The sequence below is a fragment of the Mycobacterium sp. genome, assembly GCF_036490025.1.
In the GTDB taxonomy this organism is placed as follows: domain Bacteria; phylum Actinomycetota; class Actinomycetes; order Mycobacteriales; family Mycobacteriaceae; genus Mycobacterium.
This window is the reverse complement of the sequence record NZ_DASXEP010000035.1, coordinates 1-57671: the sequence shown is the minus strand read 5'-3', so window position 1 is coordinate 57671 and position 57671 is coordinate 1. Positions and strand designations below refer to the sequence as shown.

Annotated in this window: 54 protein-coding genes, 1 tRNA gene and 1 pseudogene (1 of these 56 running past the window's edge); 29 read left to right on the top strand and 27 right to left on the bottom strand. The window is 65.1% G+C overall.

The features are described 5' to 3' along the window. Positions 1-1132, bottom strand: partial view of an adenylate/guanylate cyclase domain-containing protein gene (locus VGG53_RS04575; protein WP_331516805.1) — the 5' portion only. Its footprint begins 476 nt before the window's first position; the window shows 1132 of its 1608 coding nt (coding positions 1-1132); the start codon lies at positions 1130-1132; its stop codon lies off the left edge, out of view. A 49-nt stretch (positions 1133-1181) separates the two neighbouring features. On the opposite strand from VGG53_RS04575, the gene nucS reads away from it, so the two are divergent. Together nucS and VGG53_RS04565 are read left to right on the top strand one after the other, a co-directional pair. Continuing rightward, complete coding sequence (nucS, locus tag VGG53_RS04570; protein ID WP_331516804.1) at positions 1182-1853, top strand: endonuclease NucS; 672 nt, start codon at positions 1182-1184, stop codon at positions 1851-1853. A 22-nt stretch (positions 1854-1875) separates the two neighbouring features. Then, complete coding sequence (locus VGG53_RS04565; protein WP_331516803.1) at positions 1876-2172, top strand: hypothetical protein; 297 nt, start codon at positions 1876-1878, stop codon at positions 2170-2172. A 4-nt stretch (positions 2173-2176) separates the two neighbouring features. On the opposite strand, the gene mce is transcribed toward VGG53_RS04565, so the two are convergent. Next, positions 2177-2659, bottom strand: coding sequence for a methylmalonyl-CoA epimerase (mce, locus tag VGG53_RS04560; protein WP_331516802.1), 483 nt, complete (start codon positions 2657-2659; stop codon positions 2177-2179). A gap of 82 nt (positions 2660-2741) precedes the next feature. Here mce and VGG53_RS04555 point away from each other — a divergent pair, with 82 nt between their 5' ends. Together VGG53_RS04555 and VGG53_RS04550 are read left to right on the top strand one after the other, a co-directional pair. Further along, the gene (locus VGG53_RS04555) at positions 2742-3923 is read left to right on the top strand and encodes an acetyl-CoA C-acetyltransferase (protein ID WP_331516801.1); all 1182 of its coding nucleotides are present in this window, start codon (positions 2742-2744) and stop codon (positions 3921-3923) included. A 162-nt stretch (positions 3924-4085) separates the two neighbouring features. Then, positions 4086-4988 carry a tetratricopeptide repeat protein gene (locus tag VGG53_RS04550; protein WP_331516800.1) on the top strand — a complete coding sequence of 301 codons (903 nt, stop codon included), beginning with the start codon at positions 4086-4088 and terminating at the stop codon, positions 4986-4988. A 4-nt stretch (positions 4989-4992) separates the two neighbouring features. Here the strand turns inward: VGG53_RS04550 and glgB are convergent, their stop codons facing one another. Both glgB and VGG53_RS04540 read right to left on the bottom strand, forming a co-directional pair. Continuing rightward, on the bottom strand, positions 4993-7188 hold the full coding sequence (gene glgB, locus VGG53_RS04545) for a 1,4-alpha-glucan branching protein GlgB (protein WP_331516799.1): 2196 nt from the start codon (positions 7186-7188) through the stop codon (positions 4993-4995). 7 nt (positions 7189-7195) lie between these two features. Beyond that, positions 7196-9280 (bottom strand): alpha-1,4-glucan--maltose-1-phosphate maltosyltransferase, encoded by a 2085-nt coding sequence (locus VGG53_RS04540; protein ID WP_331516798.1) that lies wholly within the window; start codon positions 9278-9280, stop codon positions 7196-7198. 169 nt (positions 9281-9449) lie between these two features. Between VGG53_RS04540 and VGG53_RS04535 the strand changes: the two genes are divergently transcribed. From VGG53_RS04535 to VGG53_RS04525, 3 genes are all read left to right on the top strand, one after another. Next, complete coding sequence (locus VGG53_RS04535) at positions 9450-12062, top strand: glycosyltransferase family 1 protein (protein ID WP_331516797.1); 2613 nt, start codon at positions 9450-9452, stop codon at positions 12060-12062. A 120-nt stretch (positions 12063-12182) separates the two neighbouring features. Beyond that, a complete protein-coding gene (locus VGG53_RS04530; protein WP_331516796.1) occupies positions 12183-12839 on the top strand; it encodes a hypothetical protein in 657 nt (218 codons plus the stop codon). Continuing rightward, positions 12836-13435, top strand: a complete 600-nt coding sequence (locus VGG53_RS04525) for an RES family NAD+ phosphorylase (RefSeq protein ID WP_331516795.1) — start codon at positions 12836-12838, stop codon at positions 13433-13435. Before VGG53_RS04530 ends, VGG53_RS04525 begins: the two co-directional genes overlap by 4 nt. A gap of 4 nt (positions 13436-13439) precedes the next feature. Here the strand turns inward: VGG53_RS04525 and VGG53_RS04520 are convergent, their stop codons facing one another. Together VGG53_RS04520 and VGG53_RS04515 are read right to left on the bottom strand one after the other, a co-directional pair. Continuing rightward, the gene (locus VGG53_RS04520; RefSeq protein ID WP_331516794.1) at positions 13440-15413 is read right to left on the bottom strand and encodes an ATP-dependent DNA helicase; all 1974 of its coding nucleotides are present in this window, start codon (positions 15411-15413) and stop codon (positions 13440-13442) included. Between the two features lie 14 nt (positions 15414-15427). Beyond that, positions 15428-16753, bottom strand: a complete 1326-nt coding sequence (locus VGG53_RS04515) for a nicotinate phosphoribosyltransferase (RefSeq protein ID WP_331516793.1) — start codon at positions 16751-16753, stop codon at positions 15428-15430. Positions 16754-16801: 48 nt separating this feature from the next. On the opposite strand from VGG53_RS04515, the gene clpS reads away from it, so the two are divergent. The 7 genes from clpS to rph all read left to right on the top strand — a co-directional run bounded on the left by clpS (position 16802) and on the right by rph (position 21961). Beyond that, positions 16802-17104: an ATP-dependent Clp protease adapter ClpS gene (clpS, locus tag VGG53_RS04510; RefSeq protein ID WP_331516792.1), complete on the top strand. Its 303-nt coding sequence runs from the start codon at positions 16802-16804 to the stop codon at positions 17102-17104. A gap of 24 nt (positions 17105-17128) precedes the next feature. Then, entirely contained in the window at positions 17129-17710 is a 582-nt protein-coding gene (locus VGG53_RS04505) for a DUF2017 domain-containing protein (RefSeq protein WP_331516791.1), read from the top strand. A gap of 5 nt (positions 17711-17715) precedes the next feature. After that, positions 17716-18759 carry a P1 family peptidase gene (locus VGG53_RS04500; protein WP_331516790.1) on the top strand — a complete coding sequence of 348 codons (1044 nt, stop codon included), beginning with the start codon at positions 17716-17718 and terminating at the stop codon, positions 18757-18759. Continuing rightward, a complete protein-coding gene (locus VGG53_RS04495) occupies positions 18756-19418 on the top strand; it encodes a rhomboid family intramembrane serine protease (protein WP_331516789.1) in 663 nt (220 codons plus the stop codon). Before VGG53_RS04500 ends, VGG53_RS04495 begins: the two co-directional genes overlap by 4 nt. A gap of 10 nt (positions 19419-19428) precedes the next feature. After that, entirely contained in the window at positions 19429-20262 is an 834-nt protein-coding gene (gene murI, locus VGG53_RS04490) for a glutamate racemase (RefSeq protein ID WP_331516788.1), read from the top strand. Between the two features lie 61 nt (positions 20263-20323). Further along, entirely contained in the window at positions 20324-21097 is a 774-nt protein-coding gene (locus VGG53_RS04485; protein WP_331516787.1) for a cyclic nucleotide-degrading phosphodiesterase, read from the top strand. 84 nt (positions 21098-21181) lie between these two features. Further along, positions 21182-21961, top strand: coding sequence for a ribonuclease PH (rph, locus tag VGG53_RS04480; protein ID WP_331516786.1), 780 nt, complete (start codon positions 21182-21184; stop codon positions 21959-21961). Positions 21962-21986: 25 nt separating this feature from the next. Here rph and VGG53_RS04475 read toward each other — a convergent pair whose 3' ends face one another. Next, a complete protein-coding gene (locus VGG53_RS04475; protein ID WP_331516785.1) occupies positions 21987-22322 on the bottom strand; it encodes a hypothetical protein in 336 nt (111 codons plus the stop codon). 149 nt (positions 22323-22471) lie between these two features. Here VGG53_RS04475 and rdgB point away from each other — a divergent pair, with 149 nt between their 5' ends. Then, on the top strand, positions 22472-23086 hold the full coding sequence (rdgB, locus tag VGG53_RS04470) for an RdgB/HAM1 family non-canonical purine NTP pyrophosphatase (protein WP_331516811.1): 615 nt from the start codon (positions 22472-22474) through the stop codon (positions 23084-23086). Positions 23087-23105: 19 nt separating this feature from the next. On the opposite strand, the gene VGG53_RS04465 is transcribed toward rdgB, so the two are convergent. From VGG53_RS04465 to VGG53_RS04450, 4 genes and pseudogenes are all read right to left on the bottom strand, one after another. After that, a complete protein-coding gene (locus VGG53_RS04465) occupies positions 23106-23444 on the bottom strand; it encodes a DUF3817 domain-containing protein (protein ID WP_331516784.1) in 339 nt (112 codons plus the stop codon). Next, positions 23441-23830 carry a hypothetical protein gene (locus VGG53_RS04460; protein ID WP_331516783.1) on the bottom strand — a complete coding sequence of 130 codons (390 nt, stop codon included), beginning with the start codon at positions 23828-23830 and terminating at the stop codon, positions 23441-23443. The genes VGG53_RS04465 and VGG53_RS04460 overlap by 4 nt, the downstream gene beginning before the upstream one ends. Before the next feature lie 37 nt (positions 23831-23867). Continuing rightward, positions 23868-24284 (bottom strand): hypothetical protein, encoded by a 417-nt coding sequence (locus VGG53_RS04455; RefSeq protein ID WP_331516810.1) that lies wholly within the window; start codon positions 24282-24284, stop codon positions 23868-23870. A 207-nt stretch (positions 24285-24491) separates the two neighbouring features. After that, positions 24492-24659: pseudogene (locus tag VGG53_RS04450) on the bottom strand (hypothetical protein); the annotation flags it as partial. Between the two features lie 31 nt (positions 24660-24690). Between VGG53_RS04450 and VGG53_RS04445 the strand changes: the two are divergent. The 5 genes from VGG53_RS04445 (at position 24691) to VGG53_RS04425 (ending at position 30359) form a co-directional block, all read left to right on the top strand. Continuing rightward, positions 24691-24774 (top strand) — tRNA-Leu (locus tag VGG53_RS04445). 572 nt (positions 24775-25346) lie between these two features. Next, positions 25347-26867, top strand: a complete 1521-nt coding sequence (locus VGG53_RS04440) for a CoA-acylating methylmalonate-semialdehyde dehydrogenase (protein ID WP_331516782.1) — start codon at positions 25347-25349, stop codon at positions 26865-26867. A gap of 7 nt (positions 26868-26874) precedes the next feature. Beyond that, positions 26875-28041, top strand: coding sequence for an acyl-CoA dehydrogenase family protein (locus tag VGG53_RS04435; RefSeq protein WP_331516781.1), 1167 nt, complete (start codon positions 26875-26877; stop codon positions 28039-28041). A 12-nt stretch (positions 28042-28053) separates the two neighbouring features. Further along, positions 28054-28956, top strand: coding sequence for a 3-hydroxyisobutyrate dehydrogenase (mmsB, locus tag VGG53_RS04430; RefSeq protein ID WP_331516780.1), 903 nt, complete (start codon positions 28054-28056; stop codon positions 28954-28956). 77 nt (positions 28957-29033) lie between these two features. Further along, positions 29034-30359: an ATP-dependent 6-phosphofructokinase gene (locus VGG53_RS04425; protein ID WP_331516779.1), complete on the top strand. Its 1326-nt coding sequence runs from the start codon at positions 29034-29036 to the stop codon at positions 30357-30359. A 45-nt stretch (positions 30360-30404) separates the two neighbouring features. On the opposite strand, the gene VGG53_RS04420 is transcribed toward VGG53_RS04425, so the two are convergent. From VGG53_RS04420 to VGG53_RS04385, 8 genes are all read right to left on the bottom strand, one after another. Next, entirely contained in the window at positions 30405-31490 is a 1086-nt protein-coding gene (locus tag VGG53_RS04420; protein WP_331516778.1) for an aromatic ring-hydroxylating dioxygenase subunit alpha, read from the bottom strand. Continuing rightward, complete coding sequence (locus tag VGG53_RS04415; RefSeq protein ID WP_331516777.1) at positions 31487-32485, bottom strand: PDR/VanB family oxidoreductase; 999 nt, start codon at positions 32483-32485, stop codon at positions 31487-31489. The genes VGG53_RS04420 and VGG53_RS04415 overlap by 4 nt, the downstream gene beginning before the upstream one ends. Before the next feature lie 48 nt (positions 32486-32533). Beyond that, a complete protein-coding gene (locus tag VGG53_RS04410; protein WP_331516776.1) occupies positions 32534-34018 on the bottom strand; it encodes an aldehyde dehydrogenase in 1485 nt (494 codons plus the stop codon). Positions 34019-34033: 15 nt separating this feature from the next. Then, complete coding sequence (locus VGG53_RS04405) at positions 34034-35365, bottom strand: cytochrome P450 (protein WP_331516775.1); 1332 nt, start codon at positions 35363-35365, stop codon at positions 34034-34036. Between the two features lie 186 nt (positions 35366-35551). Next, complete coding sequence (locus VGG53_RS04400; RefSeq protein WP_331516774.1) at positions 35552-35881, bottom strand: hypothetical protein; 330 nt, start codon at positions 35879-35881, stop codon at positions 35552-35554. Further along, positions 35871-37358 carry a wax ester/triacylglycerol synthase domain-containing protein gene (locus VGG53_RS04395; RefSeq protein ID WP_331516773.1) on the bottom strand — a complete coding sequence of 496 codons (1488 nt, stop codon included), beginning with the start codon at positions 37356-37358 and terminating at the stop codon, positions 35871-35873. Before VGG53_RS04395 ends, VGG53_RS04400 begins: the two co-directional genes overlap by 11 nt. Before the next feature lie 13 nt (positions 37359-37371). After that, on the bottom strand, positions 37372-38277 hold the full coding sequence (locus VGG53_RS04390) for an alpha/beta hydrolase (RefSeq protein WP_331516772.1): 906 nt from the start codon (positions 38275-38277) through the stop codon (positions 37372-37374). Between the two features lie 48 nt (positions 38278-38325). Further along, positions 38326-39426, bottom strand: a complete 1101-nt coding sequence (locus VGG53_RS04385; protein ID WP_331516771.1) for an NAD(P)-dependent alcohol dehydrogenase — start codon at positions 39424-39426, stop codon at positions 38326-38328. Positions 39427-39963: 537 nt separating this feature from the next. On the opposite strand from VGG53_RS04385, the gene VGG53_RS04380 reads away from it, so the two are divergent. The 6 genes from VGG53_RS04380 (at position 39964) to VGG53_RS04355 (ending at position 46600) form a co-directional block, all read left to right on the top strand. Continuing rightward, positions 39964-41478: an HAD-IB family hydrolase gene (locus VGG53_RS04380; protein ID WP_331516770.1), complete on the top strand. Its 1515-nt coding sequence runs from the start codon at positions 39964-39966 to the stop codon at positions 41476-41478. After that, positions 41475-43322: a 1-acyl-sn-glycerol-3-phosphate acyltransferase gene (locus VGG53_RS04375; RefSeq protein ID WP_331516769.1), complete on the top strand. Its 1848-nt coding sequence runs from the start codon at positions 41475-41477 to the stop codon at positions 43320-43322. Before VGG53_RS04380 ends, VGG53_RS04375 begins: the two co-directional genes overlap by 4 nt. A 112-nt stretch (positions 43323-43434) precedes the next feature. Then, complete coding sequence (locus VGG53_RS04370) at positions 43435-44229, top strand: enoyl-CoA hydratase-related protein (RefSeq protein ID WP_331516768.1); 795 nt, start codon at positions 43435-43437, stop codon at positions 44227-44229. Positions 44230-44273: 44 nt separating this feature from the next. After that, the gene (locus tag VGG53_RS04365) at positions 44274-45167 is read left to right on the top strand and encodes an SDR family oxidoreductase (RefSeq protein WP_331516767.1); all 894 of its coding nucleotides are present in this window, start codon (positions 44274-44276) and stop codon (positions 45165-45167) included. A gap of 38 nt (positions 45168-45205) precedes the next feature. Continuing rightward, positions 45206-45682 carry a MaoC family dehydratase gene (locus tag VGG53_RS04360; RefSeq protein WP_331516766.1) on the top strand — a complete coding sequence of 159 codons (477 nt, stop codon included), beginning with the start codon at positions 45206-45208 and terminating at the stop codon, positions 45680-45682. A 147-nt stretch (positions 45683-45829) separates the two neighbouring features. Next, positions 45830-46600: a FadR/GntR family transcriptional regulator gene (locus tag VGG53_RS04355; RefSeq protein WP_331516765.1), complete on the top strand. Its 771-nt coding sequence runs from the start codon at positions 45830-45832 to the stop codon at positions 46598-46600. A 40-nt stretch (positions 46601-46640) separates the two neighbouring features. On the opposite strand, the gene VGG53_RS04350 is transcribed toward VGG53_RS04355, so the two are convergent. The 6 genes from VGG53_RS04350 to VGG53_RS04325 all read right to left on the bottom strand — a co-directional run bounded on the left by VGG53_RS04350 (position 46641) and on the right by VGG53_RS04325 (position 52863). Beyond that, entirely contained in the window at positions 46641-47282 is a 642-nt protein-coding gene (locus tag VGG53_RS04350; RefSeq protein WP_331516764.1) for a 3-oxoacid CoA-transferase subunit B, read from the bottom strand. Then, a complete protein-coding gene (locus VGG53_RS04345) occupies positions 47279-48025 on the bottom strand; it encodes a CoA transferase subunit A (protein ID WP_331516763.1) in 747 nt (248 codons plus the stop codon). The genes VGG53_RS04350 and VGG53_RS04345 overlap by 4 nt, the downstream gene beginning before the upstream one ends. A gap of 20 nt (positions 48026-48045) precedes the next feature. Beyond that, positions 48046-49239 carry an acyl-CoA dehydrogenase family protein gene (locus VGG53_RS04340; RefSeq protein ID WP_331516762.1) on the bottom strand — a complete coding sequence of 398 codons (1194 nt, stop codon included), beginning with the start codon at positions 49237-49239 and terminating at the stop codon, positions 48046-48048. Beyond that, positions 49239-50942 (bottom strand): AMP-binding protein, encoded by a 1704-nt coding sequence (locus VGG53_RS04335; protein WP_331516761.1) that lies wholly within the window; start codon positions 50940-50942, stop codon positions 49239-49241. Before VGG53_RS04335 ends, VGG53_RS04340 begins: the two co-directional genes overlap by 1 nt. A 121-nt stretch (positions 50943-51063) precedes the next feature. Beyond that, on the bottom strand, positions 51064-51855 hold the full coding sequence (locus VGG53_RS04330) for an enoyl-CoA hydratase/isomerase family protein (protein ID WP_414688880.1): 792 nt from the start codon (positions 51853-51855) through the stop codon (positions 51064-51066). A gap of 27 nt (positions 51856-51882) precedes the next feature. Next, complete coding sequence (locus VGG53_RS04325; RefSeq protein WP_331516760.1) at positions 51883-52863, bottom strand: quinone oxidoreductase family protein; 981 nt, start codon at positions 52861-52863, stop codon at positions 51883-51885. Between the two features lie 230 nt (positions 52864-53093). On the opposite strand from VGG53_RS04325, the gene VGG53_RS04320 reads away from it, so the two are divergent. Next, entirely contained in the window at positions 53094-54227 is a 1134-nt protein-coding gene (locus VGG53_RS04320) for a LuxR C-terminal-related transcriptional regulator (protein WP_331516759.1), read from the top strand. Between the two features lie 15 nt (positions 54228-54242). Then, a complete protein-coding gene (locus tag VGG53_RS04315; RefSeq protein WP_331516758.1) occupies positions 54243-55325 on the top strand; it encodes a LuxR C-terminal-related transcriptional regulator in 1083 nt (360 codons plus the stop codon). A 45-nt stretch (positions 55326-55370) separates the two neighbouring features. Here VGG53_RS04315 and VGG53_RS04310 read toward each other — a convergent pair whose 3' ends face one another. Both VGG53_RS04310 and VGG53_RS04305 read right to left on the bottom strand, forming a co-directional pair. Continuing rightward, entirely contained in the window at positions 55371-56168 is a 798-nt protein-coding gene (locus tag VGG53_RS04310) for an SDR family oxidoreductase (protein ID WP_331516757.1), read from the bottom strand. Further along, positions 56165-57064, bottom strand: a complete 900-nt coding sequence (locus VGG53_RS04305; protein WP_331516756.1) for an alpha/beta hydrolase — start codon at positions 57062-57064, stop codon at positions 56165-56167. Before VGG53_RS04305 ends, VGG53_RS04310 begins: the two co-directional genes overlap by 4 nt. A 156-nt stretch (positions 57065-57220) precedes the next feature. Between VGG53_RS04305 and VGG53_RS04300 the strand changes: the two genes are divergently transcribed. Continuing rightward, positions 57221-57671 (top strand): acyl-CoA dehydrogenase family protein (locus tag VGG53_RS04300; RefSeq protein WP_331516755.1); only part of this gene is annotated, 451 nt, incomplete at its 3' end.

Sequence of the window (57671 nt, the reverse complement as noted above, 5' to 3'; positions counted from 1 at the left end):
GACTCGTCACTAATTGCGTCGAGCCGACGATATCGACGAAAACCACTGCGACATGGCGTTCTTCGCCACCGAGTTCGGGCTTGTCCCGTTCGGCGGCGGCGGCGACTTCGCGTCCGACGTGACGGCCGAACAAGTCGCGCACCCGCTCGCGCTCGCGCAACCCGTCGACCATTGAGTTGAATCCGCGTTGCAGCTCACCGAGTTCGGTGCCGTCGAAAACCACCAAATCGCCACGCAGATCACCGTCTTCGACACGCTTGAGCGCCGCCCGCACCACCCGTACCGGTGTGGCCGTCAACCAGGCCAGAATCCACATCAAGACAAAGCCGAAAATCAGTGCGGCGGTTGATATCACCAAGACCGCGACCGCTAATTGGGTCTTGCTCAGATTGCGGAGCAGCAGGCCGCCCAACAACGCGGTAAGGGCGATACCGAACACCGGGACACCAGAACCCAGCAGCCACACCGTCAAAGTCCGGCCCATGATCCCGGGAGCCAATCGTCGTGGAGCGCGTCCCGCTTGGAGGGCCTGCGCAGCCACTGGGCGGAGCGCGAACTCGGTAAACAGATAACAGGCGGTAGACACCAAGATGCCGCAGAAGCTGACGCAGAGACCGACGATCGGGATAAAGGTGCTGTCGGCCAAGCCGTAGAGCGTCGTCAGCAACACCGCGCCAACGACCCACAACACCAGCACACCGAACGCCAACCAGAACGGAGCCACGAACGTGGCGCGTTCGTCGGAAGGGGTGGGTTCGCATTCTTCGATCGCCCACCGCAGGGCGCCGATGGTCCGGCGGGTTATCCAGTAGGTGCCGAGCGCCAGCGCGCCGACGCAGTAGGCCGGCATGACGGCGAAGGTGATCCACAGTGGCGCGTCGCCGAAGATACTCGGGGCGGGGAAGGCGACGGTCAACAGGAGTCCCGTAACGCCGATTCCGATCACGTTCGCCCCGACGATGAAGACGGTCAGGATGAGCTGGATACGCACTCGCCGGCGGCCCTGGCTCTCCGCGACTCTTCCCAGCAACCAAGAACCGTAGGCTGGGGTTTCCGGTAGCCGACCGCTCTGCCGGGTGACCACCTCCAGCAGTCGACCCAGACGCTGCGCGAATGTTCTTGTGGCCATCATGGTGGCGTCAGCCTAATTGCTGCTGCCGCCTGCGTTTAAGGTGAGTCGCGTGCGCCTCGTCATCGCCCGATGCACGGTGGATTACGTCGGACGACTCACCGCTCATCTGCCCTCGGCACGCCGGCTCCTGCTGTTCAAGGCGGACGGCTCGGTGAGCGTGCACGCCGACGACCGCGCCTACAAACCGCTGAACTGGATGAGCCCGCCGTGTTGGTTCACCGAAGAGCTCGACGCCGAGGTGCCGGTCTGGGTGGTGCAGAACAAAGCCGGCGAGCAGTTGCGCATCACCGTCGAGGACATCGAGCATGACTCCAACCATGAACTGGGGCTCGATCCGGGGCTGGTCAAGGACGGCGTCGAAGCCCATCTGCAGGTGTTGCTGGCCGAGCACGTCGAGCTGCTCGGAGCCGGCTACACCTTGGTGCGCCGCGAGTACATGACGCCAATCGGGCCGGTCGACCTGTTGTGCCGCGACGAAGAGGGCCGCTCAGTCGCGGTGGAAATCAAGCGGCGCGGCGAAATCGACGGTGTCGAGCAGCTCACCCGCTACCTGGACTTGCTCAACCGGGACAGCCTGCTGGCGCCCGTGAGTGGGGTGTTCGCCGCGCAACAGATCAAGCCGCAGGCGAAAACTTTAGCGACGGACCGCGGGATTCGTTGTCTGACACTGGATTACGACATGATGCGCGGTATGGATTCCGACGAGTACCGGTTGTTCTGAGTTGCCTCACTAGACTGGTGCGATGGCTCGACGCCGCAGTTCATCGCGTCGGCAGCAGCCTTTTCGGCCGCTGCCGGTGCCGCGCCGGATCGAGAGCGGGCCGGACGGCCGCGACTACGAGGTACGGCCGGTAGCCGCCGCGCGAGCATCCAAGACGTATCGCTGCCCGGGCTGCGATCACGAAATTCGTTCGGGCACAGCACATGTGGTGGTGTGGTTAGCCGATTTCGATGAAGTGGCCGTCGATGACCGGCGGCACTGGCACACGCCGTGCTGGGCCAACAGGTCGACGCGCGGGCCGACGCGCAAGTGGTCGTGAAAAGTCAGTTCGCGGGATCTGAGTCGGTGGCCGGTTCGACCAGCTCGATCAGGACGCCGCCGGCATCTTTGGGGTGGATGAAGTTGATCCGCGAGTTCGCTGTGCCGCGCCGGGGCGCTTCGTAGAGCAGCCGGATTCCCTGCTCGCGCAGGCGCTCACTCAGCACCTCGAGGTCGCTGACCCGGTACGCCAGCTGCTGGATGCCGGGCCCCCGCTTGTCGAGGAACTTCGCGATCACCGACGACTCGTCGATCGGAGCCATCAGCTGAACCTGCGCGCTGCCGACCGCTGCTCCGCGCACCGACAGCATCGCCTCGCGAATTCCTTGATCGTCGTTGACTTCTTCATGCAGCACGATCATGCCGAGGTGGTCGTGGTACCACGCAATCGCTGCGTCCAGGTCGGGGACCGCGATGCCGACGTGGTCGACCGCAGTCACCAGGGCGGTGCTGAGCACTCGACGGGCGTCAACTTGATCGGTGGTCATAACGTAACGGTAACCTGACGGGAAAGAATCCGCTTCTCCCGATCTTCTCGGTCGGCTGTTGAACCCCGCTGTGGAGGTAGTCATGACGACATCGGTGATCGTTGCTGGAGCACGAACGCCGGTCGGCAAGCTGATGGGCTCGCTGAAGGACTTCAGTGCCAGCGATCTGGGTGCCGTCGCGATCCGGGCAGCGCTGGACAAGGCCAACGTGCCCGCCGCGCTGGTCGAGTACGTGATCATGGGCCAAGTGCTGACCGCGGGGGCCGGCCAGATGCCGGCCCGGCAATCCGCCGTCGCGGCCGGCATCGGTTGGGATGTGCCGTCGCTGACCATCAACAAGATGTGTCTGTCCGGCATCGACGCCATCGCCCTGGCTGACCAGCTCATTCGGGCCGGCGAGTTCGACGTGGTGGTGGCCGGCGGCCAGGAGTCCATGACCAAGGCTCCGCACCTGCTCGTCGACAGCCGGGCCGGCTACAAGTACGGCGACGTCACCGTGCGCGACCACATGGCCTACGACGGCCTGCACGACGTGTTCACCGATCAGCCGATGGGTGCGCTCACCGAGCAGCGCAACGACCTCGACAAGTTCACCCGCCTCGAGCAGGACGAGTTCGCGGCGCGCTCGCACCAGAAGGCTGCTGCAGCGTGGAAGGACGGCGTCTTCGCCGACGAGGTCGTGCCGGTCAGCATCCCGCAGCGCAAGGGCGATCCGCTGCAGTTCGCCGAGGACGAGGGGATCCGGGCCAACACCACCGCCGAATCGCTGGCCGGTCTCAAGCCGGCGTTCCGCAAGGACGGCACTATCACCGCCGGTTCGGCATCGCAGATCTCCGACGGCGCGGCAGCGGTTGTCGTGATGAACAAGGACAAGGCCACCGAGCTGGGGTTGACCTGGCTGGTCGAGATCGGCGCGCACGGCGTGGTCGCCGGCCCGGACTCGACGCTGCAGTCACAGCCGGCCAACGCGATCAAAAAGGCGCTGGGCCGCGAAGGTATCTCCGTCGACCAGCTCGACGTGGTGGAGATCAACGAGGCATTTTCCGCGGTGGCGCTGGCGTCGACCCAGGAACTCGGCATCGATCCCGAGATCGTCAACGTCAACGGCGGCGCGATCGCGATCGGGCATCCGATCGGCATGTCCGGTGCCCGGATCACCCTGCACGTTGCTCTCGAGTTGGCGCGCCGCGGATCCGGGTACGGCGTTGCTGCGCTGTGTGGAGCCGGCGGTCAGGGCGACGCGCTGATTCTGCGCGCTGGCTAGTTACCGGCCAGTACGCCCAGTCGCCGATGAATCTGCTGCGGCCTCGGGACGTTTGCTGGCGTCGTAGTCGCCATGGTGCGTCGACGGTGAATGTGACGTTGGTCATAAGACCGGCTGAACCGGATGAAACGCGATCGACGGCTGCGTGCCAGACTTGATCACGTGAGCCGTCCTCGACCTCCGATCGGGCCCGCGTTGAACGGCGCAGTCGATCTGTCCACCCTCAAACAAAGCCCGCCTGCCGCTGGCGAGACCCATGGCGACGGGTCGGCGGCAGCCGCCGGCGTCGAGGTCAACGAGGCCAACTTCGAACAAGAGGTGCTGCTGCGCTCCAACCAGGTGCCGGTCGTCGTGCTGCTGTGGTCGCCGCGCAGCGATGTCTGCCTGCAGCTGGCCGAAACCTTGTCCGGCCTGGCCGCCGCCGACAACGACAGATGGTCACTCGCGAGTGTCAACGTCGACGTGGCGCCCCGGGTAGCCCAGATCTTCGGCGTCGAAGTGGTCCCGACCGTCGTGGCATTGGCTGGCGGACAACCACTTTCCAGCTTCCAGGGCATGCAGCCGCCCGAGCAGCTACGCCGCTGGATTGACTCGCTGCTGTCGGCTACCGACGGAAAGCTCGGCGATGCGACAGAATCCGACGAGCCAGAGGAAGTCGATCCGGCCCTCGCACAGGCGCGCCGGCAGCTCGAGGACAACGACTTGGCCTCCGCCGCGGACTCCTATCAGGCGATCCTGGACGCCGACCCGAACCATGCCGAAGCCAACGGCGCGGTGCGCCAAATCGCATTTCTGGTGCGGGCGACCGCGCACGGGCCGGATGCGGTCGCCGTCGCCGACGCCGCGCCCGATGACATCGAGGCGGCCTTCGCCGCGGCCGACGTCCAGATCCTCAGCCAGGATGTCGAAGGCGCCTTCAACCGTTTGGTCGCGTTGGTGCGACGGACGGCCGATGACGAGCGGACGTCGGTGCGCACCCGGCTGATCGAGCTGTTCGAGCTGTTCGATCCCGCCGACCCGAAAGTCATTGCGGCCCGGCGCAACCTCGCCAACGCGCTGTACTGACCGACTATTCGGGCTCCAGCCACAACGCCGACATCGGCGGCAATGCCAGCACCGCCGACGCCGGGCGCCCGTGCCACGGCTCACCGGTCGCGTCGACGCCGCCCAGGTTGCCGATACCACTGCCTTTGTAATCGATTGCGTCGGTGTTGAGCACCTCGCGCCACCGCCCGACGCTGGGCAGGCCGAGACGGTAGCCGCTGTGCTCGGAGCCGGCGAAGTTGAACACGCAAGCCATCACCGAGCCGTCGCTGCCGTAACGCAGAAAACTCAGCACGTTGTTGGCGGAGTCGTTGGCATCAATCCAGGAATAGCCCTCCGGCTTGATGTCTTGGCTCCACAGCGCGGAGGAGTTTCGGTAGATCGTGTTGAGGTCTTGCACTAAACGTGAGATCCCGGTGGAGAAGCTGTTCTCGTCGAGTTGGAACCAATCGAGGCCGTGTTCCTCGGACCATTCGGCGCGTTGCCCGAATTCCTGCCCCATGAACAGCAGCTGCTTGCCCGGGTGCGACCATTGGTAGGCCAGCAGGCCGCGCAAACCGGCGGCCTTCACGTGGTCGTTGCCCGGCATCCGTCCCCACAGCGTGCCCTTGCCATGCACGACCTCATCGTGGCTGATCGGCAGGACGAAGTTTTCGCTGAACGCGTACAGCATCGAGAAGGTGATCGCGTGGTGGTGATAACTGCGATACACCGGATCGCGACCCACGTAGTCCAGCGTGTCGTGCATCCAGCCCATGTTCCATTTCATCGAGAAGCCCAGGCCGCCAACGGTCGTCGGCCTGGTGACGCCCGGCCACGACGTCGACTCTTCGGCGATGGTCACGATCCCAGGCGCCGCTTTGTGGGCCGTGGCGTTCATCTCCTGCAGGAATTGGACGGCTTCCAGGTTCTCGCGGCCGCCGTAGATATTCGGCGTCCACCCGCCTTCCGGGCGTGAGTAGTCGAGGTAGAGCATCGACGCGACGGCGTCGACCCGCAGGCCGTCGATATGGTATTCCTCGAGCCAGTACAGCGCATTGGCTACCAGGAAATTGCGCACCTCGGCCCGGCCGAAATCGAAGACGTAAGTGCCCCAATCGAGTTGCTCGCCGCGGCCGGGGTCGGAGTGCTCGTAGAGCGGTGTGCCGTCGAAGCGGCCGAGAGCCCATGCGTCCTTGGGGAAGTGGGCGGGCACCCAGTCCACGATGACGCCGATCCCGGCGGCGTGCAGCGCGTCGACGAGCGCGCGGAATTCATCGGGCGTGCCGAATCGGGACGTCGGCGCGTAGTACGACGTGACCTGGTATCCCCATGACCCGGCGAACGGATGCTCGGCGACGGGCAGCAGTTCGATGTGGGTAAACCCATGCGCCAGAACGTAATCCGTCAGCTCACGAGCAAGGTCGCGATACGACAGGCCCGGTCGCCACGAGCCCAGGTGGACTTCGTAGGTGCTCATCGGCTCGAACACCGCGTTGCGCTTGGCGCGCGCCGTCATCCAGGCGCCGTCAGCCCAGCGGTAGTCGCTCACGTTCACCCGTGAGGCGGTGTGTGGAGGTACCTCGGTGGCGAACGCCATCGGGTCAGCACGGTCGGTGATCGAGCCGTCGGCGCCGTGCACCCGGAATTTGTACAACCCGTCGCGGGGAAAGCCGGGCCAGAACAATTCCCACACACCCGACGAGCCGAGCGCCCGTAACGGGGCATCATTACCGTTCCAGCCGTTGAATTCCGCGATCAGGCTGACGCCCTTGGCGTTCGGCGCCCACACGGCGAAGGACACACCTTCGACCACACCGTCGGCGGTGGTGAACGAACGTGGATGGGCGCCAAGGACTTCCCACAGCCGCTCATGGCGTCCCTCGTTGAACAGATGTAGGTCGACTTCGCCCAATGTCGGCAGGAAGCGATAGGCGTCGGCGCCTGTCTGTGGGCCGGCGTCGTCGTAGATCACTTCGAGGCGGTAGTCGATGAGGTTGGCGAACGGCAGTGCCACCGCGAACAATCCGGAGTCGATGTGCTGCAACGGGAACCGGTCTCCGCCGACGAGTGCGACCACGTTGGTGGCGTGCGGTCGGAAGGCGCGGATGACGGTGTGGTCGCCGTATTCGTGGGCGCCGAGGATGCCGTGCGGGTTGTGGTGCTCGCCGGCTACCAGCCGGGCCAGGTCACTGGGCTCGGGCGCCAGGTGGGTCCTGGCGAGTTGGTCAGTGGACTTCATCGCGGCGTCACCTCCGGCGCAGCAGGCTGATTCGTGATTCGGACGGTATGAGCGGCATGTTGATGATGTGAGCGACGGCGTGACCAGGATCGATGCGCGCGTAGTTGGCCGCTCCCCACTGGTATTCCTCGCCGGTTATCTCGTCTCGCACCCAAAACCGCTCATGGTGCTCCATACCCAATGCGGCCATGTCCAACCACAGCGTCGCGTCTTCCGGCCCGAACGCGTTGAGCGTCACGACGACCAGCACGCAGTCGCCGGTGATCGGGTCGAACTTGCTGTAGGCCAGCAACGCGTCGTTGTCGATGGCGTGGAACGTGATGTTGCGCAGTTGCTGAAGTGCCGGATGCAGTCGACGAATGTTGTTCAGCCGTGCGATGAATGGCTCCAGTGATCGCCCGACCGCCAGCGCGCCAGCGAAGTCGCGGGGCCGCAGCTCGTATTTCTCCGAGTGCAGGTATTCCTCGCTGCCCTCGACCACGGCGCGGCTCTCGAACAGCTCGTAGCCGGAATACACCCCCCAGGTAGGGCTCATCGTCGCCGCCAGCACCGCACGTATCGCGAACATGCCCGGCCCGTTGTGCTGCAGGCTGGCATGCAGGATGTCCGGGGTGTTGACGAACAGATTCGGCCGCCGATAGTCGGCGATCTCGGGGATCTGCCGGCCGAACTCGGTGAGCTCCCACTTGGATGTGCGCCAGGTGAAGTAGGTGTAGGACTGGGTGAATCCCAGCTTGGCGAGCCCGTACTGGCGTGCCGGCGGAGTGAACGCCTCGGATAGAAACAGCACGTCCGGATCGGCTGCCTTGGCCTGAGCGATCAACCAGGCCCAGAAGTTGGGCGGCTTGGTGTGCGGGTTGTCGACGCGAAAGACCTTGACTCCGTGGTCCATCCAGTACCGCACCACCCGCAGCACTTCGTCGTAGAGGCCGCCGGGGTCGTTGTCGAAGTTGATCGGGTAGATGTCCTGATACTTCTTCGGCGGGTTTTCGGCGTAGGCGATGGTGCCGTCCGGCAATTCGTTGAACCACTCGCGGTGGTTTTTGGCCCACGGGTGATCCGGCGCGCATTGCAGCGCCAGATCCAGGGCCACCTCCATGCCCAGGTCTTCGACGGCTGCCACGAACTTGTCGAAGTCTGCGATGGTGCCCAACTCCGGATGCACCGCGTCGTGACCGCCCTCGTCACTGCCGATCGCCCATGGCGAACCGACGTCACCGGGGACGGCCGTCGCGGTGTTGTTGCGGCCCTTGCGATGAACCTTGCCGATCGGGTGGATCGGCGGCAGATACACGACGTCGAAACCCATCTGCGCGATCCTCGGCAGTGCCGCCGCCGCCGTGGCGAACGTGCCGTGCACCGGGTTGCCGTCGGCGTCCCAGCCGCCAGTCGAGCGGGGGAACATCTCGTACCACGACCCGAAGCGGGCCAGTGGCCGGTCCACCCACACGCCGTACTGCTCGCCGCGGGTCACCAGCTCGCGCAGCGGATAGTGCGTCAGCAGCTCGTCGACGTCGGCGGTCAGCGCCGGGGCGGCACGAGAAACCGGATCGCCGGGAGCTCGTAGCGCAGCCGCGGCCGCCAGCAGCGGCCCGCGCCGGCCACGTGGCACCCCGGTCGCGGCGCGCTCCAACAGCTGCGCGCCGACCAGTAGGTCGTTGGACAGTTCGCTTTCGCCCTGACCCGCGTCCAGCTTGGCTTCGACGGCGTGCCGCCAGGTGCGAATCGGATTGCCCCAGCCGTCCACCCGGAACGTCCACAGCCCGGCTGCGTCCGGTGTGAACGTCCCGTGAAAGACGTAGGGTTCCTCGCCCTCGGTCATCGCAACGTGCAACGGCTTGACCCGGACGACCGGGTCGGTGGTGGGTTCGGCCACGGCAGGGGCCTGCACCGCCTTGAGTCGCCGGGTTTCACCGACCTGCGGGTAGCGCAATCCCAAGTAGCGCACCACCAGCGTCGCCGCCACCGCGTCATGTCCTTCGCGCCATACCGACGCACGGACCGGGATCACCTCGTCGACGACGGCTTTTGCCGGATAGGCGCCGCACGACACGACAGGCGCGACGTCATCGATTTCGACACGACCGGGCACCGAGTGTCCCTTCGTTAGTCGGTTGCCGTTCTGGGCGCCGCTGAACTGCTCGCCATCTTCAAACTGCTGTGCGCCCAATACCCACCGTAGTGTCGAGCCACACCTGAGGTCGGGTTGCGCGCGTTGTTGGGAAGCGAAACCTCCCCCGACGTCAGTAAGGTAGTGACGCGTGAAAGCCCTCCGTAGGTTCACGGTTCGTGCCCATCTCCCGGAACGCCTGGCGGCGCTCGAACAGCTGTCGATCAACCTGCGATGGTCGTGGGACAAACCCACGCAGGAACTCTTCGAGGCGATCGATCCGACGCTGTGGAGCCAATCCGGTCGGGATCCCGTTGCCCTGCTGGGCGCGGTGAGCCCGGCGCGGCTCGACGAGCTGGCGATCGACGGCAGCTTCCTGGACCGGCTGGATGGGTTGGCGGCCGAACTCAACGATTATCTGAGGCGTCCGCTGTGGTACCAGCAGCAACACAACAACGGAACCCCGATGCCCAACTGCATCGCGTACTTCTCGATGGAGTTCGGCGTCGCCGAGGTGCTGCCGAACTATTCCGGCGGTTTGGGCATCCTGGCCGGCGACCATCTGAAGTCCGCGTCGGATCTCGGACTGCCGCTGATTGCGGTGGGGCTCTACTACCGCTCGGGCTACTTTCGGCAATCACTGACCGCCGACGGCTGGCAACACGAGAACTACCCTGCGCTGGATCCGCAAGGTTTGCCGTTGCGACTGCTCACCGACAGCGCAGGTGCGCCGGCTCTGGTCGAGCTGGCGCTGCCGGAATCCGGTCTTCTGCGGGCGCGTATCTGGGTCGCCCAAGTCGGTCGGGTGCCGCTGCTCCTGCTGGACTCCGACATCCCGGAGAACGAGCACGACATGCGCGGGGTCACCGACCGCCTGTACGGCGGCGACCAGGAGCACCGCATGCAACAGGAGATCCTCGCCGGGATCGGCGGCGTACGGGCGATCCGCGCGTTCACCGCGATCGAGGGGCTGCCGGCGCCCGAGGTGTTCCACATGAACGAGGGCCACGCCGGATTCCTCGGCCCCGAGCGGATCCGCGAACTGGTCGACGCCGGTTTGGATTTCGATACCGCGCTGACCGTGGTGCGCTCCAGCACGGTGTTCACCACGCACACCCCGGTGCCTGCCGGAATCGACAGGTTCCCGGTGGAGATGGTGCAGCGGTATTTCGCCGGCAGCACGGCAGACGGCGCGGGCGTTGCGGCCGGGTCGGTGCTGCTTCCCGGCGTGCCGGTGGCCAGGATCTTGGCGCTGGGCGCCGAGGACGATCCGGAGAAGTTCAACATGGCCCACATGGGTCTGCGGCTTGCGCAGCGCGCCAACGGCGTTTCGTTGCTGCACGGCGAGGTGAGCCGGGCGATGTTCAACGAGCTGTGGCCCGGTTTCGACCCGAACGAGGTGCCGATCGGGTCGATCACCAACGGCGTGCATGCGCGCACCTGGGCGGCCCCGCAATGGTTGGAGTTGGGCCGCGAGCTGCTTGGATCGGACTCGTTCAGTGACCCCGGCGTCTGGCTGCGGGTGAACCAGGTCGACGCGGGCCATCTGTGGTGGATTCGATCGCAACTGCGGGCGCTGCTGGTCGAGGATGTCCGTGCGCGGCTGCACCGCTCCTGGCTGGTCCGCGGCGTATCGGAGGCCGAGCTGGGCTGGATCTCGACGGCGTTCGATCCGAACGTGCTGACCATCGGCTTCGCCCGCCGGGTGCCCACCTACAAGCGACTGACGCTGATGCTGCGCGACCCGGACCGGTTGGAGCAGCTGCTGCTCGACGAGGAAAGGCCGATCCAGCTGATCGTCGCCGGCAAATCCCACCCAGCCGACGACGGCGGTAAGGCGCTGATCCAGCAGGTCGTACAGTTCTCCGACCGGCCCGAGGTGCGCCACCGCATCGCGTTCCTGCCCGACTACGACATGTCGATGGCCCGGCTGCTGTATTGGGGATGCGACGTCTGGCTGAACAATCCGCTGCGGCCGTTGGAGGCGTGCGGCACATCGGGGATGAAGAGCGCGCTCAACGGCGGGCTGAACTTGTCCATCCGCGACGGGTGGTGGGACGAGTGGTACGACGGCGAGAACGGCTGGGCGATACCGTCGGCCTCCGGCGTTGTCGACGAGGAGCGTCGCGACGACCTGGAGGCGGCCGCACTCTACGAGCTGTTGCAAAAGTCGGTGGCACCGAAGTTTTATGAGCGCGACGAGCAGGGCGTGCCGCGTCGGTGGATCGAGATGGTACGACACACCCTGCAGACGCTCGGTCCGAAAGTGTTGGCCTCGAGGATGGTTCGCGACTACACCGAGGGCTACTACCTGCCGGCGGCGGAGTCGCTGCGCAGGACGGTCGCCGTCGACGGCGACGGCCAGGCCGCTTTCGATCCGGCCCGCGAGCTCGCCGCCTACCGTCGACGCGCGTTCGAGGGCTGGCCGCAGATCCGGATCACCGACGTCGACAGCACCGGGCTGCCGGACGCTCCCGTACTCGGCTCCAAGCTGACCCTGACCGCGACGGTCCAGTTGGTCGGGCTGCGGCCCGACGAGGTCACCGTCCAGGCCATGGTCGGCCGGGTGGACACCAATGACGCGCTGATGGACCCGGTGACCGTCGAGATGCCTTACACCGGCACCGCCGCCGGGGGCGACCACGTCTTCGCCACGACGACGCCGCTGCCGGTCGCCGGCTCAGTCGGCTATACGGTGCGGGTGCTGCCGCATAATCCGATGCTGGCGTCGGCGGCCGAGCTGGGTTTGGTCACGCTGGCTTAGGGCCGCCGACGATGCGGGCATCGGCCCGAGGAGGAGGCGGGCAATCGGCCTGAGCCGGGCTTGCGTGAGGCTGCCGCTAGCTCGCAAGCGCCTGGCGTAGATTCGTCGTATGATCACGACATGAGTACGACAGCTGCTGTTGGCTTGTCGGACCTCCTGCGCGAGGCCAATGAAGTGACCGCGCTGTTGCAGCGATCCGCGACGGTACCCGACCGGGTGGTCGAGGTGCTCGACGACTTCGCCGCGGCGCTGGGTGCTGCGGCCCTCTCGCGGTCCGGGGCAGACCCGCAGCAGGCGGAAACCTTGTCGCTAGCAGCGCTGCACGCGCAAAAGGGACTGCATACCGACAACGACAAGGCGAGGCGTCACGACGTGCGGGTGGCGTTCGAACAATTCCGGCAGGTGCTGCGCGACATTGTCGAAAACCAGCCCTACGGCGAGGAGTCGCCGGTTCGCGACGTCCTTGCGCGCACCGTCGAGACACTGGCCGCCCCGCAAAAGACGGTGGCCGAGCTGCTCGGAGTGTCGGTCCGCCAACTCCAACGCTGGCTAGCCGATGAGGGAGCCGACCCGGCCGGCAACGATGCCGCACGGATCCGCATCGTCGGGCAGCTCGTCAACCAGCTGCGCCACGCGTTCACCGGCCCTGGTGTGGTCGCCTGGTTCACCCGTCCGCATCCGGTTCTCGGCATGCCTCCGATCGAATTGCTCGATGATCCGCTGGCGTACCCGCAGGTCATCAGAGCCGCGACCGCGGCTCGTGCCCAAATGGCATGAGATTCATAGTATTTCGGCACGCCGCATACGACACGCCCTGGCGGGCGCTATCCAGTCCCGCGGAAGGACGCTTCAACCGGCCCGGGCAAGACATCGTGCAGTACTTGAGCCTTCACCCCCTTGGCCCAGCGGCCGAAATGCTGCGCCACAACGTGGGACCCGGCGGAGATCCCGACGACGTCCTGTTGAATCTGTGGACAGCGGTCGTCGACGTCGACGAGGTGACCCGGATCGACTTCGATGATTGCGCGGCACATGGCATCACGGTTGACGAGCTCGTCGGGGATGACTACCGACCGACCCAGGCTCTCGCCGCGGCGGTGCTGGCAACCGGTGCAACCGCCATGGTCGCGCCGTCGGCAGCGCTGCCGGGCACGCACAATCTGATGTTGTTCGGGATTCGTTTCCTGCATCCCTATCTGTGGGCCCCGCTGACGGACGACGACATTCCCACCGGACACCTCACCGACGGGGCGCGCCCCGCCGCCGAGGTGGCTGCCCACGTCCGGTGGCGGGGGACCACGCACAAGGCGGCCGAGCAGTGGAAGGCGACCGGCGCCTATGACCTGTTCGAGGATCCCATCGCCACTCGTTGAGTGGCTAGGTTGCCGGGTTAGTCAGCCTGGCCAGCGCGGCGCGTACCGCGGCGGCATCGGTGGTCGGCCAGAACGGCGGCAGCGAGGCCCGCAGGTAGCCGCCGTAGCGGGCGGTGGCCATCCTGGAGTCGAGCACCGCGACAACCCCTCGGTCGTCGATGCCGCGCAGCAGCCGCCCGGCGCCCTGGGCCAGCAGCAGCGCGGCGTGGCTGGCCGCGATGGCCATGAAACCGTTACCCCCGGCGGCGGCCACCGCCCGCTGCCGGGCGGACAGCAGCGGATCGTCGGGCCGCGGGAACGGGATCCGGTCGATGATGACCAACGACAGCGACGGGCCGGGCACGTCGACGCCCTGCCACAGCGACAAGGTGCCGAACAGCGACGTCGATGGGTCGGCGGCGAACTGCTCGACCAGCGTGGCGGTGGTGTCGTCGCCCTGACACAACACCGGCGTCGACAGCCGCTCGGACATCGCCTCGGCGGCCGCGCGTGCCGCACGCATCGACGAGAACAGCCCGAGCGTTCGCCCGCCCGCCGCGGTGACGAGCTCGGCGATCTCGGCCAGCTGCTCGGCCGAGCCGGTGCCGTCGCGGCCGGGCGGCGGTAGCTGGGCCGCGATGTAGAGGATGCCGGCCTTGTCGTGTTGGAACGGCGATCCGACGTCCAGTCCACGCCATGGCATTTCGGTATCAGCGAGCCCCCACGCTTTGGCCATCGCATCGAACGAGCCGCCGACGGTCAACGTCGCCGAGGTCAACACCGCCGTCGACTCGGCGAACAACCGGGTGCGCAGCAGTCCGGACACCGACAGCGGCGCTACCCGCAGCACGGTTCGCGTCGCGCCGCGGTTGTCCTCGTGGTCCAGCCAGACCACGTCGGTCCGGTCGGGGATCGCCGGCGCGAACGACGCCAGGATGCGCGTTGCGGTGTCGGCGATCTCGGCCAGGCTGGCGACGGCCTCGGCGCGGGCCGATGCCGCTTTGGCGTCGGTGGGTGACGTGTCGATGGTCGACCGCGCTGCGGCGGCCGCGTCGCGCAGCGCGGCGAGGTGCGTGGCGAGCTCGTCGTCGAGGTAGTCGATGCGCCCGCCGGACGCGTCCTGGATGGCCGCGGTGAAGTTGGCCGAGGTCCGTTCCCACCGCTGCATGAACTCCGGTTCGAGGAGCCTGGCAATTCGCCGCGAGGCGACCCCGAGCGTGCTCGCCGTGAGCTCGCCGGTGGCCACTGCGGTGACCCGGTCCACCAGGTCATGCGCTTCGTCGACCACCAGCAGCCGATGTTCGGGCAGCACGGCCGAGTCGGCGACGGCGTTGATGGCCAGCAGGGCATGGTTGGTGACGACAACGTCGGCCCGGGCGGCGGCTCCTCTCGCGCGTTCGGCGAAGCATTCGGTGCCGAACGGGCAGCGGGACATGCCGAGGCATTCCCGCGCGGACACGCTGACCTGCGACCACGACTTGTCGGCGACGCCCGGCTTGAGGTCGTCACGGTCACCGGACTCCGTCGTCGACGCCCAGGCCGTGAGCCGCTGCACGTCGCGGCCCAACGCGGAGGCCGCCTGCGGCACGAAGAGTTCGTCCTGCAACTCGTCGCCGGAGTCGGCCGCGGCGCCGCTGTGAATTTTGTTGAGGCACAAGTAGTTCTGCCGGCCCTTCAGCAACGCGAAGCGCGGCTCGCGGGGTAGCGCATCGGTGAGGGCGTCGACCAGCTGGGGCAGATCACGATTGACCAGTTGGCGTTGCAGGGCAATCGTCGCGGTCGACACCACGACCGGCGCGTCGTCGGACACCGCGCGGCTGATCGCAGGAACCAAGTACGCCAACGACTTTCCGGTGCCGGTGCCCGCCTGCACCGCCAGATGCTCGCCGGTTTCAAAGGCGTGCGCGACCGCGGTCGCCATGTCCAGCTGACCGCTGCGTTCACTGCCGCCCAGCGCTGCCACCGCAGTGGCCAGCAGCTGTGGGACGGGCGGTGGCACGTCGTCGGTCGTGGCTACTCCTGCTGGTCGGCCGGCGGGCGTCGGGCCGGGATTTGCGTCGTGGGAATCGCCGGATCGCCGTGCGACAACATCAGACCCTCCCACGGCAAGCTTCGCAAGCCCGATGCCACCAGGTCGCGCGCCACGCCCAGATCGGTACCTATGACCGATTCGCCGTTGCGCGCCAGCGGAACCGTCAACACCCGCGACGGCCCGGCGCCCTCTGGTGGATGGCCCGCGGGGTGCACGATCTCCTCGGTGATGGTGCCGCTCGTACGCGACAGCCGCAGCGCCTCTTTGCCGCCGCCGTGGGATTCCTTGCGGACGCTGCGCTTCTCGACCGGTACGCCGTCGACCTCGACCAGCTTGTAGACCATGTTCGCGGTGGGCGCACCGGATCCGGTGACCAGCGAGGTGCCGATCCCGTAGAGGTCCACCGGTTCGGCACGCAAACCCGCGATGGCGAACTCATCGAGATCGCCGGACACCACGATGCGGGTCCGGGCGGCCCCCAGCCGGTCGAGCTGCTCGCGGACCTGGCGGGCCAGCACGCCCAAGTCGCCGGAGTCGATGCGCACCGCGCCCAGCCCGGTGCCGGCGGTCGCCACCGCGTTGGCCACGCCGGTCGTCACGTCGTAGGTGTCGACCAGAAGCGTGGTGGCTGCGCCCAGCGCAGCGACTTGTGCCGCGAATGCGCCCGGCTCGTCGGGCCCGTCGAGTCCGTCGTAGAGCAGCGTGAAGGCGTGCGCGCTGGTGCCTTCGGTCGGCACGCCGTAGCGGCGGTGCGCCTCCAGGTTGGATGTCGCGGCGAAGCCCGCGAGGTAGGCGGCGCGGGCCGCGGCGACGGCTGCGCGCTCGTGGGTGCGGCGCGAGCCCATCTCGATCAGCGGCCGTCCCTCGGCAGCGCTGACCATTCGCGCCGCCGCCGACGCGACGGCGGTGTCATGGTTGAAAATCGAGAGCGCCAGCGTCTCGAGCGCCACGCATTCAGCGAAGCTGCCGCGCACGGAAAGTACCGGGGAGCCAGGGAAATACAGCTCGCCCTCGGCATAGCCGTCGACGTCACCGCGGAACCGGAAGTCGCGCAGGTAGGACAGCGTGTCCGGATCGAGGAATTCCGCCAGCGATTCGCACGCCACGTCGTCGAAGCAAAATTCGGGTAAGGCTTCCAGAAACCGGCCTGTTCCGGCCACCACACCGTAGCGACGTCCGTTGGGCAGCCGGCGAGCGAACAGCTCGAAGGTGCATCGGCGGTCCGCGGTACCGTCGCGCAGCGCCGCCGACAGCATGGTCAACTCGTATCTGTCTGTCAGCAGCCCGGCGTAAACTGAGTCGTTCACATCGCAACGGTATCGGTTGCGATGTGGCAACTCGGTATCCTGGAAGCCATGGTTGCCTCAGCCCCGACAAAACCGGGAACCACCGGGCAACGGGAAGCCGACTCGCTCGAAGCGTCGGCCTCCCCCTGGGTGACTATCGTCTGGGACGATCCGGTCAATCTGATGAACTACGTGGCATACGTCTTCCAGAAGCTGTTCGGCTACAGCGAGCCGCACGCCACCAAGCTGATGCTGCAGGTCCACAACGAAGGTAAGGCCGTGGTGTCGGCGGGCAGCCGGGAATCCATGGAGGTCGACGTAACGAAGCTGCATGCGGCCGGGCTGTGGGCCACCATGCAGCAGGATCGCTGAGATCGAGGGTTTCCGGGTTCCCAGGTGCGTAAGTGGAAGCGGGTTGAGACCGCCGACGGTGCCCGTTTCCGGTCCGCGTTTGATGCGCACGAGGCTGCGCTACTGAAGAATCTGGTCGCCTCGATGATCGGACTGCTCGACGAACGTGAATCGTCGTCGCCGCACGACGAACTCGAGCAGATCACCGGCATGAAAACCGGTAACGCCGAGCCGCCGGACAATGCGACGCTGCAGCGGCTGCTGCCCGACTTCTCCAAGCCGGACGACGCGGCGCCCTCGGATGACGAAGCTGCCGGCAGCCTGAACGCCGCCCTGCGCAGCTTGCACGAGCCATCGATCATCGAAGCCAAACGTGTTGCAGCACAAGAACTATTGGACACTCTGCCGGACCGCGGCGGCAAACTCGAGCTGACCGAGGACGCCGCGAATGCCTGGATCGCCGCCGTCAACGACCTACGCCTGGCGCTGGGAACCATGCTCGACATCGGCGCGGGCGGCCCCGACCGGCTGCCCGATGACCATCCGCTGGCTCCGCATCTCGACGTCTATCAGTGGCTGACCGTGCTGCAGGAGTACCTGGTGTTGGCGCTGATGGGGTCCCGGTGAAGGCTATGAACGCGATTACCGGCGTCGCGGGCATCCTGGTCGGCCACCACCATCGACTCGACCCCGACGCGACGATGGGCACCGGCTGGGCCCGCGGCGTCACCGTCGTCTTGACGCCGCCCGGCACCGTCGGCGCCGTCGATGTCCGCGGCGGTGCGCCCGGCACCCGGGAAACCGATCTGCTGGACCCGGCCAACAGCGTGCGCTATGTCGACGCGGTACTGATCGCCGGCGGCAGCGCCTTCGGGCTGGCGGCCGCCGACGGGGTGATGCGCTGGCTCGAGGAGCAGGACCGCGGCGTGGCGATGACCGGCGGGGTCGTGCCAATCGTGCCGGGAGCAGTGATCTTCGACCTCGACGTCGGCGCCTGGAGCAACCGGCCGACCGCCGAATTCGGGTATGACGCCTGCCAGACGGCTGGAACCGATGTCCCCGTCGGCACGGTCGGTGCCGGGGTGGGGGCGTGCGCGGGAGTGCTCAAAGGCGGCATCGGGAGCGCGTCGACGACGCTGCCGTCCGGGGTGACGGTAGGAGCCCTGGTCGCGGTGAACTCCGCCGGCAACGTTGTCGACCAGAGCACCGGCTTGCCCTGGCTGAGCTACCTGGTCGACGAGCTCGGCCTGACGGCGCCGCCCAGTGATCAAGTCGCTGCGCTGGCGGAGCTCGAGTCCCCGCTGAGCTCGCTGAACACGACGATCGCGGTCATCGCGACCGACGCCGCACTGAGCCCGGCGGCCTGCCGGCAGATCGCGAGCACTGCTCACGACGGGCTCGCCCGCGCCATCCGGCCCGCACACACACCGGTGGACGGCGACACCGTGTTCGCGCTGGCCACCGGTGCCATCGAGGTGGCCCCGCCGGCCGACGTGCCTGCCGCGTTTTCGCCAGAGACCGCGCTGGCCAGCGCCGTGGGCGTGGCAGCGGCCGACTGCCTGGCCCGCGCTGTCGTCGGGGCGGTGATCGCCGCCGACCCGGTGGCCGACATCCCGACCTATCGTGGACTGTTGCCGGGAGCATTCCGGCTGACGGAAGGGCAGGCACCGGCATGAGCAGCCACACGCATCCAGCAGTGCCACCGGCGAAGAAGCGATCCGCGAGCATCGTTGGCGGGGCCACCATCATCAGCTTCGTGGTCTTGCTGTACATCGTCGAGGCGTTCGATCAGCTCAACGGGCACCGACTGGATGACAACGGCATCCGCCCGCTGGAGACCGACGGCCTGTGGGGAATTCTCTTCGCCCCGCTGTTGCATGCGAACTGGGCGCACCTGGCCGCCAACACCGGGCCGGCGCTGGTGCTGGGCTTTCTGGTCACCTTGGCCGGGCTCTCACGATTTCTCTGGGCAACCGCGATCGTGTGGATCGTCGGTGGCTTGGGCACCTGGCTGATCGGCAACATGGGCTCGCCCTGCGGCCAGACCGACCACATCGGCGCCTCGGGCCTGATCTTCGGCTGGCTGACCTTTCTGCTGATCTTCGGGTTCTTCACCCGATCGGGCTGGCAGATCGTCATCGGGCTGGTGGTGCTGGTCATGTATGGCGGAATTCTGTGGGGGGCGGTGCCAGTGCTCAACGTCTGTGGAGGAGTTTCCTGGCAGGGGCATCTGTGCGGCGGAATCGCCGGGGTGCTCGCCGCATACCTGTTGTCCAGGCCCGAACGTGAAGCTCGCGAGCGTCGCGGTCGAGCGCCGCAGCGGTCCGGAGAATAATCGAGCCGACATGAGTAACGCACTGGCGCCCATCGGGGTGTTCGACTCCGGCGTCGGAGGGTTGACGGTGGCCCGCGCGATCATCGACCAACTGCCCGACGAGGACATCATCTACGTCGGCGATACCGGTAACGGTCCCTACGGTCCGCTCACAATTCCCGAAATCCGCGCGCATGCCCTGGCCATTGGCGACGACCTTGTCGACCGGGGCATCAAGGCGCTGGTGATTGCCTGCAACTCGGCGTCATCGGCATGCCTGCACGATGCGCGCGAACGCTACGGCGTGCCGGTCGTCGAAGTGATTTTGCCTGCGGTACGCCGGGCGGTTGCCACCACCCGAAGCGGGCGGATCGGCGTGATCGGCACGCAGGCCACCGTCGCCTCCGGCGCCTACCAGGACGCCTTCGCCGCCGCCCGCGACGCCGAAGTCACCGCGGTGGCCTGCCCGCGGTTCGTCGACTTCGTCGAGCGCGGTATCACCAGCGGTCGCCAGGTGCTCGGGCTGGCCGAGGGATACCTCGAGCCGTTGCAGCGCGCCGACGTCGACACCCTGGTGCTGGGCTGCACCCACTACCCGCTGCTGTCCGGGCTGATCCAATTGGCAATGGGCGACGGGGTCACGCTGGTCTCCAGTGCGGAGGAGACCGCGAAGGAGCTTCTTCGTGTGCTGACCGAGCTTGATTTACTGCATCCCCACCCGAATCGGCCCGAAGTCGCTTCTCCGCTGCGCGCGTTCGAAGCGACCGGTGACCCCGATGCGTTCCTCGCACTTGCGTCACGGTTCTTGGGGCCGGCCATCACCGGCGTCGAGTCGGTCCACCGTCACATCGCTGCGCCCGGCTGAGCTTTCTCATGGAGGAAAGCCGGGATGTTTTCAACAACTTGACGCCGGGCATGGCACAGTAGTGACCGTGCGAATTACCGTGCTGGGCTGCTCCGGGAGCGTCGTCGGCCCGGATTCGCCGGCATCGGGTTACCTGCTGAGGGCACCGGACACCCCACCGTTGGTCATCGACTTCGGTGGAGGCGTGCTTGGCGCCCTGCAGCGGCACGCCGACCCGGGTTCGGTCCACGTGCTGCTCTCGCACCTGCACGCCGATCACTGTCTCGACTTGCCCGGGCTATTCGTCTGGCGCCGCTACCACCCGACGCCGCCCGCAGGAAAAGCGTTGATGTACGGGCCCAGCGACACGTGGTCGCGGCTCGGCGCGGCGTCGTCGCCGTACGGCGGCGAGATCGACGACTGCTCCGACATTTTCGATGTTCACCACTGGGTCGACGGCGAGGCCGTGGCGTTGGGCGCGATCAGCGTCGTGCCCCGGGTGGTATGCCACCCGACCGAGTCCTATGGCATGCGGATCACCAATCCGGCCGGAGCGTCATTTGTCTACAGCGGTGACACCGGCTACTGCGACACGATCATCGACTTGGCCCGGGACGCCGACGTGTTCCTGTGCGAGGCATCCTGGACGCACTCGCCCGACCGTCCGCCCAACTTGCACCTGTCCGGCACCGAGGCCGGCCGGATCGCGACCGCGGCCGGGGTGCGGGAGTTGTTGCTGACCCACATCCCGCCATGGACCTCGCGTGAGGACGTGATCAGCGAGGCCAAAGCCGAATTCGACGGCCCGGTGCATGCCGTGGTGTGCGGCGAGACATTCAACGTCGGGCGCTCTTGAGCGGCTGACTGCACGCTAGGGCTGATGGCCCGTTTCCTCATCACGCCGTTCCGGCGTGCATCGTCGCCGGGCTATGGTTGGCGCGTGTCAAAACGAGAAGACGGCCGCCTCGACGACGAGCTTCGACCGGTTGTCATCACCCGCGGATTCACCTCCCACCCGGCCGGTTCGGTGGTCATCGAATTCGGTCAGACCAAAGTCCTGTGCACGGCGAGCGTCACCGAGGGCGTGCCGCGCTGGCGCAAGGGATCAGGGCTGGGCTGGCTCACCGCCGAATACGCGATGCTGCCGTCCGCCACCCACACCCGCAGCGACCGGGAATCGGTGAAGGGCCGTCCGTCCGGACGCACCCAGGAGATTAGTCGGTTGGTTGGCAGATCGTTGCGGGCCTGCATCGACCTAGCGGCCTTGGGAGAGAACACGATTGCCGTCGACTGTGATGTGCTGCAAGCCGATGGTGGTACTCGCACCGCGGCCATCACCGGCGCGTACGTCGCGCTGGCCGATGCGGTGACCTACTTGTCTGCGGCCGGCAAGCTCTCCGATCCGCGGCCGCTGTCGTGCGCGATCGCTGCGATCAGCGTCGGCGTCGTGGACGGCCGGGTACGGGTCGACCTTCCCTACGAGGAAGACTCCCGCGCCGAGGTCGACATGAACGTCGTGGCCACCGACACCGGGACGCTGGTCGAGGTCCAAGGCACCGGCGAAGGTGCCACCTTCCCGCGGTCGACACTGGACAAACTGCTCGACGTCGCGCAGGGGGCCTGCGAGAAGTTGTTCGTCGCGCAGAGCGAGGCATTGGCGTTGCCCTATCCGGGTGTGCTGCCGGAAGGTCCTGCGCCGCAGAAGGCGTTCGGAAGCTGACCCGACTTGCGGCGGCGGTCTACCCCTAACAGTTGCCGGGGATGCCGGTGAACATGTCTGTGCCGCACGGCGGTTCGGAGTCGGGCGGTGGGACCTCTCCGTCCCAGACGTCGCTGGGAAGCTTGCCGTTGTACGGCACATTGCCTTTCCCATTGCGCACCCGGAACCAGGTGTGGCAGATGTTCATGTCCCAGTCGTAGCCAACGTTGGGCCCCGTCGGATAGTTCATGGGTTGCCCTGGGCACCAGTTGTGGGGTTTGTGCGCCTGAGCGATACCTGCGTGCCCCAGCCCACCTGCCGTGAGGCCGCCGGTCAGCAGCACGCCGGCGATGATGCGTGTCGGGGTGCGGTTGGTCTTCATGTCGAGATGCCCCTTGTTCTTGGCGACCGCGAACGGCCCCCTTGAGCGAATTCTGCGCTCCGGCGGGCGCAGAAAGCATGGGGCATTTGCCCCATTTTGTGTGCCGGCTGCCGAGTGGCTTGCCCTGCGCAGCCCTGGATTACGCTGACCTGGTGACCCGTCTGCTCGTCGCCAGCCGCAACGCCAAGAAGCTGGCCGAGTTGCGGCGGGTGTTGGACGCAGCCTCGCTCTCGGGGCTGACGCTGGTGTCACTCGACGACGTACCGCCGTTCGACGAGAGACCGGAAACCGGCGCGACGTTTGAAGATAACGCTCTGGCCAAGGCTCGCGACGGGTTCGCCGCGACGGGATTTCCGACCGTCGCCGACGACTCGGGGCTGGAGGTGGCTGCGCTCAATGGCATGCCCGGTGTGCTGTCCGCGCGGTGGTCGGGCACGCACGGCGACGACGCCGGCAACACAGCGTTGCTGTTGGCGCAGCTGCGCGAGGTGCCTGACGAGCGTCGCGGTGCGGCCTTCGTGTCGGCCTGCGCGCTGGTGTCCGGCTCGGATGTGGTCGTCGTCCGCGGCGAGTGGCCGGGCGTGATCGCTCGTGGGCCACGAGGCGACGCGGGCTTCGGCTACGATCCGGTGTTCATCCCGGACGGCCAAGATCGCACTGCGGCGCAGCTGACTTCGGCGGAAAAGGACGCTGCGTCGCATCGCGGTCGCGCGCTTGCCCTGCTACTGCCAGCGCTGCGCGCGCTAGCTGGTCAGGCCCGCTGACAACGCGAATTATGTTGGCTTACAAGCCAAATTGGGCCTTGACGGCCTTCGTCTGGAAATGCTCGACGATGATGCCGAGTAGTGGGATCGTTCCAGCGAGTAACACCCCGATGGTCTTGCCGATCGGCCACCGGACTTTGACGGCCAGATTGAAGGCCGCCAACACATAGATGAAGTAGACCCACCCGTGAACGACTTCGATCCAACGGATTTCGTGGTGGAAGACCACGTGGGAGACGATCTCGTAGCACAAGGCGATAAGCCATAGACCCGTCGTCCACGCCATCACGCGGTAGGCGAGCAGCGGGGTGCGGATGTTTTCTCCGGGCTTAGCCTGCTGCGCTCCGGGTGTCGTCATGCCGTTGTCCTGTTCTGCTTTCGATGGTTTTCGTTGTCCGCCTTGGCAAGATCGGCCAGATATGCGTTGTACTCGCGGAGCGCTGGATCGTCGTGGTTCTGTTGTCCGGGTATGGGCCGCTCGGGCAGCAATCCGTCCGGTACCTCGGTGACGGTGCGGGTACTCTGATGCTCCGGCGGCGCGTCTTCGTAACGGACGAATTTGCGGTAGGCGTAGACGCAGAATCCGGCGAACGCCGGCCATTGCAAGGCGTATCCGAGATTCTGGAAGCTGCCCGACGCCGATTGAAACCGCGTCCACTGCCACCAGCCGAGGGCCAGGCAACCACCGGCCGCAACGATCACCAGCACGATCAGCGCGGGTCTCCGACGATGCGTAGTGGACACCCCTAGAAGGTACCCCGGGGTAGTCGGCGCGCGTCCGTCACGCTTTTGGTCCGACGAATTCGTCAAGGCGCGCCGTCGCGGCCTTGCGATAGACGGCGACCTCGAACCAGCGCGGCCGCGTCCACGGGATACCGAGTTCATCAAGTGCGGCGCAGAACAGTCCGCGAATGTCTTCGGATCGGTTCGAGAAGTGGTAGCGGACGCTTTTGACGCCGCGATCGTTCGCCACCACGCGGCAACCATCGCTGTCGATGAGGCCCGGCACAAATTCTTCGGTGGCTTCTTTGACGAGTACTTCCTGCCACGACTCGAGCCGGATCGGTCGTAGATGCTTCTTGCCCGGGCGATGTTGTGGAAACAGACACGGCCAATGTTTGGAGCACATCGAGACCTCGATGCAATGATCCGAGCGACGCAGCGTCGCCGCCCGCTGACCCGGCATCAGGGCGTCCATGGCCTCGCGGCATCGCTCGATGATCCCAGGGAACTTGTCGTCGAGAACGATTCTTAGCCGCCAGGCTCGAGGGTGCCGTGAGATGCATCCGTCACCCAGGTACAGACCGAGTAGATAGCTGTACGCTTTCGCCGGTAGGCGGGGGACATCGTGGGCGCATGGTGACCCACGCGAATCTCTAGATCGAAGCTGCGGTCGGCATCGCCAGTCGCGCACCGTGCGTCGAGGAATGCCGGTCTGGCGGGCGATCGCACAGTCATTCACACCAGCGGCAATGAGGCGTTGTACGGCGTCGAACTCCTCTCCGGATCGCACTTTTTCGCTCCTCCCGCCGCTCGCAGAACCAAGGTATGGGGGATCACCGACAAGATTCATCAGCGAGCGGAGCAGTAGGATCGCTGGGCACGCGGGCGTGGCGAAATAGGCAACCGCGCGGGTTTTAGGTGCCCGTGCTCGAAAGAGCTTGAGGGTTCGAGTCCCTCCGCCCGCACAAGAGTTTATGCAGCTCAAAGCATGTTTTGGTGTTTGCTAGCTAACTCTGTGGGCACTCCGTGGGCACATTTTGGGCACACTTTCGAGTAACTTCGCGTGAGTACCGGGCATGCAAACTGGCCGAAACTGCGTCCAGATCGTCGTCAAACAGGTCCGTGTAGGTGTCCGACGTGGCCTTGGCCGACTGGCGTCCAACCATCCGTTGCAGCGCAAGCGCACTGGCTCGGCACTGACCGCGAGATCGTGCAGACCGTCGATACCCATGGCCGGATTAGCAGCTAGCCGTTTACCTTTCACTGCGCCAGCGAGAATGCCCGACAGCACACCGTGGGCACGCGGTACCGTCGCCCTGGCAGATCGCACAGTCGCGAACATCAGGCGGGAATCGATCGACTGGTGTATGGACGGTGTCTAGGTGTAAAGCCCGTGTGCGCTCAAGGGACGGTTGTCGGGCGGGCATCACCCTAAAGGAAGAGCCAGATACCCTCCATTGGGTCTATAGCCCGGACGCTTCCATTACTAGGATGTCCTAGTAACCCGCCGACTTCTTTTCCGTATCCGAGGGCAGCCATGACCGCACAAATTACCCATTTCATCGATGGCAAACGCACTGCCGGGCAGTCCGGTCGCACTACTGAGGTGTTCGACCCCAATACCGGCCAGGTGCAGGCGATGGTCCCGATGGCGAGCATGGCCGAGCTCGACGCCGCGGTGGCGTCGGCGGCCGAGGCCCAGAAGGGTTGGGCGGCGTTCAATCCGCAGCGCCGGGCACGGGCGATGATGCGGTTTGTCGAGTTGGTCAACCAGCACATGGACGAGTTGGCCGAGTTGCTCTCGCGCGAGCACGGTAAGACGGTGCCTGATGCGCGTGGCGATGTGCAGCGCGGTCTCGAGGTGATCGAGTTTTGTATCGGCATCCCGCATCTGCTGAAAGGGGAATACAGCGAGGGCGCGGGCCCGGGTATCGATGTGTATTCGCTGCGCCAGCCGCTGGGGGTGGTGGCCGGGATCACGCCGTTCAACTTCCCCGCGATGATCCCGCTGTGGAAAGCGGGTCCCGCGCTGGCATGCGGAAACGCCTTCATTCTCAAGCCTTCTGAGCGTGACCCGTCGGTGCCGGTGCGGTTCGCGGAGTTGTTCATCGAGGCCGGTCTGCCGCCGGGGGTGTTTCAAGTGGTCCACGGCGACAAGGAAGCCGTCGACGCCATCCTGCACCACCCCGACATCCAGGCCGTCGGTTTCGTGGGCAGTTCGGATATCGCCCAGTACATCTATGCGACGGCGACCGGCACCGGTAAGCGCGCGCAGTGCTTCGGCGGGGCGAAAAACCACATGATCGTGATGCCCGACGCCGACCTGGACCAGGCTGTCGACGCGCTGATCGGCGCGGGCTACGCCAGCGCCGGCCAGCGGTGCATGGCGATATCCGTCGCGGTGCCCGTCGGCGAGCAAACCGCGGATCGGTTGCGAGGCAGGCTCATCGAACGCATCAACAACCTGCGGGTCGGACACAGCCTAGACCCCAAGGCCGACTATGGGCCGTTGGTCACCGAGGCCGCACTCAAGCGGGTGCGTGATCACATCGGCCAGGGCGTCGAGGCGGGCGCCGACCTGGTGGTCGACGGGCGTGGGCGTGCCAGCGACGACCTCTCGTTTGGTGATGCCAGCCTGCAGGATGGATTCTTCATCGGGCCAACGCTGTTCGACCACGTCACAACCGACATGTCGATCTATACCGACGAGATCTTCGGTCCGGTGCTGTGCATGGTGCGCGCCCACGACTACGAAGATGCGTTGCGGCTGCCCTCTGAGCATGAGTACGGCAACGGGGTGGCGATTTTCACCCGCGACGGCGACACAGCGCGCGATTTCGTCTCCCGGGTGCAGGTCGGCATGGTCGGCGTCAACGTGCCGATTCCGGTCCCGGTGGCCTACCACAGCTTCGGTGGCTGGAAGCGTTCGGGTTTCGGCGATCTCAACCAGCATGGCCCAGCATCCATCGAGTTCTACACCAAGGTCAAGACCGTCACCTCACGCTGGCCGTCGGGCATCAAAGACGGCGCCGAATTCGTCATCCCGACAATGAACTAGTGCTTCGATGCAACTCTTTTATCTGGATGACGACGAGCGGGTGATCACCGAGACGGCGGCCGCATTCGCGGCCAAACGCCTCGCCCCCCATGCCCTGGAATGGGATGCGACGCATCACTTCCCGGTGGATGAACTGCGGGAGGCGGCCGGGCTCGGCATGGCGGCGATCTACTGCCGCGACGACGTGGGCGGCAGTGCGCTGCGCCGCCTGGACGGGGTGCGCATCTTCGAGCAGCTGGCGATGGCCTGCCCGACGATCGCCGCGTTTTTATCCATCCACAACATGTGCGCCTGGATGATCGACGCTTTCGGCACCGAGGATCAGCGCAAGGACTGGGTGCCGCGGCTGGCATCAATGGATGCGATCGCCAGCTACTGCCTATCCGAGCCGGGTGCCGGCTCGGATGCCGGCGCGTTGAGCACCCGCGCGGTCAAGCAGGGGGGCGACTATGTGCTCAACGGCGTCAAACAGTTCATTTCTGGGGCGGGAGCTTCAGATGTCTATGTCGTGATGGCGCGCACCGGTGGGGACGGCCCAGGCGGAATATCGGCGTTCATTGTCGAAAAGGGCGACGCGGGGCTAAGTTTCGGTGCGCACGAGGAGAAGATGGGCTGGAACGCCCAGCCGACGGCGCAGGTGATTCTCGAGGATGTGCGGGTGCCCGCTGATGCGATGCTGGGTGGCGCGGACGGTGAAGGTGCGGGCTTCGGTGTCGCGATGAACGGCCTCAACGGTGGCCGGCTCAACATTGCGGCGTGCTCGCTGGGCGGAGCGCAGGCCGCCTACGACAAGTCGGCCGAATATCTTTCTCACCGGCAGGCATTCGGGGCCGCGTTACTCGACGAGCCCACGATCAGGTTCACCTTGGCCGATATGGCCACCGCCCTGGAATCCTCGCGAATGTTGTTGTGGCGGGCTGCGGCAGCGCTGGATAGCGATGCTGCCGACAAAGTCGAGTCGTGTGCGATGGCCAAGCGGTACGTCACCGACACGTGTTATGACGTCGCGGACAAGGCCCTGCAGTTGCACGGGGGCTACGGCTATCTTCGCGAGTACGGTCTGGAGAAGATCGTGCGCGATCTGCGGGTGCACCGCATCCTGGAGGGGACCAACGAGATCATGCGGGTGGTCATCGGCCGAGCCGAGGCCGCGCGGGTCCGCGCCAGCGCATAGGAGGACCAGAGGTTGTCGACTGTCGCGTTTCTTGGGTTGGGCCACATGGGTGGTCCGATGTCGGCCAACCTGGTTGCCGCCGGCTATACCGTACGGGGTTTTGACCCATTCATTGCCGCGGCAACCGCCGCCGCTGACAAGGGCGTCATGGTGTGCGACAACCCGGCCGCTGCCGTGAGCGACGCCGACGTAGTGCTGACCATGCTGCCGCACGGCGATGCGGTCAAACGCTGCTACGCCGAGCTCCTGCCGGCGGTCAATGCGGGCACGCTATTCATCGACAGCTCCACCATTTCCGTCGACGACGCCCGCGAAGTCCACGCGTTAGCGACATCGTACGGCTTGGCCCAGCTCGACGCGCCGGTCTCCGGCGGGGTCAACGGCGCTGTCGCCGGCACGCTGGCGTTCATGGTCGGCGGTGACTCGGAGGTAGTGCGCCGCGCGCATCGGATCCTGGAACCCATGGCGGGCAAGATCATTCACTGCGGCGCTGCCGGCGCAGGCCAGGCCGCCAAGGTGTGCAACAACATGGTGCTGGCGGTGCATCAGATCGCGATCGGCGAGGCGTTCGTGCTGGCCGAAAAGCTCGGGCTGTCGGCGCAGTCGCTGTTCGACGTCATCACCGGCGCGACCGGAAACTGCTGGGCGGTGCACACCAACTGCCCGGTGCCGGGCCCGGTACCGTCGTCGCCGGCCAACAACGACTTCAAGGCGGGCTTCGCCGCCGCGCTGATGAACAAGGATCTAGGTCTGGCGATGGATGCGGTCAACTCGACCGGTTCGGCCGCCCCATTGGGTAGCCACGCCGCCGATATCTACGCCAAATTCGCAGCGACCAACGGCGACAAGGACTTCAGCGCAATCATCGAAATGCTTCGAGCGGGAGATCACCGGATGCAGAAGCCGTGGATGTAACCACCCCTGTGCTGTCACGCTGCTTGCGACCGACAGCGTGAACCACCCGCGCCATTGAAAGAGACGGTCGATGTGAAATGACGTTATTACGACCGGATTTCGACATCGAGGAACTGGGCGAATGTAAGATCGCCTCTCCTTTGCGCACAAAACATTTCATGGATACATCGAAACGGCTCTTGTTCCGCACCGATATCGATGAGCTGCGCGCGCAGGTGCGAGCCAATATTGATCCGCCGGCCTTCGAGCTGGCGGGTCCTCGCGAGAGGATCTACTTCAACCCCGGCGCCCTCAGGTGTGGGATTGTCACGTGCGGTGGGCTCTGCCCGGGCATGAATGATGTCATCCGATCTATCGTTTTCTGCCTACACGAAAAGTATGGTGTTCCCACGGTCTACGGCTTCCGTTTCGGCTACGAGGGTCTAGCGGATGGAAACGGGCTGGCGCCAATCGAATTGACGACCCGCAGAGTGGGTCAAATCCACGAAGTCGGTGGTACGGTCTTGGGCTCGTCCCGCGGTCCGCAACCGGCGGATGAAATGGTTGACACGCTCCGGCGGCTGGGAATTCAGCTGTTATTCACAGTAGGCGGCGATGGAACGCTGCGCGGCGCGCACTCGATAGTGGAGGCGATACGGCGCCGTAATCTGGAGATCGCTGTGGTGGGTGTCCCGAAGACCATCGACAACGATATCTCGTTCATTGAGACGTCTTTCGGTTTCGATACCGCGGTCGAGGCGGCACGGCATGCGACGCGCGCGGCGTATGTGGAGGCGTCGTGCCATCGGTTCGGTATCGGTCTCGTGAAATTGATGGGTCGCGACTCTGGGTTTGTCGCCAGCTTCGCCACATTGGCGGATACTCAGGTCGGCTTATGCCTCATCCCGGAAATTGATTTCAGCATCGATGGAGTCGTCCGAGCGGCGAGACAACGCATCGAAAGAGATGGTTACGTCGTGATTGTCGTCGCTGAAGGTGCAGGTCAACGTCTGCTTGAGAAAGAAGCGGAGTGGGATGCCTCAGGGAATAGTCGCCACGGTGACATTGGCGCCTTTTTAACGGATCAGGTCAAGGAAACATTTCGGGGCCAGGGAATTTCGGTAAACCTCAAGTACATTGACCCGAGTTACATGATCCGCAGCTTGCCCGCCAACGCTCGGGACGCCAACTTCTGCCTTCGATTGGGTCATGCGGCCGTCCACGCGGGCATGGCGGGCAAGACCGATACGGTCATTGGTACCTGGCGACGCCGGTTGACGCATGTACCGATTCCGATGGCGGTTTCGTCGCGAAAGAGGGTCGACAGCAATGGCTACCTTTGGCAGACAGTGCTTTCAGTGACAGGTCAGACTGACGACCTGCTATCCGCGGTCAGCGGCGAGGCAGATTCGACTGCCCGTTAACACCGAGCGCCGGCGATTACCGCCATCCCCTCAGCCGTGGATTCCTCAACCCCTGATGGGTTGACGGGGGCTGAGCGAGTCTCGCCTACTGGTGGGCGCGAGACCGGGACGGATCGCGGATTGGCCCGCTTCTTTCGCCAGCATCACCCCAATGATTCGGCGCGCCCGCAAGGCGGCGGCGTCCGCCTGGAACTCCACTCCGCCCCGCCATAAGTCGTAGCCCGAGTGATTGGAAGCCATATCCAGTATGGCGATGTCACGTTGGGCAACCTCGGCAAGGAATGACGTCAGACGTTCAGTTACCGCATTATCAGTGAGTCTGTAATTGCGCGATGCCTGCATGAACACGTGAGTCGATGCTTCCGTCTCGGGCGTGATGGCGTGGGTTCGGGTAGTGGTGTAGAGCTCGCCATTCGCAGCCGTGATCTCCCAATGCTGGCGGTGCACCGCCGGCGAGACGAAAGTGCCGCCCTCGCAACGTTTATACGTAAGCTCGCGGTCGAGTCCGGTGGCATCGGCCTCCCAGTCTGTGAGCTGAGCGTCCGGCAGGAGCCGCGTGTAGGACACGGTGGTTTCGGTGACTTCGACATCGTTAAATGCCGGCATACTGGCGATTTCCAAAGGTACGTCACGCCTATGCAGGATCGGAGCGTAGCTGAAGTCCAGGTAGTGTTCGTGGATCATCATGTAGTTGGCGTTTACCCGCCAGGCACTCGCGAATGTCGACCACGCTGGATCATTGACCCACAGTATGTTTGGCGGTTGGCTGCCCGCGGCAGCGGCCGGCGGCCCGAGCCAGATCCAGACGAATGGTGGCTCCTCGAGGAGGGGAAACACCGGGACCCTCATCCCCGTCGGGACTTGGGGCTGGGTCGGGGTATATACGCAATTGCCGTCGGTATCGTAGGTACATCCGTGGTAACCGCAGACCAGCCGATCTCCGTCAACCGTACTGTGAGACAGCGGGAAAGCCCGGTGCGCGCAGCGGTTTTCGAATGCGGTGACGCCACCGCTAGCGCCGCGCCATAGCACGACATCCTTGCCGAGTAGGCGGCGCCCCAGTGGCGACTCGGTGATCTCGTCGCAGGTTGCCGCGACATACCAACACTTCTTCGGGTAGTTGGTTTTCACAGGTCCAGCACCAGCCTTTCGGTGCGAGAGCGCGATACACAAGGCAACATCACTTCGCCGGCAGCTTTCTCGGCATCGGAGAGCACCGAGTCGCGGTGAACCGGGATTCCCTCCAGCACCTTTGCCTCGCAGGTTCCACAGACCCCTTCATAGCAGCTGCCCAGGATTGGGATGCCTACTTCCTCAAGGACTTCCAGGATCGATTGGTCTGATGTTGTTATCTCGAAACTTACCCCGGAACGATGGCACACCACCTCAAACTGTTCGAGGGCTTCAGCGGCTTCCTCCGCCGTAGGCACCTTGGCGGCGAACCGCTCGATATGAAGTATCCCCGTTGGCCAGTGGGCGCTTTGCTGCTCGACTGCTGACAGCAGCGCCTCGGGCCCACAGCAGTACACCAACGTGTTGTCCTGCGGCTCCTTGAGGAGCGAACCGAGGTCGAGGAGGCCCCGCTCGTCTTGGGGCCACACTGTGACCCGCTCGGGATAGCGCGCGGCTAGGTCTTCCGCGAACGCCATGGAGTTCCGCGTTCGACCGCCGTAAAGCAGCGTCCAGTCGCCGCCCGCCCGCTGCACGGCCTCGAGCATCGCGAAGATCGGGGTGATGCCGATACCCCCAGCGATGAATCGATAGTGCGGTGCATCGACCAGCGGGAAATGGTTGCGGGGGCCGCGCACGCGCACCGTGGCCCCCTCATTGAGGTTCTCGTGAACGTACTGTGAACCGCCGCGGCTGTTTGGATCAAGCAAGATCCCGACGCGCCAGACGCCCGAATCGCGCGGATCACCGCACAGCGAGTACTGACGCGTCAGGCCGTCGCCGAGAATCAAATCGACGTGGGCACCTGGTTCCCAGCGCGGCAGGTCTTCGTTTTCCGGATGCGCCAGGTCAAGCACCACCACGCCTTCTGCTGGTGACCTACGGTGCCGAACGATCAGCTCGGTTGTGAATTCATGTACGTTGGCACTAGGCGCGGTAACGACGGGCGCAGACATGGTTACTTGCTCCGATCGTGGCACGAAATTAGTTCGGCGCCAGTCGAATTACAGCGGTGTAGCCGGTGGTTGACCGGCATCCGGCGTGGGCGGCAGATAGATGGTTTTGTAAGTCTGGAACGCGTGCAGGCCTTCGGGGCCAAGTTCGCGACCCATTCCGCTTTGTTTGATGCCGCCGAACGGCGCGACGGGATCGTTGACGTAGTGGTTGACCCCGACTGTCCCTGAGCGAACGCGGCGGGCGATATTGGCCGCTCGTTCGAGATCTGATGACCACACGCTTCCGCCCAGGCCGTAGACACTGTCGTTGGCAATCGCCACGGCTTCCTGTTCGTCGGAATAAGGAATCAGCGCCAGCACCGGGCCGAAGATCTCTTCGCGTGACACCGTCGCGTTGTTGTCCAAATCGGCGAAGATCGTGGGCTCCAGGAACCAGCCGCGATCGAAGCCTGCTGGCCGTGAACCGCCCGCGGTCATTCGGGCGCCTTCACTCTTGCCTTTCGCGATGTAGCCTTCGACGCGCTCACGCTGCCGCTTCGACACCAGCGGACCGACCTTGGTCTCGGGATCGAGAGGATCGCCCACCTTCAGCGAGCGCGCCAAATCGGTGATGGTGTCCACGATTTCGTTGTATCTGCTACGTGGAGCCAGCACCCGGGTGTTGAGCCAACAAATTTGACCGTTGTTGAGCAGGGTGACTCCGAAGAACTGCTCGATGGAGGCGGCCAGGTCGGCGTCGTCGAGGACGATTGCCGCAGATTTGCCGCCGAGTTCGAGGGTCACCGGCCGCAGCAGTCGCCCACAGGCTTCGGCGATCCAGCGGCCCGCGCCGGTGGAACCGGTGAACGAGACCTTGTCGACCCCGGGGTGCTCGACCAGGTAGGCGCCTACTTCACGACCTCCCGGAACAACGTTGATGACACCCTCGGGTAGGCCCGCCGCGGCCGCGGCCTCGGCCATGAGGAATGCGTCGAGCACGGTTTCCTCTGCCGGTTTGAGCACCACGGAGCAGCCGGCCGCCAACGCAGGCGCGAGTTTCAGGAAGGCAATCCCCTGTGGGACATTCCAGGGCACGATCGCGCCGATGACGCCGATGGGCTGCTTGGACACTAGCGATGTGCCGCCGAGCATGCCGTGACGCGATTCCTCCACTGGTGCACTGGTCATCAAGTCGCTGTAGTAGCGCACCAGCAACGGCGGAAAGCCGGCCTCGAACTGCTGGGCGAGCCAGATCGGCATGCCGTTCTGCATTGACACGCGTCGCGCTGTTTCGGCGCCACGAGCTTCCAGTTCCACTGCGAACCGTTCGAGGACGTCGGCGCGCTCCTTCGGATCCCAGGCCCCCCACCCGTCGGGAGCGTCGAACGCCGTTCTGGCCGCGGCGACAGCGGCGTCGATATCGGCTTCGGTGCCCCTGGGCACCGAACCGATACGCTCCTCTGTAGCGGGGGAATGGACGCCGATGGTGTCATGGCCAGCGGGCGCCGTCCACGTGCCGCCGATGTAGAGCTGTGGGTAATCGATTGTGGTCATGGCGATTCCGGCCGATCAGGAGATGGTGAGCTTGGCGGGCAAGTGTTTCAGGCCGCCAACGAAGTTGGTCTGTGTCACGCTGCCGGGTCCGAGAATCTCGATCGACTCCAGTCGGGGCAGTAGCTCCTCGAACATCACCTTCAACTCTTGCTTGGCCAAGTGCTGGCCGACGCAGGTGTGCGCACCGAAGCCGAACGCGAGGTGGTTGTTGGGCTTGCGGTCGATGTCGAATTCGTCGGGGTGGTCAAAGACTTCCTCGTCGCGGCAACCGGACTGGAACAGCGGCATCACGCGGTCACCGGCTTTGATGGTCTGTCCGCGCAACGTGTGGTCCTTGAGCGCGACGCGCATGAAGTGTTTGACCGGCGCCACGTACCGCAAACCCTCCTGGATGAGGTCGGGTACCAGACTCGGGTCCGCTTTGACCCGCGCCAGCACATCGGGGTGTTCAGCAAGAGCCTTCAGCGTGCCGGCCAGGGTTGCCGAGGTGGTGTCGTGACCGGCGGTGAAGATGGCCGTGTACCAGCCGTACACGAAGGTCTTGGGCCAGTACTCACCGTCGGGCAGCTTGGCGCAGGCGACCACCGTGGCCAGGTCGTCGCGGGGATTGGCACGGCGGTCTTCGGCCAGCGTGTCGAAGTAGGCGAAGTAGTCCTGGATGGTGGCGGCGAACTGTTGGGCCATCGCCTCCGGGCTCAGCGCCTCGACGTCTTCACGCTGATGCTCCGGATCGGCGGTGCCGAAGAACTCCTGGGTGAGCGCCATCATCCGCGGCTCGTCCTCGGGCGGGACCCCCAGCAGCGTCATTATGACGTGCAGCGGGAAGCCCAGCGCCCAGTCGTCGAGAAGGTCGATGTCGCCACGGGCCGAAAGATGCGTGAGCTGATCGACGGACTCCCTGGCGAGTTCGCGGATCTGCTCTTCCAATTTCCTGACCGACGGTGGCTTGAAATAGCTGAAAGCCATGTTTTTGGCATGTGTGTGCTCAGGCGGGTCGATATAGGGGAGGGCGTCGAGGATGCGCAGGCTGCCGCCGAGGAGTTGCTTGGTGAACTCGTCACCGGCGGTGTTCTGCAGGATCGGGTTGTGCGAGCCGACGTTCTCGGTGCCGCCGCCGGCGGCAAAGACTTCCGACAGAGTTTCGACCTCTTGGATGTCGGCGTGCTTGGTGACCAGCCAGATCGGGTCGTAGCCCTCGATGACGGCCTTCGCCACCGGCATGTTGTTGCGCATCCATTTGTAAGCGTCAAACAGCGCGCTGAGGTCGGCGTGGCCCTCGGGGAGTACCAGCTGTAGGGCGATTTTTTCGGGAAGAACTGCCGGTTCGGCTTGCTGCGCGGTCGTCATCGACGTCCTCTTTCTGTGGTCTTGGGTGCCCTGCAGCCCTCGTCCATGAGGCGTCGTGGGCGGGTCCGGTGACTCAAGTCTCATCGTGAGAGGCTGCTTTGTGCGTCACCATGACGGGGGGTCATCGCTCCCGCGTTGGGGGTAATCGGGTCCCGGTCGGCGTTCGAAGAGACAGTTCACAGCCACTCAGTCCGCCGGGCAGCCGTCGTTTATCCATTGTTCGATAGCGCTGATTTCGTCCGGCGGCACCGGGTCGAGGTACGCGGGCATGGCGGGCGTCACGGCGCCCACGGGAGGATCGTCCAGATCGGAACCAAATGGTGCTTCGCCTTTCAACGACAACACCAGGTTTGAGTTCACGCCATCACCGGGGGTCACGAGTTTCCGCCCGCCGACTTTCATTTCGACGAATCGGTCCCGCGTGACACCCCGCCAGAAGGGGCCGTGGGAGGCTACGTCGGCGTCCGGCCCGCCCACCGCCTTGTCGAGGATTGCGACGACGTCATCAAATTTCATGACCCTGTCCTTTCGCCTGCGGTGGTTGATCCTTTTCATCCGGCCGGACCTGCTGCTCGCTTCGGGAGGTCCTCGCAAGAGAGATCACCTCGTCGAAGCCTTCACGCAGGCAGGTCGAGAACGCCGCGGGGTCGGCGATGGCTTCGGGGTCGAAGTTGACAGCGATGCAACAGGTTCCGTCGTAAGTCAGCATTGCCACCATGGCCGGGATGCCGGGTCGGGGACCCATCGGGTAGACGCGCGTCACCCGCGCACCCGCCAGATACAGCGGACGACCGATCGCCCCAAGGTTGGAGGCCTGCAGGTCGGATAGGCCGGTCATCTCACCGGCGATGCGGGTCAACACAATCCCCGGCAGGCGGCTCAGCACCGGCGCGATGAGGTCGAGAAATCCGAGCGCGGGCTCCATCCGCGCGTCCACGATGAAATCGTGAATGGCCGTGATGCGGGTCGCGGGGTCCGGTTCACCGACCGGAGCAACGAACCGGGCGCCTGCGAACTTGTTAGCGCCCATCGGGTCGGCATCGGTGCGAAGGCTGACCGGTATCGCCACCGGCATGGAATCGACCGTGAGAGAGAGCTTTTCGTGGTAACGCCGCACCCCACCGAGCAGAGCGGCCAGGAAAGCGTCGTTGACCGAACCTCCGGCAGCCCGCCCCGCTGCTTTCAGGTCATCGAACGGCACGTCGAAGGTGTCCAGCCGATAACCCGATCCGCCGCCGGTCAACGCGGGGGAATGGGATGTCTCCGGCGATGTCAGCACTCGCCGCAGCGACGTCGCGAACTTAATGGCGTCGGTCGTCGTTCCGATGGGGTCGCCGACGACCCGGCCCGCCACGTGGAGAGCTTCGCGCAACGCACTCCCTGGCGCTCCGACGACCTTGCCGGCCAACCGGTTTATCAGCAGCCCCTCCGGTGACTCCTGGCGTCGGGGCCTGGGTACCGGTCTATCGTCGGCGGGTCCGGGCTCCCGGCTGTGCCCGTGGGCGAGATCGAGCAGTTGGAGCAGACCGATCCCGTCACTGAGGCTGTGATGCGGTTTGAACAGGTAGGCGGCCCGAGCTCCGTTGAGGCCGAGCACTAGCAGGGCCTCCCACGGCGGCCGTTCGGGATCGAGTGGGCGGGCGGCGAACTGGGCCGCCAGGTCGTGCAGTTCGGCCATCGACCCGTTGCCTGCCAGCCGTACCCGCTGCAGGTGATACTCCAGGTCGAAATGCGGGTCCGGCGACCACGCCGGTGCAACCAGCGACACCACCGGCTCGACGACCCGTTCCCGCAACCGCGGCACCCGCTGGGTGAATCGATCGTGTGCGGCCACCAGTCGATCCCAGTCCGGCTCGGTGTCCAGCAGCTCGATCATCACCCCGGTCGAGCGGCTCCGGTGGTCGCGACCGCTGCGCCACATCAATGCTTCCCATGCGCTGAGGTCTTGCCCTCCGCCCCATGAGGCAAGCGCGTCGCCGTCGCTGCTAGTCATTTCGGTGGCCCACTTAGGTTGACACGGCCGCGTTGTCCACAGCACGGGTTACTTCGAGGATCAGTTTCGCGACGGTGACCGGGTCGTCGGACATTGGGACGTGCCCCACGCCACGAAGGCGGATCAGCTCGGCCCCGGGTAACCGTTCGAGCATCGGCGCACCGAAACCGTCGAATGGCAACACCCGGTCCCGGTCGGCCCAGACCAGCCGGATGGGGTAATCCCGTACGGCCGGCAGGGGTTGCACCTGGGAACGCGGCAGTACCCGCGCCAGTGGCGCGACGGCGGGCGCCCCAATGCCGGCCCGGATGGTAGCCGCCAGCACCTCGGGTGCAACACGACTGGGGTGGGCGACCTGGCTGGCCAACAGCAGCCAGCGCAGCGCGGGGTTGGTGGCGATGGCGTCGGCGTGCGACGCATAGCGGCCGAGCACAGTGGAACGCCGTATTGCGGCTGCCACTAACTCGATGCGGCGCTGCGACCGCCAGGCTCCGGCCGGGCTGAGCAGCACCAGGGAACGCGCCCGGCGACGGCGCGCAAGCTCGATGCCCAACCACCCGCCTAGGGAGTTACCGGCGATGTGCACTGTCTTCAGGTCCAGCCGGTCGAGTTCGGTTTCGATACCGTCAGCCAGGGCGTCAACCGATGGAGCAACCTGCCCATCCAGCGGCGGCCCGCCGGCGTGGCCCAGCAGGGTCGGTGCGATGACGTCATGGTGTGGTTCCAGATACGGCAGCACCGGCGACCAGGCATGCCAGAATGCGGTGATGCCGTGCAGCAGCAGCAGGGGCGTTCCTGTTCCGGCGCGGTGACTCGGGGTCAACTCCAGCAAGGGAAGGGGGGCGGGCGGCTTGTGGTTGCGACGGGCGCGCGTAGCCGCCGTGGCCGCGGCGCTGCCGGCCAGGAGCGCCGTGGCCACGGTTGTTGTCCGTCGCCGCCGATTGTTCGTCATGGATGTCGTCACAGGTCAGGGTGTCAGCACGGCCTTGAGGACCTCGCCACGGTGCTGGGCCTCTACCGCTTCGTTGATCTGGGCCAGCGGCATCGTGGTGATCAGCCTGTCGAACGGAAACTTGCCCTGATCATGTAGAGCGAGCAGGTAGGGGATGAATATCTGCGGGTCGGCGTCGCCTTCAACGATGCCCCGAATGGTGAGCCCGAGCAGCGGCGGCTGGAATAGGCCGACCGAAAAGACGGCCTGCGGGTCGGCAGGCACACCGATCAACCCGAGCATGCCCCGCACCCCAAGGGATGCAAGCAGTTGTTCGACGACAGGGGTCACTGCGGTGGTGTCGATGGCGTAATCCGCACCCGCGGGTGCGATCTCGCGGATCTGGTCTGCTAGTGGCCCGGCGTGCGGGTCAACGGCGTGGGTGGCGCCGAGTTCGGTGGCCAGCGCCCGCCTGCTCTCGTGGAGGTCGACGGCGATGATCGAGGAGGCCTCACGCACCACAGCGGCCATCACGGCGGACAGACCGACCGCGCCTGCACCGGCGACGACCACGGTCGCGCCGGGCTGTACGTCCAGTGAGTTCAAGACTGCGCCGGCCCCGGTCTGGATGCCGCAGCCAAGCGGACCGACGAGTTCGACCGGAGCCTCCGGCGGAAGCTTGACCACGTTGCGTTCGTGAGCCAGCGCGTGCGTCGCCAACGACGACTGGCCGAAGAAGTTGGCCCCCAATTTGGTTCCGCCAGCGGCTAACCCGGACGAGCCGTCGGTGCGCACCCCGCTGAAATTGTATTCAAGGAAGTTGTGGCAGTACGCCGGCTCTCCCTTGGCGCATCGGGAGCACGCGGCGCAGCTGTTGAAGCTGATTGCGACGTTGTCACCAACGGCGACCGTCGTCACGTCTGCACCGACCGACACCACAGTTCCGCTGCCCTCATGCCCCAGGACGCCGGGCAGCGGAAACGGCAGGTGGCCTTCCTTGACCGCGATGTCGGTGTGGCAGATGCCGGCTCCGGCGATCTGCACGACGACTTCGTCGGGTGCGGGCTCTTGAAGGTCGACCTCCCTGAGGGTGAACGGCCCGCCCACCTCCTGAACCACCGCGGCCGAGATTTGCATCCGATGCCTCTTTTCTGTCTGCGGCGTTTGGTCCGATGCGGCGCTGGCCGCGCTTACGGAGGGCCCCGACAAATGTCGGTGTCGACTGTGCTAATCGCGATGAAGCGAGTGTGGTCGAATGACCGCAGCCGCCGCGTCACCACATCGAGCGGTTCTCCACCCCGCAGAAGAGGTATTTCTCCCCGACACTCTTGGCCGACCGAGATCAACTCTTCATAGTGGGATGGCCGGAGTAAAGGCGGCGGTCGCAAACTACCCGCCCCGATACCGTGCCGGCGTGCCTTCCGTCCCAAACTCCAGGCATGCGATGGGCGGTGTCGGGACCGGGTTTGCGGTCAACGGTGACCGCATTCCGGCGGCCTGGCTGTTACGGCGGCGACACAGGGGAGACGAAGTGAGAATCGTAGTGGAGCGGGTCACCTGCGCCGGGATGAGAATCTGTGTCCAAGCCGACGGCAATGCCCAGGTACTCAGGGGGCTACCTCGAGGACAACGGAGTCCTCGAGGTAGCTCGCGCGGTTGGCTGCGGGATATGAGATGACCAGTAGGACACCGCCGGTGATCACGGTCGACCAGCTCATCGAGCAGATCAAGGTGGGGCCCGGCGGTCCGAAAGTCGCCGCCTTCTTCGACTTCGACGGAACGCTGATCCAGGGCTACTCAGCGGGCGCTCTCTACGCGCACCGCGCCCGCAATCTCGAACTCGGACCGGACGAGTTCGTGCGCACCCTGCGCGCCGCGCTTTCCGGCCCCCTCGACGAAGCCGGGTTCGAAGACCTACTGGTGCAAGGAATCCGTGGTTGGGTGGGCCGCACCGAAGACGATCTCATGGAACTCGGCGAGCAACTGTTCAACCAAGGAATCGCCGGAGCGCTCTTCCACGGGTCGTGGCGGCTGGTCCGCGCCCATCAAAACCGCGGCCACACTGTGGTCATCGCGACGTCGGCGACCCGGATGCAGGCACAGCCCATGGCCCGCGAGTTGGGTATCGATCAGGTCTTGTGCACCGAGCTGGAGACCGAGCAAGGTGTGCTCACCGGCGGCCTGGTGGGACACACGCTGTGGGGCGAAGGCAAGGCCGCTGCGGTCACGGAATTCGCTAGAGGGCAACGGATCTCGCTGAAAAACAGCCACGCCTATGCCAATGGCGACGAGGATGTCGCGCTGCTCGACGCGGTCGGGTTCCCGCATCCCGTCAACCCGGCGCCGGTCCTGGCCCGCCACGCCGCAGAGCGCGGATGGGACGTCCTGCGGTTCCGGACCAAGCGCGGCCGACTGCATCCGGTGGCGTTGGCCCGGACGACAGCCTTGTTCAGCGGCTTCGCCGCCGCGCTGGGAGCGGGCACCGTCGCGGGGGCGTTGACCTACGACCGGCGCAGTGGAGTGGACCTGTTCACCTCCCTGTTCGGCCGTGTCGGTGGGCAATTGGGCAACATCCGCATCGAGGTCACCGGGGAGCAGCACACCACACGTCGACCCGCCGTGTTCTTCATCAATCACCAGAGCACGTTGATCGACGCGCTGGTCGCATCGAACGTCGTGCAACGGGGCTTTACCGTGGTGGCCAAGGCCGAAGTGAAGCAAATACCGGTGCTCGGGCAGTTGCTCGCATTGGCCGACATTGCCTTCGTGGACCGCTCCGATACGTCGAAGGCGATCTCGGCGATGCAGCCGGCGGTGGACAAACTGCGCAAGGGCGTTTCGATCATCATGTCGCCCGAGGGCACCCGATCGCTGAGTCCGCGGATCGGCGCATTCAAGAAAGGCGGCTTTCACCTGGCCCGCGACGCGGGGGTGCCGATCGTTCCGATCGTCATTCGCAATGCCGGCGAAATCATGTGGCGCAACGCGAAAGTGGCCCAGGAAGGCACGATCGAAGTCGTTGTCCACGAACCAGTTGCGACCGCGAACTGGACCAAACCCGATCTCGATGAGTGGGTGCCGCGAATGCGCCGGCTCTACGTCGATACCCTCGACGACTGGCCGGGCGTCGCGGCGGGGAAACGGTGGTCGGAAGCGATCGCGAAGGCATCGGGGGCGGTGCGGAAATGACGGTGCTGCCGGATCGTCTTGTGCGGCTGCTGCGCGCGAACGGATCCGGCACCACGTCGTCAGATGAGGCTGAGGAGCTGCTGAGTTCCGACGGGTTTCGCAGGGCCACAGCGCAATTGGCATCGCAGTTGGGACGCGCTGTGGCCGACGTACAGGTCGAAGCAGCGGTTTACGTGCGCGAGATGGCGGCGACCCACCTTCCTTCCGTCGTGCGGGCTTGGCAAGCGTGGTCCGGCTGGATGGTCCGTGGATTCCAGGTGGTCATTGACGACGACGACCTGGCCAAGCTGCGGGAGCTCGACCGCGACCACGCTCTGATCTTTTTGATCTCCCACCGCTCCTATCTGGATCAGTTCTCGTTCCCGCCACGCCTCACCCAGGGAGGGATTTCGCCGACGTTCGGGCTCGCCGGCGCCAACCTCAATTTCTTTCCGCTGGGCACATTGGCCCGGCGTAACGGGTTTATCCCCGTGCGACGTGCGACGGGCGACATGCCGGTATACCGGCTGGCCCTGCGCGCGCTCGTCGGCCAGATGGTGGCCAGCGGTCGCAACCTGGTGTGGTCGATCGAAGGAGGCCGGACACGCACCGGCAAGTTACGGCCGCCGCGATACGGGTTGCTGAGGTACGTGACTGATGCGGTCGAATCCGTGCGGTCGGAGCAGACCCTCGCCGTCCCAGTTTCCATCCTCTTCGACCAGTTGCCGCTGCACGAAGTCAAACTGATGGCTGCGGAGGCGCGCGGACTTCCTAAGAAGCCCGAGAACGCGCGCTGGTTGCTCAATTACGCACTCGGCCTGCGACATCGCCTGGGACGCATCTACATCAACTTCGGGTCGCCAGTGCCTCTGTATGAGCGAATGGTTGCGCTGCGAGCCGAGGGGCTGGCCGACCGGCAGGTGGTCGAACGCATCGCGCTGGAGATCTGCCACCGCCTCAACCAGGCCACGCCGGTAACCGCCACGGCCGCAGTGTGCGTCGCGATGCTCGGTGAAGACCGTGCCCTGACCCTCGACGAAGTGTGTGCCACAGTTGCACCGCTGGCCCATTACTTGTACGGCCGCGGCTGGCCCGTCGCCGGGGGCGCCGATCTCACCGAGCGTGCCACGGTGTCGCAGACGCTGCACGACTTGGTCGGCTCCGGCGTATTGACCTGCTACTCCGAGGGGCCGACAACGGTGTGGGGAATCGGCGACGACCAGCATCTAATCGTTGCGGTCTACCGCAACAGCGCGATCCATGTTCTGGTGACCAGGGCGATCGCCGAACTTGCTTTGCTGGCGATCGCGCGCACACCGGAAGCCACCAAGCGCACAGGGTGGGAGAAGGCGTTAGCGGTTCGCGAACTGCTCAAGTTCGATTTTTTCTTCGCCGGACGCGCTGAATTTGCCGACGAACTGTGGAATGAGTTCGCGATCATGACCGGACACGGCCACGACCCCAGCGCACCGATCGATACCGAAGAGGCCACGCGGAGTTTGTATGAAAGTGACCTGCTGGTAGCTCATCTGGTGCTAAGACCGTTCGTCGACGCCTACCGAGTGGTGGCCGAGGAGTTGCTGAACCTAGGTCCCGGTTGCGACATCGACGAACAGGAACTGCTCAAGAGGTGCATTCGCCTGGCTCGGCAATGGTCACTGCAGCACCGCATCACCGAGGAATCGGTGTCGGGGGAGATGTTTGCGACCGCATTGAATATGGCGCGGCACCGCGGGCTTCTCGACGCACAGGCCCCGGCAAACGAGATTGCGGATGGTCGGGCAGCCCTCGTCGCCGAGCTCGACGAGCTGCAGCAGTCGATCGATGAATTGGCGCAGATGCGCCGGGATTTCGCGCCGACGTGAGAGGAGGCCGCGAAGAATTGGATTTCGCCAACCTAGGCCACTTTGGTAATATGGTAAGACCATAATATTCGGGCGGATGGTGCCCGGGGCTTTCAACGAAGAGAGGCAACCGATGACCGAGTTCACCGACATCACCTACGAGGTCGACAACGGCCTTGCCTGGATCACGATCAACCGACCCGAGCGATACAACGCTTTTCGCGCGCGCACCCTTGACGAGCTCATCCGTGCCTTCAAAATAGCTTGGGGGAGTTCGGAAGTCGGCGTGATCTGCCTGACCGGGGCGGGCGAGAAGGCTTTCTGTACCGGTGGTGACCAGAAGCAGCGCGCCGAAACCGGCGACTACGGACCGTCCGAGACCGGCCTGTTCGAGGTGGATACGTTGCATCGGGTCATCCGCGACGTGCCGAAGCCTGTCATCGCTGCGGTGAACGGGTTCGCGATCGGCGGCGGCCACGTTCTGCATGTGCTCTGCGACCTGACGATCGCCGCAGACACCGCGGTGTTCGGCCAGAACGGCCCACGAGTCGGATCCTTCGACGCCGGCTTCGGCACCGGTTTTCTGGCCCGCGTGGTCGGCGAGAAGCGCGCCCGTGAGATCTGGTTCTTGTGCCGCAGGTATTCCGCGGAGCAGGCCGCCGAGTGGGGACTGGTCAACAAGGTAGTGCCGGCCGACCAGCTCAAGTCGGAGGTGCGGGCATGGGCGGACGAAATCTTGATGCTTTCGCCGACCGCGCTGAAGGTTCTCAAGCAGTCGTTCAATACCGATACCGAGCAGTTCGCATCAGTAGGTCAGATGGCGTATTCGACTCTGAAGATGTTCGGCGAGACACCCGAAGCGCGCGAAGGTATTACCGCGTTCAACGAGAAGCGGGTGCCCGAATTCGCCGCCTACCGCGGCAACTGAGCGGTCGGTTGGCTGGCGCGAAATCATCGAAAGAGCTTGGGACTGTGACACGCATCTTTGATCCCGCAGTGCTGGACGGCAAGCGCATTCTCATCACCGGCGGCGGCACCGGGCTGGGCCGCGGGGTGGCCGCCCGGCTGGTCGCCCACGGCGCACAAGTGCACCTGTGGGGACGACGCGAATCAGTGCTGGCCGAAGCCGCCGCGGAGATCTCGGCCGGGCGCTCAGGCAGCGTCCATTATCAGCCGGTCAATGTCCGGGACTTCGACCAGGTCACAGCTGCGGTGGACGAGATTTGGCATCGGCACGGACCCCTTACCGGCCTGCTGAACAACGCGGCCGCGAATTTCATCGCGCCCACGGTCACTTTGAGCCCGCGAGCTTTCGATGCGGTCACCTCGACGGTGATGACCGGTTCGTTCAACACGACGCTGGCCGTCGGCCGGCACTGGATCGCCGAAGGTCTGCGCGGATCGGTGCTGTCAAACCTGACCACATGGGTGTGGAGCGGTTCGGCGTTCGTCGTCCCCTCGGCCATGGCCAAGGCCGCGGTGCACGCGATGACGATGTCGTTGGCGGTCGAGTGGGGCCGCTACGGCATTCGCCTCAATGCCCTTGCATCCGGGCCGATCCCGACCGAGTACGCCTGGGAAATGCTCAATCCCACTGATGAGAGCGCCGTCGGCGCCACCCAGTCCGAGCAGATACCACTCGGTCGCCCAGGGACGATCGACGAACTGGCCAACCTGACCATCTTCGCGTTCTCCGACGCCTGCGATTACCTGACCGGCGAGACCATCGCGATGGACGGGGGCCAACGGCTGGCTGGACCCAATACGTTCGCCGGGCTAACGGCGATGAGCGACGAGGACTGGGCGACGGCGCGCGAGCGCAGTAAGGCCGCATCTGCAGCGGCCAAGGCCGCACGCAGTGTGTAGCCGTCCACGCAGGTCAGCGTGAATTGGGAAGGAAGTCCTTGAAGGTCATCGGGTCCATCGACGAAGCCGTACAGCTGATCGGCCAGGAGTTGGGCGTCAGCGACTGGACAGGCATCGACCAAAAGCGCATCGACGCGTTCGCCAACGTCACGGGGGATCACCAATGGATCCACGTCGACCCCGACCGGGCTCGTACCGAAAGTCCTTATGGCGCAACGATAGCCCACGGATTCCTGACGCTGTCTCTGATTCCCGGGCTGAGCAAGGCCAACTACCGCGTCGAGAACACGAGGATGGGCATCAACTATGGACTCAATAGGGTGCGGTTCCTCGCGCCGGTTCCCGCATGCAGCCGGATCCGGGTCCGATCGGAGCTTGTCGACGCCGCCAAGGTGGATGACACCACGGTCGACCTGATAGTGCGGCACACGGTCGAACTGGACGGCTCGGATAAGCCGGCCGCTGTGGCGGAGCTGATTGCCCGAATGGTTTTTAAGCGCCGCCTCGACGGGTAGTCCACCCTGACACGCAGGCCTATTTGACCCTGTGATGCGTGGTACGTCGTGAGAGTGGTGTGCCTGACTACGTTCAGGGGGCTTCGGGTAATAAGCTGACGATAATTTCGGTCTTACCTTTATGCCGAAGCTCACTAGGGGGCGAAGATGGAACCAGGCGCGACAAATTCGGCCACGACACGTTCAAGCATCTTGCTCAAGCCAGTCGATGTCCCCAAAGCATCCGACGTGTTGGCACGTGAACTTCGCGAGCGGATCCTGTCCGGCGAGCTTACCGAGGGTACGGCGCTTCCCGCGGAACGCGAGCTGGTCAAGCAGACGCAGATGAGTCGGGCTACGGTGCGGGAGGCGTTACGAATCCTTGAGGTGCAAAACCTGGTCCGGGTGAGGGCCGGTCGGGCCGGCGGGGCATTCGTACAGAAACCGACGACGAAGTCGATGGCAAGTTCGGTGAGCATGCTGATCCGCGGCCGGCGGATCAAGCTGGCTGATCTGATGGAAACGCGTGAGGCGTTGGAGCCGTTCTGCGCCGAGCTGGCCGCTCGCAAACGCACTGAGGACGAGCTGGCGGCGCTGGACCGGGCCAATAAAGACATCTCCGACCCCGATGCTGACCTATCAGCGTTTCTGCAGGCCAACCTCGACTGGCACGTGGGTGTGGCGATGGCCAGCCATAATGAGTTGTTGATCGGATTCATGACCGCGTTGTCCCAGGCTATCTATGCCGGAACCGAGAATGCGGCGTTCGTCGACGACAACGTGCGAACGGTGACAGCTCGCGCGCATCGCTCGATTACCACCGCGATCCGCAACCGCGACGCCGAGGCGGCCGGCCGGCGCATGCGTCGCCATGTGCACAGCTACGCCAAGGCCGCGCTGGCCATGGACGAGCGTGAAGCGATCGCCGTCGACGACTGAGCCGCTTGGCGCGGGCCGAAGGTTGCCGACGTTGTCGTCGTTACGGCACGGCGGGAAGCGCAAGGGGCGGTTCGGTTTTCGCGACAACCTCGTCAACACTGACGCCGGGCGCGGTCTCGATCAGGTGCAGACCGTCGTCGGCGACGTCGATGACGGCGAGATCGGTGAAGATTCGCCGCACGCAGCGCTTACCGGTTAGCGGCAGCGTGCAGTGCTCAACGATCTTCGCGCTGCCGTCCTTGGCGGTGTGGTCCATCATCACGAAGACTCTTTCCACGCCGTGCACTAGGTCCATCGCCCCGCCCATGCCCTTGATCATCTTGCCGGGGATCGTCCAATTGGCCAGGTCGCCGGTGGCCGAGACCTGCATGGCGCCGAGCACCGCGATGTCGAGGTGTCCGCCACGGATGATCCCGAACGAGGACGACGAGGAGAAGAAGGCCGCGCCCGGCAACGTGGTGACGGTCTCCTTTCCGGCGTTGATCAGGTCGGCGTCGAGGTGATCGCGCCGCGGGTATGGCCCGACACCGAGAATCCCGTTTTCCGAATGCAAGACGACGGTGATGTCGGCGGGGATGTGGCTCGGGATCAGGGTGGGTAACCCAATGCCGAGGTTGACGTACTGTCCGTCGTGCAACTCGGCGGCTACCCGCGCCGCCAGCTCGTCTCGGCTCCAGCTCATAGCCGCACCGTCTCCTTTTCGACCTGCTTCACCGGGTTGGGCACATGCACCACCCGGTGCACGTAGATTCCCGGGGTGTGCACCTGGGCGGGGTCGATCTGGCCCGGTTCGACGAGGTGCTCAACCTGCGCGATGGTGATCCGGCCCGCCCCGGCACAGTCGGGGTTGAAGTTGGCGGCCGCCGCGTGATAGACGAGGTTTCCGTGCCGGTCGCCTTTGAAGGCGTGTACCAGTGCGAAGTCAGTCCGGATGGCTCGTTCCAACACGTAGCTGACCCCGTCGAATTCGCGGGTTTCCTTCGGCGGCGAGGCAACCGCCACCGTACCGTCTGCGTGGTAGCGCCACGCCAGACCGCCGTCGGCCACCTGTGTCCCAACCCCCGTGGGTGTGTAGAAGGCAGGGATCCCCGCCCCCCCAGCGCGCAGCCGCTCGGCCAGCGTGCCCTGCGGGGTCAGCTCAAGCTCAAGCTCACCGGCCAGGTATTGCCTGGCGAATTCCTTGTTCTCCCCGACGTAGGAGTTGATAGTGCGCCGGATCCGCTTGTGTTGCAACAACACTCCTAGGCCGATCCCATCCACGCCCAAGTTGTTGGAGACCGTCTCCAGATCGCGGGCCCCAAGCTCCAGCAGCGCCGCGATCAGCGCTTGGGGGATGCCGCACAGCCCAAACCCGCCGACGGCCAGCGACGACCCATCTGTCACGTCGGCAACAGCCTCCGCCGTCGTTGCCACGACTTTGTCCATTCACAAGCCTCCTCGCGACTTCAGCTCTTGGGCATGCCGAGAATGCGCTCGGCGACGATGTTGCGCTGGATGAACGTCGACCCGCCTGCGATGGCAGTGCCCCGGGCCTGGTACGCCAACCGCAGCCAGCGTTGGTCGTCGGCTGGTGACGTGTCAGAGGCGCACTTCTCGGCGAGCGCGAACTGTCCGCCCATCTCGCCGAGTTCCAGGCCGAAGTCGGCGATGTCCTCCACCAGCGGGCAGAAGAACAGTTTCCCGATCGAGGTCACCGGGCCTGGCGGTCCGTCCCCGGCGGCTCCGGTAATGACCCGCTGACCGATCAGGTAGTGCACGAGCGCGCGCCCGTACAGGTCGGCGATCCGTTGCCGCACCAGCGGGTCGGCGCCCAGCGGGGTGCCGTCGTCTGTTGTACGACAAGCGATCTGGTGGATCAGATCGTTGACCGCGCCGGTGGTGTTTACTCGGCCAGTGGCGATAGCCACCCGCTCGAACGCCAGGGTGCCCATCGCGACCCGCCAGCCGCCGTCCACCTCACCCAGGACGCCGTCATCGGGGATGAACACTCCGTCGAGGAACACCTCGTTGAATTCGGCCTCGCCGAGCATGTGTGCCAGGGGACGGATCTCGACGCCGGGGCTGTCCATTGCGACTAAGAAATACGTGATTCCGCGGTGCCGCGGTCCGCCGCCGGTGCGGGCGAGCAGGATCGCGTGCGCTGCCAGCTGGGCGCGGCTCGTCCAGATTTTCTGGCCCTGGATTCGCCACCCGCCGTCCACCTTGGTGGCGGTGGTGCGCAACGAGGCCAGGTCTGAGCCGGCCTCGGGCTCGGAGAATAACTGGCACCAGATCTCGTCACCGGTCAGGATCGGTTGGAGATAGCGTTGTTGCTGGGCCGCCGTGCCGAATTCGATGATCGTGGGGCCCGCGAAATCCTCGCCGATGATGTTGAGCCGCTCCGGGGCGCCGGCCCGATCGAGTTCCTCGTTGAAGATCGCGCGAAGCTTGGCGTCCGCGCCGCCTCCACCGTACTGCTTCGGCCAGGACAGCCCGGCATATCCGGCGTCGTAGAGCAAGCGCTGCCACGCGCGCCAGTAGTCGAGCTTGTCCTCGAGGCGTGCGGGTTCGGGTCCGCCCAGCCGTGGCAACGTGTCCTGTAGCCATCTGCGCGCTTGTGCTCGGAATTCCGCTTCGGCGGGACTGTCTTTTAGCTCCATCAGGGGGCGCCAGCCACTTCCCGGGACTGCATGCTTTCGCTCTGGAGGCGTTGTTCGATGTCTTTACGCAACTCTTGTTTAAGGATCTTGCCGGTTGCGGTCATCGGTAGCGAGTTGACGGCGACCACGCGCTCCGGTGTCTTCTGGATCGGCATGCCCTCCGCGAGCAGGTACTCGCGCAGGTCCTCCACGGTCGGGGATTTGTGTCCCGGCTTGCTGACCACGTAGCAGCACACCTTCTCACCGAGCTTCTCGTCGGGCATGCCCACCACCGAGTACGCCTGCAACGCGGGATGGTGGGCCAGATGCTCCTCGATCTCGCGGACGCTGATGTTCATCCCGCCGCGAATGACGATGTCTTTCGTCCTGCCCGTTACTCTCATATATCCGTCGTCGGTCATCTTCCCGAGATCTCCCGACCTGGAGAAGCCGTCCTTGGTGAAAAGGACCGCAGTTTCCCCCGGATTCGCGAGGTATTCAATCATGTGGGCGGGGCCGCGGTAGGCGATGTCGCCTTCGCTACCTCGAGGCACTTCGTTCCCATTGTCGTCAACGATTTTGACTTCCGAGCCGGGTACCGCCCTGCCGTCCGACGTCAGGGCGCGTGACACCTCGTCGGTGACTGAACATGTTGTGGTTACCAAATTTTCGCTGCGCCCGTAGAGGCTCAGGACCCTGAGGTCGGGTAGGGCGGCGTTGGCCTGCTTGACGACCGCGGCGGGGATGGGTGCGCCCGCACACGTCCACAGCCGCAACGTGGACAGGTCGTGGCGCTCGGCGTCGTACTCGGACAGCAAGGTTTGCAGGAAGGTCGGGGCCGTGACCGCCGCCGTGCAGCCGAAGCGCTGGATCTCGTCGATGCCGCGGGCCGGATCCCACTTCGCCATGACGTGTGTCGACGCCCCAGCCAGCATGGGCACCAACACGCTGGTAACCAGCCCGGTGGTGTGGGCGATGGGGGAGGGACCGAACTGGACATCGGTCTCGGTGTAGCCGAATGGCCCGACCAGCGCACGCGAGCCAGCACAGTAGGTGTTGAACGTGTGCACGCATCCCTTTGGCCGCGACGTGGTTCCGGAGGTGTAGACGATGACGAACGGCTCATCGGGACCGGGCGGAGCATCGAGCTCCTGTCCGGCGGCGTCATCGTCGGTGTCGGCCTCCAGCTGGTGCAGGGTGAACACGTCGGCATCGGCGTTGGTGCCCCCTTCGGCAGTGTTGTCGGGCCGGGCGGTGACGATCGTGAGTTCCGGATGGTCTCGGCGCAGACCGAGATACATGTCCAGATAGTCAAATTTGCCGAAGTGCACCGGGGTAAACACTGTCCGTACCCCGGCGTTGGACAGCACGTAGTTGACGTCGTCGCGCCGATAGATCGGCATGATCGGGACCATGATGACGCCAAGTCGCGACAACGCGGTCAGCACCTGGATGAACTCAACCCAGTTGGGCAACTGCACGGCGGCGGTGTCACCGCGCCGCAACCCCCGTCGGTGCAGACCGACGGCCAACCGTTGGCCGGCGTCGAAGAGCTCCCGAAACGTCAGCGAGCGTGTCCCGTCGGTCGCGAACACCTTGTCGGGATTTTCTGCAACGCGCCGGACCAACAGGTCGTGGAATGTCTCGGTCGACCAAACCCCTGTGCGGTAGTAGTCGTCGATTTCCTGCGGGCTGTAGCGGGCGGTGTATGGGCTTGGCTTCATTGCACTGTTCCTCGCTCTCGGGATCCGCCCACCGGGGCTCACGCCCGGGGAACCACAATCATACGAATAATAGAATGGTCAGACCGAAACGGCAAGGGCCTTGGACGCGCACAGCGGCCCCTCATTCGTTGCGCCAGCGCGGGGGACGCTTCTCCTTGAAGGCCCGCACTCCTTCGGGCAGATCTTCGGTAGTAAAGGCCAAGGCAAGTTGGGCTTGCAGATAGTCGAGCGCCGACTCCAGCGGCATGTCGCGAGTCGCAGCCAGCGCCCGCTTGCCCATGCCGAGCAACAACGGTGATTTGCCGGCGATGTCGGCGACCCATTGCTGCAGAGCGTCGTCGAACTCAGCGTCAGGCACGACCTTGTTGACCAATCCGGCGGCGGCCGCCTCGGCGGCGCTGATCAGTCGGCCGGTCATCATCAGCTCGTTGGCGACCAGCCGTCCGGTGGCGCGGAAGATCAATGCCGAGATCATGAAGGGAAACGCGCCGACGTTGATCTCCGGGCAACCCAGTCGGATCGACTGCTTGGCGATGATGAGGTCGCAGGCCAACGCGATGCCCAGCGCCCCGGCCAGTACGTCGCCGTTGGCTGCGCAGATGACCGGCTTGTCGATTCCGGTAAGGGTGCCGAACAGGGTGGGGAACCGCGAGAGGCCGGCATATTTGACGATCGTCGCGCGATTGTCGGCGAACGCGTCGAGGTTACCGCCGGAGGAGAAGATCCGCGGGTGTGACGAGGTCAGCACGATTACCCGGACCCGCGAGTCGGCTGCCGCCTGCCGCAGCATTGAGCTCAGCTGATCCAGCAGTGCGTCCGACAGAGCGTTGCGCCGCGCGGGGTCATTCAGCGTCAGGTACGCCGCCAGCACATCGCCGCCCGGGGCCGCAGCGTCGAGCCGGTAAGTGACCAGTTCGGTTGACTCGCTCACTTTCGTCTCCTAGTCGTTGCGCAGTACGCATTTGCCGAACGCGCGGCCACGTTCGAGGTATTCGTGTGCTTCGGCGGCTCCGTCCATCGGAAATTCGCGATCAATCACCGGTGCGCGCACCGAGTATTGATCGAACATCTTGAGCAGGCCAGCAAAGTCTTTCCCGCTGCCCATTGTTGTTCCGAGCAGATCGAATTGACCGAAATAGAAGCTGCGGATGTCTATTTCGGCGGTCTGTGCGGCGTTCGCGCCGAGGACCACCAGCCGGCCGCCGGGACGCAATGCTCGCACCGACTCGCTCCATCGGCCGACGGGGTCGAGGATCAGATCAAACCCGGCGTTGTCGGGCGACATGGCGCGGGCGTGTTCGGGCCATCCCTGCTCGCTGTGAAGCACGCCATCGCGGGCGCCCGCGTCCACGGCGCGCTCGATGGTTTCGGCCGAAGAGGAGGTCACCGTAATGCTGGCACCAACGGCGACCGCGAGGGCGATCGCCGTGGTGGCGATTCCGCCGCCGGCTCCGACCACCAGCATCGACTCACCCCGTTTGAGCCGTCCGCGGACGAACAACGCGCGGTAGGTCGTCAAGCCGGCCAGCGGCAGCGCTGCGGCCTCGGCCCAATTCAGGCCCCGAGGTTTGGGGGCCAGGCAGTCGGCGGGCACGCCGACCAGCTCGGCGTAGGTCCCGGGGGTGTGGTCACCCAGAATCTCCCAGTCGCTGGCCGGTGCTTCCTCGCGGTCGCCCCAGTTCAGCGATGGCAGGATCACCACTTCCTCCCCTGTGTCGGTGCGGACGCCGGCACCATCAGCACCGATGATGTGTGGCAGCGGCGAACCGTAGCGGCCTTGGCGAACTAAGACGTCATGCCAGTTCAACGCGCTGGCACGCAGCGCCACGGTCACCCATCCCTGCCGTCCGCGCGGATCGGGAAATTCGCCGGGACGCAACACTGCGGCGGTGCCGAACTCCCGAATGATCACAGCGTGCAAACTCCACCTCCTATGGCCTGACCATTAGACCATTGCCCCCGTTTGCGCACAAGCCAGTCCCGCGGTCGGACTGCTTGGACGTTTATTCCGGTTTGCTGGATTGCACAGCACTGTGATGAAGCCAATGCTTGCAAATCCGTTGTGGCGCGCGTTACATGTGCTCTATACTTCGGTCCAATGGTATGACCAATCAGCGGTATGGCCGGCTTACCGAGAACAGAGGAGCAGCGATGAGTTTGCGGGTACTCATGGCTTCCATCGCGGAGGATCCGACGGCGGTTTCGCGTGCCGAGGCCGTCGTCGCTGCCGCCGCCGACCACCTCAAAGTGGCGCCTCCCGAGCTGACGCCGACGGCGTTGGGACACCAGTTGGACAACCTGAGGCAACGCCTCGAGCAACGTATCGCGCTGCCATCCGACCCGAGAGAAGACTGGGCGACGACCGCCGAAATCCTGATCTCGATCCTGAGGTTGCAGTGCGAACTACTCGACTACGATCTGGCTCGTCGGGTCAAAAGCATGTCGGAGATCCGTCACGCCCTGGGCTACCTGCGCGGTCTGGCGCCGCGCAAGATGATCTACTCCGCACCGGAGGTGCTAAGCCGGGAGTTTGCGTTCGCGCGCACCATGATCTCCACCGTGCGCAGTTCGCTGTGGCTGCCCCAGCACATGCATATTGAAGATGAAGGTGCCGATCCCCATGGGCGACAGCTGCTCGAATACGTACGTGACCGGCACATCCAGCTGGCGGACGCTCCACTGGAGACAGAACTCGTGCGCAAGCGGTGCGGCGTCTTCGCGCCGTCTCCGATGGAAGACAAACGCACGTTCAAGGAAATCGTCGAAGTCTCGGGCTGCTTCGGCTATATCGGCGCCCCGATCACTGTTCAGGGCAGGGCAATCGGAATTCTGCACGCCGATCGCCCCGAACCTCACGGACTAGTCACGATGGACCATCTCGAACAGTTGGAGGCCTTCGCCGAGTGTCTGTCCGTGGCGTTCGAGAGCGCGGCGCTCGAAGAGAAGGCCGCGCAACAACGCCTCGAAGTCGACAATCTATGCGGCAATGTCGACGAACTGCTCAGCCGGTCAGCCCGCTCGGTGTTGTGGTCATTGCCAGGCGCGGTGCCGATACAGCTACACAATGCCTATCCCCGGGACGATCAACCCGCTGTCCCCGCCCTGACCGCCCGCGAACGAGAGATCATGTCGCATGTGGCGACCGGCGCCACCAACCACCAGATTGCCCGGTGCCTGGTGATCTCGGAAGGGACAGTGAAGTCGCATCTGAAACATATTGCCAAGAAGCTCAATACGTCCAGCAGGGCAGCGGCGGTCGCGATCTATGCCGGCGTAGCCAGTTGATGTAGGGGAGTCGCGATGAACAACCGCGCGATGGTCGCCAGGCTCAACGAACTCGACGAACAACTGTGCAGCGCGTTCGGCATCTCCCGATCGGGCGACGCGAGGACACTCGATGAGGCCATCACGATGTCGGCCGCCACCACCGAGCGCCTGCTGACCCGCCAACGCTGCGTCCGTGACGACACCGCGTCACCGAGCGGACCGAGCCCCCTGACAGACTTCCTACAGGCACAAGTCGAAGCGCGCCAGTTGAGAGCCGGTGACCGCGTCGACGTCGTGCGGTCGTTGACCGCTGGCATCCGGCGCATGAAGAAGGCCGGATCGCTGCAAGGGCTCGGCCGCCAAGCCTGTACCGAACTGTGCGACGTGCTGGGTTTCGACGGCGCGTTGCTGTCGTTCGTCGAAGACGACGGGTTCGTCGTCGAGGAATCCGACCACGGTCTCGGTGGTCCCACCGTGATCCCGCGTCGTGACTGTGGACCCGAGCGAGCCTGTATTCGCCAGCGTGACACCGTCCAGACCAATGAGGCCGACATGCCCGCCACGCCGGGCTATCGCGAGTTGCTCGGCTCCGTGCACTATCTCGTCGCCCCGATCATCGCGAAATCGCGGGTGGTCGCACTCCTGCACGTCGGTCGCCGCGGCGAAAGCGGGGTTTCTACCGCTGACATCGACGTGCTCGACGCGTTCGCCTCCGCCTATTCGCTGCTTCATGAGCGGATGCTGAATACCGAACGGGTGCAACAACAGCGGACGTCGATCGCCCGCGCGGCGGCGCGGCTGACCGAGCAAGCAGACCGCATCGCCGCAGCAGCCATCAGCTTTGATGTCGAAGAGGAAACTCGTGCCGAGCCGCCGACCGTCGCTGCGGATTCCGCGTTGGCGGCAACGCTGTCGGATCGTGAACGCCAAGTGTTCGAAAGGCTGGTCTCGGGTGCCTCCAACGCCGAGATCGCTGACGAACTTGTCATCACGGTCGAAACGGTCAAAACACACGTGAAGAGGATCCTTCGCAAGATCGGCGCCATCAACCGGTCGGAGGCGATCGCCCTCTACATGGACGACGCCAGGACGGCGTCCCGTCGACGCACCCGGTAACTGTGGTCGGAGGTGCGTAACGCGTTTAACGCGTTTCGCCCCGCACTATGCCGCTGAGATGCCGCCGTTGACGCTGATCGCCTGCCCGGTCAGCTTCGCCGCCTTGGGGCTGCACAGGAACACGGTCAACGCAGCGATGTCGTCGGCCGTCGGCACACCGAGCTGGGCTTGCTGCGCTGCTCGGGCGAAGAGTTTGCCGCTGAACCCGTCGGCGGTGATGCGTTCTGTGGAGGCGGTGCCGTAAACCAGTGAGGGCGTCAACGCGTTGGCGCGGATGCCGTAACGCTTTTCTTCGATCGCAATCGTTCGGGTAAACATCACGATGGCGGCTTTGGCGGCCCCGATCACTGCTTCACCAGGTGTGGCGGTTTTGGCCGCGTCGGATGCCACGTTCACGATGACGCCGCCTCGACGGCTGCGCATGCTCGGCAGCACCGCGCCGGCCATATGCATTGACGGCAGCGCCAACTCGGTGAGCATGCGACCGATGTCGGCACTCGGAATGTCGATGAATAGCTCAGGCCGCACATCCGCGGCGGTGCTGCACATCAGGATGTCGATACCCGACAGGATTTGATCGGCCTCTGCGGCGACGGCTATTGCTGCGTCTGGATCGAGGGCGTCACCAGCGAGGAAGTGTGTGGCTGCACCGAATTCGGCGATCGACTTCGCGGCGAGTTCGCCGCGTTCGGCGTTGCGGCCGACCACCACGATGCGGGGCACGCCGGCCGCCGCCAGTGCCCGGGCGGAGGCCAGCCCGATGCCCGCCGTGCCGCCCACGATCAGCGCGCTGGATGCGTCAAGGTCTTTGGGGGCCGGCAGGTCGACTCGGGTCTCGGTCATGTTTTCGTCCTCACTGCTGGTGCTGCCGATACGCGGTGTAGCCATTGCAGAAGGTCGTCGATCACTTGTGCACGGTTGGTTTCGTTGAGGATCTCATGCCGGCCGTCGTCGTAGACGCGGACGGTGACATCACTGAGACCGGCGGCGCGGTAACGGTCCACCAGTGGCCACAGCAGAGTGAGCGCTCCGTTGACGGGATCCTTCGATCCCACCGCCAGGTACATCGGTAGATCGTGTGGCATGCGCGCCACCTGGGCGGAGTCGGCGAGTCGCTGTGCGCCGGCGAACATGTCTTTCAGCGACGCGGCGTCAATTCCGAATCCGCACAGCGGATCTGCGAGATATGCGTCGACGACTGAGTCGTCGCGAGAGAGCCAGTCGAAGTCCGTTCGAGCCGGCTGGAACGCGATATTGAAGGCGGACAGGTCCAGATCGCTGGACAGATCCAAGGCCGGTTCCAGAAGATCCAGGGCAGCGGTTCCGGTTAAGGCGACCGCGTCGACGTTGGCACCGTGATCCAGCAGAAATTGTTGAGCCGCAAACGAACCCATGCTGTGGGCGACTATCACGACCGGCAAGCGAGGATGGTCTGATTTCGCTTGGGCGATCACCAGATTCAAATCATCGAGGAGCGCAGACCAGCCGTCAGGTCCTAACTGGCCCGGCCCGTAGTCGCGGTCGAGCGAAGCGCCGTGTCCGCGGTGGTCATGTCCGTACACCGCAAACCCCTGGGCGGTGAGCGCGTTGGCCACGTGGTCGTACCTGCGCAGGTGCTCGCCCATGCCGTGGACGAGCACGACGACGCCGGCGCCCGATTGGCCGCCACGAGCGGCCCAGCGATAGCCGACAAGGTGCCTGCCGTCGGCGGCACGGTAGGAGAGCGTGTCGGGGTCCATCACCGGGGTCCGCTCAGTCGAGGGCACCGAGAATTCGGGCAGGCCGCTATGAGCATCACGGTAATAACATTAGAATGGTCAGACCGAAGTGGTCAAGCTTTAGCAAAGGCAGTCCTCGGCTGAGCGGCCGCTGCAGACGTACAGGGAGACACCCACATGATTTCGTTCGAGTTCAGTCCCGATCAGACCGCGTTTCAGAAGACCCTTGTCGACTTCTCTCGCAAGGTCCTACTCCCGGCCTACCGGGATCGCGCGGCGTCCACCGAGTTTCCGTTCGACATCCTCCGCCAGCTCGGCGAGCTTGGCGTCCTGGGAATCGGGCTCCCGGAAAAGTACGGCGGCACCGGCGCCGAGGATCCGGTGATGCTCGGGCTTGCCACCGAAACACTCGCGTATGGCGATGTGAATCTCGCGTCCGCGCCCGTGCAGATCGGACTGATCGGCTCACAGTTGATGCACGGGACCGAGGAGATCCAACAGCGCTATCTGCCGGCGATGATTGAAGGTCGCGAAAACGTCGCGATCGCGCTGACCGAGCCGGGGTCTGGCTCCGACGCCGGGGGCCTGACGACCGTGGCGCGACCGGTCAACGGCGGATGGACGCTGG

Coding starts and splice junctions, on each gene's coding strand:
- VGG53_RS04320 (WP_331516759.1), top strand. CDS start 53,094: ATGAGTTTGCGGGTACTCATGGCTTCCATCGCGGAGGATCCGACGGCG.
- VGG53_RS04455 (WP_331516810.1), bottom strand. CDS start 24,284: ATGGACGCCCTGATGCCGGGTCAGCGGGCGGCGACGCTGCGTCGCTCG.
- VGG53_RS04305 (WP_331516756.1), bottom strand. CDS start 57,064: ATGGACCCCGACACGCTCTCCTACCGTGCCGCCGACGGCAGGCACCTT.
- VGG53_RS04340 (WP_331516762.1), bottom strand. CDS start 49,239: ATGGAGCTAAAAGACAGTCCCGCCGAAGCGGAATTCCGAGCACAAGCG.
- VGG53_RS04315 (WP_331516758.1), top strand. CDS start 54,243: ATGAACAACCGCGCGATGGTCGCCAGGCTCAACGAACTCGACGAACAA.
- mce (WP_331516802.1), bottom strand. CDS start 2,659: ATGACCACCGATCAAGTTGACGCCCGTCGAGTGCTCAGCACCGCCCTG.
- VGG53_RS04345 (WP_331516763.1), bottom strand. CDS start 48,025: ATGGACAAAGTCGTGGCAACGACGGCGGAGGCTGTTGCCGACGTGACA.
- VGG53_RS04350 (WP_331516764.1), bottom strand. CDS start 47,282: ATGAGCTGGAGCCGAGACGAGCTGGCGGCGCGGGTAGCCGCCGAGTTG.
- VGG53_RS04425 (WP_331516779.1), top strand. CDS start 29,034: ATGACGTTATTACGACCGGATTTCGACATCGAGGAACTGGGCGAATGT.
- VGG53_RS04380 (WP_331516770.1), top strand. CDS start 39,964: ATGACCAGTAGGACACCGCCGGTGATCACGGTCGACCAGCTCATCGAG.
- VGG53_RS04410 (WP_331516776.1), bottom strand. CDS start 34,018: ATGACCACAATCGATTACCCACAGCTCTACATCGGCGGCACGTGGACG.
- VGG53_RS04500 (WP_331516790.1), top strand. CDS start 17,716: ATGAACGCGATTACCGGCGTCGCGGGCATCCTGGTCGGCCACCACCAT.
- VGG53_RS04415 (WP_331516777.1), bottom strand. CDS start 32,485: ATGTCTGCGCCCGTCGTTACCGCGCCTAGTGCCAACGTACATGAATTC.
- VGG53_RS04310 (WP_331516757.1), bottom strand. CDS start 56,168: ATGACCGAGACCCGAGTCGACCTGCCGGCCCCCAAAGACCTTGACGCA.
- glgB (WP_331516799.1), bottom strand. CDS start 7,188: ATGAAGTCCACTGACCAACTCGCCAGGACCCACCTGGCGCCCGAGCCC.
- VGG53_RS04395 (WP_331516773.1), bottom strand. CDS start 37,358: ATGACTAGCAGCGACGGCGACGCGCTTGCCTCATGGGGCGGAGGGCAA.
- VGG53_RS04525 (WP_331516795.1), top strand. CDS start 12,836: ATGAGATTCATAGTATTTCGGCACGCCGCATACGACACGCCCTGGCGG.
- VGG53_RS04495 (WP_331516789.1), top strand. CDS start 18,756: ATGAGCAGCCACACGCATCCAGCAGTGCCACCGGCGAAGAAGCGATCC.
- murI (WP_331516788.1), top strand. CDS start 19,429: ATGAGTAACGCACTGGCGCCCATCGGGGTGTTCGACTCCGGCGTCGGA.
- VGG53_RS04530 (WP_331516796.1), top strand. CDS start 12,183: ATGAGTACGACAGCTGCTGTTGGCTTGTCGGACCTCCTGCGCGAGGCC.
- VGG53_RS04565 (WP_331516803.1), top strand. CDS start 1,876: ATGGCTCGACGCCGCAGTTCATCGCGTCGGCAGCAGCCTTTTCGGCCG.
- clpS (WP_331516792.1), top strand. CDS start 16,802: ATGGTTGCCTCAGCCCCGACAAAACCGGGAACCACCGGGCAACGGGAA.
- VGG53_RS04440 (WP_331516782.1), top strand. CDS start 25,347: ATGACCGCACAAATTACCCATTTCATCGATGGCAAACGCACTGCCGGG.
- VGG53_RS04385 (WP_331516771.1), bottom strand. CDS start 39,426: ATGCAAATCTCGGCCGCGGTGGTTCAGGAGGTGGGCGGGCCGTTCACC.
- VGG53_RS04370 (WP_331516768.1), top strand. CDS start 43,435: ATGACCGAGTTCACCGACATCACCTACGAGGTCGACAACGGCCTTGCC.
- VGG53_RS04375 (WP_331516769.1), top strand. CDS start 41,475: ATGACGGTGCTGCCGGATCGTCTTGTGCGGCTGCTGCGCGCGAACGGA.
- VGG53_RS04335 (WP_331516761.1), bottom strand. CDS start 50,942: ATGAAGCCAAGCCCATACACCGCCCGCTACAGCCCGCAGGAAATCGAC.
- VGG53_RS04405 (WP_331516775.1), bottom strand. CDS start 35,365: ATGACGACCGCGCAGCAAGCCGAACCGGCAGTTCTTCCCGAAAAAATC.
- VGG53_RS04555 (WP_331516801.1), top strand. CDS start 2,742: ATGACGACATCGGTGATCGTTGCTGGAGCACGAACGCCGGTCGGCAAG.
- VGG53_RS04465 (WP_331516784.1), bottom strand. CDS start 23,444: ATGACGACACCCGGAGCGCAGCAGGCTAAGCCCGGAGAAAACATCCGC.
- VGG53_RS04435 (WP_331516781.1), top strand. CDS start 26,875: ATGCAACTCTTTTATCTGGATGACGACGAGCGGGTGATCACCGAGACG.
- VGG53_RS04475 (WP_331516785.1), bottom strand. CDS start 22,322: ATGAAGACCAACCGCACCCCGACACGCATCATCGCCGGCGTGCTGCTG.
- VGG53_RS04400 (WP_331516774.1), bottom strand. CDS start 35,881: ATGAAATTTGATGACGTCGTCGCAATCCTCGACAAGGCGGTGGGCGGG.
- VGG53_RS04355 (WP_331516765.1), top strand. CDS start 45,830: ATGGAACCAGGCGCGACAAATTCGGCCACGACACGTTCAAGCATCTTG.